This window comes from Pantoea sp. GD03673, from assembly GCF_029844725.1.
Classification (GTDB): domain Bacteria; phylum Pseudomonadota; class Gammaproteobacteria; order Enterobacterales; family Enterobacteriaceae; genus Pantoea.
The window spans coordinates 1-57,671 of the sequence record NZ_JAOCKJ010000005.1 but is presented as its reverse complement, the minus strand read 5'-3'; the positions used below and the strand labels follow the sequence as shown (position 1 = coordinate 57,671).

Genomic DNA, 57,671 nt, shown 5'->3' with positions numbered 1-57,671 from the left:
GGCGCATCTGCCTGATTTCCCCGCTGTTCTTCTTCTGCTGCTCACGTTTTACTCACTTCAGTACCATACCAGAGTCAAATTTTGTTCAAAATTTAAAATCGGGTGATATAATGTGACCCAAGTCACACTTTGAACCTGGGTTGACGGCGAAAAAGTCCTACCTGACACACTTTTCCGCCGCCGGTGATGTCCGCAGATTGTCAGGAATACTTACTGATATTGAGGTCCAGCCGATGGCTACGTTAACCGCCAGTCTACTTGTTATGCGTTGGGAACTGCTGAGCGCAGTCATGATGTTTTTTGCCAGCACCCTGAAAACCAAACTTCGTCAGGATAGCCGTCACGTGATGGCCTTTATGTGTGGCGGGATTGGTTTAGGCATGACCTGCTGGTTTGTGACCGGTCTGATGGGCATTACCCTGAGTATGGAAAACGTGCATAACTTCGTGGAAATCTCAAAGCACGCCTTTATTGATGCGATGAGCCAGGCGCCTGCTGACTGGCCGATGCCCTGATTTTTGCGCATAAAAAACCCCGCTAAGCGGGGTTTTTTATATTGCTGTGTGAACTTAAATTTTCTTCAACATGGCAGGGATATTAACATCCTGCACTGTAACGCCCGGGCTCTGCGTTCCGCGGCGGTCCTGAATCCACATATCTCCCATCATCTGATTTAAACCCCGATCTAATCCGGTAACCAGTCCTGCACCTGGGGTGAAGGTCAGTTCGCCAAAGTAGATCCGCTCGTCATGGATGTACCAGTCCACACGCACGTAGTCGAAGTCACTGGCCAGCTTTTTGCTCAGTTCGAGCGCATGTTCCAGTGATGGCATAATCGGTGAAACATCCAGACCGGTATCGCGAATCTTGTGATAGGCCTCATTGAGGTTGTTCACGTAGAAATTCATTGACAGCAGCGGCTGGCAGCGGTTGTAGATCACCTGCAGCACATATTCGAACTTGCCATCACGCTTGTTGAACATATGAAACTTGTAATCGATGGGCGCGCTTTTGCCATCACCAATGTACTTCTCAACCAGGATACGTGGCTTGATGTAGCGATAGTGGATTTCACGCGCTTCGTTGGCAAAGTCGGTTTTCAGCCAGCGATAACAGTCATGAATGATCTGCTGCTTGCGCAAAGCGTCCGGCTCTTCCAGCAAAATCTCAACCATGTTGGAAGCGTGGTTCGGCTTGATCACCGTTCCTTTCCAGCAAGGCAGGCTGTTCAGCGTGGTCGGGTCAGTGGTTTCGTGCACCAGCGGGATCAGGTATTCATTACCGATTTTTTCAGCAATAAATTCGCGCACCGAGTACTTATCTGACAGACGACCATAGTTCTGGTAATCGCCGAAGATAAACTTACGGTACAACACCTTCTCGTTGAACACTTTTGGCTGACGCAGATTGGGCAGCTTTCTGAACTTATGGAAGTAGTAGATGCGGTCCTGATAAGCCCAGGGCATCTTCTTGATAAAGTACTGCACACTTCTTCTGAGTTCTTCTTTCAACTTGAGCATATCTGACCTCATTTGTATGTTTTGTAGTTGAGTGAGGAAACCTGAATCTTTTGAATGACGCCGTTTTTAAAGAAGTAATTCATTACGGTCAGGGACAAAAGTTCTGAAAGGAAAACGCTCCACGCGGCCCCCATGATGCCGTGACCCTGGATCAACCACCAGGAGAGCGGCAGACTGATGACCATCAGACAGATGATTTTCCTCAGCAAGTAGTTAAATCCTCCCTCTTTGACCATGTAGCGATACGCTACGGTCCCCATTGCCGAAAAGCTGGTCGCTATCGACAGCAACGTAATGAGACTTCCTGACTGTGTGTATTCCGAACCGTACAACGCGATGATGATCTGCTCGCCGTACAGCGAAATGATGAGCAGCATCAGCAATGAAACAGCCATAACGTAGCCATTGAGCCGGGCAGCCAGCTTAATGGCGACCTCGCCGCGCTCCCTGAATATTTCAGTGAAGCAGGAGGTGATAAGCGCAACCGGGATAAAAATCCAGGAGGCAGAAATGGTATTCGCCGCCGCAAACAGACCGAGGTCGCGCGCGGGAGCCGTGCCTGCCAGAAACATCTGCGCGGCTTTGACCTGTACTGAGATAAAGATGCTGGAGATTGCCAGCGGCAGACCGGCATACATCAGATAACGCAGGTAAGCGGTGCGCTTTTCGCGCGGTGGCATCTGATCCTGATGGTCCTGATAGAAGTTGTGACGCTTGATCAGGTAAGGCACCAGCGTCACCGCAACAATCGACAGCGTCAGCCAGAGCGGATTAAGACGCAGCCAGGCGACGGTAAAGCTGATGCCGAAACTCAGCAGCATCCCCACAGCGTTAGCGATGGTGTTAAGACGCGAAGCAAGACGTGCGTTGTTATAAACGCTGAACGTGTCCTGGGTGACAAAAACCGAGGCAACAAATGAGGCCAGTGCAAACGCCAGGAAATTTTCCTGCATGTTGTACCAGACCCAAATTAAGACTGGCACCGAAGTGACCAGCAATAACACCATCCGCAGCGTCCGGGCGATGGTCATCAGGCGCAGGCCTTTTGACGCATTTTTGCTCACGCGCTTAAACAAAATGGTTTCGGTGCCAAAGATCGCAACGGTTTGCACCATCGCAAATAGTGAGGTTGAAAACGCCATCTGGCCAAACACCGTTGGACCAAAGGATTTCGCCACGTAAGACGTCACAAAAATGACGCCAAAAACGGAGATGATCTTCTCAGACATCATCCAGGCGGCATTAGACATTACGCTCAATTTCATCGACTCTTCCTTAGTATTACTCAACTACAACCGCTTCGGTACAACATCCCTGTAACGAATTAATAAGCGCGCAGTGGGCCTGGCGAAAATGTAAGACTTCAGACTAAGCTGGTCCGAAAATTGAGATGTAAATCATGATCCGGTGAGTGAATTCAGGATAATTCTTATTATAAATGGCGCGAATCACTTCAAATGGAAACGATTTCAGGCTGAAAATAAAACAACCTTAAAGAGCCATACCGGCATATTAATCAAGTCGGCGAGGCTAAATATCCAGTGTACGTTGAATTTTTTCGTATTTTGGATGCGATGAATTTATAACAAAAATCCCCCTCCAGGAAGGCACGCCCTGCGGATAAGAATAAAATAAGATTTATCCCATGATGATATTTCTTCTAAATATCTTAATTTAGGCTTCGCAATTCAATTCGCGCACTTTAATACTGCCTTAATAAAATCTTACAGTGCCAGAAATTATTAAAGTCATTCTCATCCATTAATCGATAAGAAAGGTAAGAGCATTTATGAGAAAGTCACGATACAGCGAAGATCAAATCACAAATGCCATTAAAGCTTCTGAATCGGGCGTGAAAGTCAGAGAGATTTGTGAAGAGCTAGGCATCTCTGAAGCCACGTTCTATAGCTGGAAGAAGAAGTTTTCTGGGTTGTCTTCGGAAGAAGGCAGAAAAATCAAGGGGCTGGAAGAAAAACTGCAGAATGTCACACGTGAACTGCAGTTGCTCAACTCGGACAAAGAGATGCTGCAGAGCGTTCTGAAGCACTTCTTTACCACCAATGAAAAACGTCAGGCGGTGGATTTCCTGCAAAGCACCTTCGACATTGGCACCCGTCGCAGCTGCCGCTTATTAGATATCAGCCGCAGCGTATACCATTATCCGTCAGGCACGGAGAATCGCTAACCCTAATGCTACCGCGCTCTTTAGACTTAACGCTGAGATTTGTTCTTACCAGAAGAGATGAAGATCATTTAACAGGACAATTGCGGCACCCTTTTCCGCTCCATTTATAACTAATGAATGGCTTCACGGCTAAGCTTCTTTTTTTGCGGTAAAATTGATTCACAACAGCAAAAGTCTCGCATTCTACGCCTTATCTTCCCTTCCCAATCTCGTTAACGCGGGATTGGGCCCTCCCTTTCTTTAGTTTAGCCCTGCTAATCGTCGGAACTAAATCACCTCAATATCATTAAGCGGCCTTAAAGATCGAACAGAAATGAATCGCACTCTTTTTAAGTTAATGCTGGACCTAACTCAAATTTTACGGTTTCGCTTTAATTCCCGGCGATGGGCTTATGGGTTAACTTACTCCAGGATTAATCCGGGTTAAATAGTTTATTGCTCCTTATCACTAACGTTATGGGTCTATCTTTTTGCTCTCTTCATTGCGCATCATTGATGCCAGAGATTAATCTTTAATTAATAACGCAGCGGCGGAGTTTTCTTACTCATTTATCACTGAGTGAAGTTAATAGTGGTTTTTGATCACCTTTTCTCAGGTCCATAGCGCAATAAAAAGCGGCAGATAAAAGCGTAACGTCCATAATGCTGCGCTATTTTTCCTGATTAATGACCGATATCTGAACGATACACGGCTGCCGGCGCGGAAACAGGCAATCGCCGGGGGGTAAAAAGAGCCGTTTTTTTACTGACAGTGGTGGGATAAATGCAGTTATCGGGGGATGCCGGACGATGGCGCGGAACCATGAAATCGATTTCGCGGTATAAATCTGCCGGAGAGCGAGCAAATCGGGATAGGGTTTAATCTTAAAAAGCCGCGCGACATCGGGTCCGCACGGCAAAGGTATTCTGGCGAGTTTTACGTTTTACTCTTTAACCGCAACAACCAGCGGTTGCGGTTTGATGCGCATTGCCCGGATTACGCCTGCCATCAGACAAACAATGCCCACCAGCGTAAGCGTCGGCGGCCAGCTTTGATACCAGAGAAAAGTCCACAACAGGCCAAAGAGTATCTCGAAAACAATCAGTGGCCCCATCAGTACGGTGGGCAGACGCTGGCTGGCAGCATTCCAGCATAAGGTGCCCAGCCAGGAACAGAGCAGACCGATCGCCAGCATCAGGGCGATAAACACCCCAGGGCGCGGCCCAAACGGCAGTGAGAAATCAGGCTGTTGCCAGGCGAGCTGCACGCTGACCAGCACATACATGATCAGCGCCATTGGCAGCGTCACCAGCCCCTGCGCGGTGGCCCAGGTCGAGGGCCGCAGTTCGGGATGGGTACGCAGCCAGCGGGCATTGCGCAGCGGATACCAGGTCCAGCAGACCACGGCCAGCATTGCCAGCACAATGCCGGTCAGATAACGGCTGAGATCCAGCGTGCTGCCCTGGCTCTGAAGCTCTGCCGCGTTCACGCAGAGTAATCCAGCGGCCATCATGACCAGCGCCGGAAACAGCCGTCGCCACGGCAGCCGTCCTTCAAGATGGCCATAACAGAGATTCGCCGTAATGGCGATCACCACCGGCAGCGTGCCGATAATCATGGTGGAGACCGGCGCGCCGGTGCGCTGAATGGCGTTTGCCAGAAACGCATAGTAGAAGAGATTCCCCACCAGCGAGAGCTTCACGGCTTCGAGCCAGTCAGCCCGGGACAGCTGACGCAGGCGACGACGACCGTGCCAGGCCAGCGGTAGCGCAATCAGCCCAAACGCCACATAACGTCCCGCTGACTGCAACGCGCCAGGATAGTCGGGCACCAGCAGCGGCCCGACAAAGATCAGCCCCCACATCAGCCCGGCGGTGACGGCAAACATGACACCCGCAAACATGATTTCTTCCTTCTCTATCGCTTTTTTGTGCAGTGTGGCGGGTTCGGGCGCGGAAGGCTTGTAGCAGATTGCGGTTCTGTCAGGGCTGACGCACCTGTTTTTGATAGCGGCCCGGCGTGATGCCATAACGGTTTGCAAAGGCGCGGGTGAGATGGGCCTGATCGGTTAACCCGACTGCCGCCGCGACGCTGGCGGCCGCTTCCCCCTGCGCCAGCCTTTGCTTGGCGTCGTAAAGCCGGAAAGCCATCAGCATCTGATGCGGCGTCACGTGATAGTGCTGGCGAAAAGCGCGCAAGAAGTGCCACGGAGACAGTGAAGCCAGCGCCGCCAGCTCCTCCAGCCGCACCGGTTCTGCGAGGTTAGCGCGCAAAAAATCCTTTACCTGATCAAAACGATGCCGTGCATCAGGTCTGCCCTGTGAGGACATATGCGCCAGCGGCCGGATGTGCAGCAGCAGCTCAGCAATCAGACTCTGGCGTGCCAGTTCTGACTCCGCTTGCCAGAGTGCGGCAAGCAGGCGCGAAAGCGGCTGCGCCACGCGCGGATCGGTCAGCAGCGCCTCGTTAAACCACCAGCCACGGTCGCCGGTCAGTTCATCCATCAGCTGCGGCTGAATATAAATCATCTGGTAGCGCCAGCCCTCCTCGCATGCTGATTCACCGGTGTGCAGCTCATCCGGGTTCATCATGACCAGCGAGTTCTCTGGCGCAGTATATTCGGTGCCGCGATAGCGAAAACGCTGTGCGCCCGCTTCAATGGTGCCGATGCCAAAGGCTTCGTGGGTATGGGGTTCAAAGGCGTAGCGGGAGATGTGGGCCTGATAGAGTTCCACACCGGGCAGCCCGGCGAGTTGCCGGAACCGGGCGCGATCTTTCTCACAGGGGAAACTTGCCGGAACACCGTCCACTTCTCTCTCCTTATTTGACCAGTCTGTTTAGCATGCCTGTGACCGGGGCTGAAATGCAAAAGATTGCTATCCGTAATGCCACAGGTAACACTGATTTTTTCAGACGGATGGGGTTAAGCATGGCACAGCGTGTGGTCGTCGTTATTGATATGCAGAATGGGGTCTTCAGCTCACCACGTTTCGACCAGGCGGGACGGGTGGCGCAGATTAACCGGCTGACTGAGCGCGCCGATATCACCCTCTTTATTCAGCATCGCGAAGGCGCGATGTGCGAGGGGAATGAGGCGTTTGATCTGCTGCCGGAACTGGTTCAGCCTGCTGGCGCACACTACGTGACCAAAACGGCCTGCGACAGCTTCTGGCAGACTGAGCTGGCCGCACTGTTGAAGACGCTGGCGGTGGCGGAATTTGTGGTGTGCGGTTGTGCGACTGATTACTGCCTGGATACCACCATAAAAGTCGGGGCCAGTGCGGGCTATGCCATTATCGTGGCTGCTGATGCACACACCACCGCCGATCGCCGCTGGGTCAGCGCTGAAGCACTCATTAACCAGCACAATGAGGTGTGGGCCTCACTGCTGATACCGGGCAATGTGCCGCGCGTGCTGAGCACGGAGACGATTCTGGCGGAATGGTCGTAGCTGGCCGCCAGATAGCGCGCATAAAAAAGCCCGCATAAGCGGGCTTTTTTGCAGTGTCCATCCAGCGGGATCAGAACGGAATATCGTCGTCGAAATCCATTGGAGGTTCGTTGTTGTTGCTGGCCGGTGCGCTCTGTGGCTGCTGCGGACGAGACTGCGCGCCGCCACTGAACTGGTTGTTGTTGCCCTGCGGCTGCTGCGGCTGACCCCAGCCATTGTTGTTGCCACCACCCTGCGCGCCGCCACCTGCTGGCGCACCGGCATTACCGCCCTGCTGACGGCCACCCAGCATCTGCATGGTGCCGCCTACGTTAACCACGACTTCGGTGGTGTAACGTTCCTGGCCGCCCTGATCCTGCCATTTGCGGGTACGCAGCTGGCCTTCAATGTAGACCTGTGAACCTTTACGCAGATATTCACCCGCGACTTCAGCCAGTTTGCCGAACAGCACTACACGGTGCCATTCAGTAATCTCTTTATTTTCACCGGTCTGCTTGTCGCGCCAGCTTTCCGACGTAGCCAGCGTAATGTTGGCAACCGCGCCACCATTTGGCATGTAACGTACTTCCGGATCCTGACCCAGATTCCCGACAAGAATCACTTTGTTAACGCCACGACTGGCCATGTTGCTGTCTCCCGATGAGTTAATTCATACAGTCTAATCGATCAATTCTAACACGTCCTGCGGACGGTTTCCCACTTTCGAGCGGGGTTCCAGTTTTAATCCCCTTCCACTTACCTGCCAGAGAGTACTGGATATATATTCAGTCTATTTTTTGTGCCATAATGACTCGTTTATTCTGGCCGTGTCGGCAAGGCACGGTGAGTGCAGCTAATCCGGGAAAGGTGAATGGATAAGATCGAAGTTCGTGGTGCCCGCACCCATAATTTGAAAAACATCAACCTGACTATCCCACGCGACAAACTCATTGTGGTAACCGGCCTGTCAGGTTCGGGTAAATCCTCACTGGCGTTTGATACGCTGTATGCGGAAGGTCAGCGCCGCTATGTGGAGTCGCTCTCTGCGTATGCGCGCCAGTTTCTTTCGTTAATGGAGAAGCCGGACGTCGATCATATCGAAGGTTTGTCGCCCGCCATTTCCATTGAACAGAAATCCACCTCGCACAACCCACGCTCAACAGTGGGCACCATCACCGAGATTCATGACTATCTGCGTCTGCTGTTTGCCCGCGTAGGCGAACCGCGCTGCCCGGATCATGATGTGCCGCTGGCGGCACAGACCGTGAGCCAGATGGTGGATCAGGTGCTTTCCCAGCCAGAAGGCCGTCGCCTGATGCTGCTGGCACCGGTGGTGAAAGATCGTAAAGGTGAGCACACCAAAACGCTGGAGAATCTGGCGACGCAGGGCTACATCCGCGCGCGTATTGATGGCGAAGTGTGTGACCTCTCCGATCCGCCAAAGCTTGAGCTGCAGAAGAAGCACACCATTGAAGTCGTCATTGACCGCTTCAAAGTGCGTGAAGACCTGGCAACCCGTCTGGCAGAATCGTTTGAAACCACGCTGGAGCTTTCCGGCGGGACGGCCATTGTGGCAGATATGGATGACAGCGACGCAGAAGAGCTGCTTTTCTCGGCTAACTTCGCCTGCCCGGTCTGTGGTTACAGCATGAGCGAGCTGGAGCCGCGTCTGTTCTCGTTCAACAACCCGGCGGGTGCCTGTCCAACCTGTGACGGCCTGGGCGTACAGCAATATTTCGATCCTGACCGCGTGGTGCAGAATCCTGAACTTTCGCTGGCCGGCGGCGCTATCCGTGGCTGGGATCGCCGCAATTTTTACTATTTCCAGATGCTGCGTTCGCTGGCGGACCACCTCAATTTTGATATTGAAGCGTCGTTCGGCAGTCTGCCGGACAACGTGCAGAAAGTGATTCTGTACGGGTCAGGTAAAGAGAGCATCGAATTTAAGTACATCAACGATCGCGGTGACACCTCCGTGCGCCGTCATCCGTTCGAAGGCGTGCTCAATAATATGGAGCGCCGCTACAAAGAGACCGAATCTTCGGCAGTACGCGAAGAACTGGCGAAATTTATCAGCAACCGCGCCTGCGCCAGCTGTGAAGGCACGCGTCTGCGTCGTGAAGCGCGCCACGTCTTTGTCGAGAACACCACGCTGCCGACCATCTCTGAAATGAGTATCGGTCATGCCATGTCCTTCTTTGAAAACCTGAAACTCAGTGGCCAGCGTGCGCAGATCGCCGAGAAAGTATTGAAAGAGATTGGCGACCGCCTGAGCTTCCTGGTCAACGTCGGCCTGAACTATCTCTCGATGTCACGTTCCGCAGAAACCCTTTCCGGCGGTGAAGCACAGCGTATCCGTCTGGCCAGCCAGATCGGCGCGGGTCTGGTCGGCGTGATGTACGTCCTGGATGAGCCTTCTATTGGCCTGCATCAGCGTGACAACGAACGACTGCTCGGCACCCTGATTCATCTGCGCGATCTCGGTAACACGGTGATCGTGGTTGAGCACGATGAAGATGCGATTCGTGCCGCTGACCATGTGATCGACATCGGTCCGGGTGCGGGTGTACACGGCGGCCAGGTCGTCGCGGAAGGCACTGTTGATGAGATCATGGCGCAGGAGGCGTCTCTTACCGGGCAGTTCCTGAGCGGCAAGCGCGGTATTGCAGTGCCGGAGGAGCGCGTCAAAGGGGACCCGGCCAAAGTGCTGAAGATTACCGGCGCACGCGGCAACAACCTCAAAGATGTCACGCTGACGCTGCCGGTCGGGCTGTTCACCTGTATTACCGGTGTTTCCGGCTCGGGAAAATCGACCCTGATCAACGATACGCTGTTCCCGATTGCCCAGCGGGCGCTGAACGGTGCCACCATCGCTGAACCGGCACCTTACCGTGACGTGGCGGGACTGGAGCATTTCGACAAAGTGATCGACATCGACCAGAGCCCGATTGGTCGTACACCGCGCTCCAACCCGGCGACCTACACCGGCATTTTCACGCCGGTGCGTGAGCTCTTTGCTGGCGTGCCGGAAGCCCGTTCGCGGGGTTACAATCCGGGACGCTTCAGCTTCAACGTGCGGGGCGGACGCTGTGAAGCCTGTCAGGGCGATGGCGTGCTGAAAGTCGAAATGCACTTCCTGCCGGACATCTATGTGCCGTGCGATCAGTGCAAAGGCAAACGCTATAACCGTGAAACGCTGGAAGTGAAGTACAAAGGCAAGAGCATTCACGAAGTGCTGGAGATGACCATTGAAGAAGCCCGTGAGTTCTTCGATGCCGTGCCCGCGCTGGCGCGCAAGTTGCAGACGCTGATGGATGTGGGTCTTTCCTATATCCGCCTCGGTCAGTCCGCCACAACCCTTTCCGGCGGTGAAGCCCAGCGTGTGAAGCTGGCGCGTGAGCTGTCGAAGCGTGGCACCGGACAGACGCTCTACATTCTGGATGAGCCCACCACCGGCCTGCACTTTGCCGATATCCAGCAGCTGCTGGAAGTCCTGCATCAGCTGCGCGATCAGGGCAACACCATCGTGGTCATCGAACACAACCTCGACGTGGTCAAAACGGCAGACTGGATTGTCGATCTCGGCCCGGAAGGCGGCAGTGGCGGCGGTGAAATCCTTGTTGCCGGGACGCCAGAAACCGTGGCGGAGTGTGAGAAATCGCATACCGCACGCTTCCTGAAGCCGCTGTTACAGAAGTAACGCTTTCAGGCCCGCCGCGTGCGGGCCTTTTTTTATCCTCTGCCGATTCAGCCAGAAAAATGCAGAATCAGGCAAGATTCAGACATGTATAGGCATATACGCATTTCCCCGCGCTGACTATTCTTAAGCGGTTCCTCTTTGGCACGCCCCTGGCGTCGCCCTGTTCTGGCAGCACATCAACCCTGCTGCACATCATCGAAAAACACGCACGACACATCGAAACTGGAGACACCATGAATATTACGCATGCGTATGCTGCTCAGGATGCAAAATCCAAACTGGCACCGTTCGATTTTACGCCGCGTGAGCTGCGCGCCCATGACGTTCAGCTTGAGGTGCTGTTCTGTGGCGTTTGCCACTCAGACCTGCATCAGGCACGTAATGAGTGGAAAAACACCGTTTTCCCCGTTGTGCCGGGTCATGAAATTGTGGGTCGCGTGACCGCTGTGGGTCCGCAGACGCAGAAATACAAGGTCGGCGATCTGGTCGGTGTGGGCTGCATGGTCGACTCCTGCCGCAGCTGTCCGAGCTGTCAGCAGGGCCTGGAGCAGTATTGCGAAAACGGCTTTGTCGGCACCTATAACGGTGAAGATCGCGAAACCGGTGCCATCACTTACGGCGGGTATTCAACGTCAATGGTAGTAGATGAGAGCTTTGTGCTGCGCATCCCGGAGAATCTGGAGCTGGCGGGCGTGGCACCACTGCTGTGCGCCGGTATCACCACCTATTCACCGCTGCGTCACTGGAATGTCGGTCCCGGCAAAAAAGTGGGGATCGTAGGCTTAGGCGGCCTGGGCCATATGGGTGTGAAGATTGCCCATGCCATGGGCGCACATGTGGTGCTGTTCACGACCTCGCCATCCAAAATTGAAGATGGCAAACGTCTCGGTGCCGATGAAGTCGTCATCTCCAAAGACCCGGAGCAGATGGCACAGCACGCTAACAGCTTTGACTTCATCCTGAACACCGTGGCGGCTCAGCACGATCTCAACCCGTTTATCACCCTGCTGAAGCTGGATGGCAACATGACGCTGGTGGGTGCTCCGGAGCACGATCACCCGGCACCGCAGGTCTTTAACCTGATCTTCAAACGCCGCAGCATCGCCGGGTCACTGATTGGCGGCATCGCGGAAACCCAGGAGATGCTCGATTTCTGTGGCGAGCACGGCATTACGTCAGACATTGAGCTGATCGCGATGGATCAGATCAACGAAGCCTATGAGCGCATGCTGAAAAGCGATGTGAAATACCGCTTTGTTATCGATATCAACACGCTGCGCAAGCAATCTGCCGCGTAACCTGTCAGGCCGCACACCCTCTTGCTCAGGCAAGAGGGTTTTTATTGCCCGTTAACGGGCAGTGGCTGCCTGCTGAAATGAGGCATCGACCAGATAGTAGATCTGTGAGTCTTTCAGCGAACCGTCCAGAAACAGCGTGCTCCAGTGAGACTTATTCAGATGCTCGCTGGGAATGATGTCGCTGTGCTCTTCGCGCAGTAATTCTGCCAGCGCGGGCGTCGATTTCAGCGAGACCGCAGGCCGCCCTTTTGCTTCATGCACCATCGCAAACAGCACCCCGTTGCTTTTAATCTGCGTGGCCTTCCAGTCATTGTGGACGCTCTGCTCCGCGCCAGGCTTGCTCATGCAATAGGTCAGTAAATCTGAGTTATTCATTACACTTCCCCTTGTAAAGTGGCGACAATTCGCCTGGCACCGCCATCAATGCGATGCTCGCCCAGCCAGATACCCTGCCAGGTGCCCAGCACCAGACGTCCCCGCTGAACAGGTAATAACAGCGAAACCCCCAGGGTCGATGACTTGATGTGTGCCGGCATATCATCACGCCCTTCATAGTCGTGCTGATAAGGCGCATTCTCCGGCACGTGCCGCATGAAATGCTGCTCCATGTCGCTGCGCACTGTCGGGTCGCAGTTCTCATTTAAGGTTAACGACGCCGAGGTGTGCTGTAACAGCAGATGCAGCAGTCCGGTTTTGATATCACGCAGTCCGGAGAGTGAATTGACGATCTCATCGGTGACCAGATGAAACCCGCGTGACCTCGCGCTCAGCGTAATAGTTTGTTGATGCCACATAGCTTATTCCTGAAACGGTTATCCCGTTTAAGTGTGCAGCAAGTCGCCGAAAGGTAAACCCTGACCCATAAAAAAACCGCCAGAGAAAACGCTGGCGGTTTTATTTACAGCCTGACTGCGGTTACATCACGGCGGCAAAGGCTTCCGCAACCTGATGCACGTTTTTGCTGTTCAGACCGGCCACGCACATGCGGCCGCTGCCCACCAGGTAGATGCCGAATTCATTACGCAGACGATCGACCTGCTGCGCACTCAGGCCGGTGTAACTGAACATGCCGCGCTGCTTCAGCAGGTAGTCGAAGTTTTTACCTGGCAGAGCGGTGCTCAGCACGTCCACCAGCGACTGGCGCATCGCGAGAATGCGCAGACGCATCGCTTCCACTTCAGCCAGCCAGCTGGCTTTCAGCGCCTCATCGTTGAGGACGCGTGCAACAACCTGCGCACCGAAATTCGGCGGGCTGGAGTAGTTGCGGCGAACGGTGGCTTTTAACTGGCCCAGCACACGTGCTGACTCTTCGGCGCTGTCGCAGACGATTGAGAGCCCGCCCACGCGCTCGCCATAGAGCGAGAAGATTTTGGAGAAAGAGTTGCTGACCAACGCGGGCAGACCCGCCGCTGCGACCGCGCGCAGCGCATAGGCATCCTGCTGCATACCGGCACCAAAGCCCTGATAGGCGATGTCCAGGAAAGGAATCAGCTGCTGCGCTTTCAGCACCTCAACAGTCTGATCCCACTGCGCATCGGTCAGGTCCGCGCCGGTCGGGTTATGACAGCAGGGATGCAGCAACACGATGCTCTGCGCAGGCAGGGTTTTCAGGGTGCTGATAAAGGTATCAAACCGCACACCGTGGGTTTCTGCGTCATACCAGGGGTAAGTATTGACCTCAAAACCTGCGCCATTAAAAATCGCGACGTGGTTTTCCCAGGTCGGATCGCTGACCCAGACAGCAGACTGCGGGAAGTAGCGCTTGAGGAAATCCGCGCCCACTTTCAGCGCGCCTGAGCCACCCAGCGTCTGAATCGAGGCGATGCGGCCCGCGTTTAACACCGGATGGTCGGCACCAAACAGCAGCGGTGCAATGGCACTACGGTAGCTGTTCAGCCCTTCCATTGGCAGATAGAGCGATGCCTGATGCGGCTCAGCATAAATCTGCTCTTCAGCCGCCGCGACGGCCTTCAGCTGCGGGATAATGTTCTGCTCGTCGTAGTAAAGCCCGATGCTCAGGTTAACTTTGTGTTCGCGTGGGTCTTGTTTAAAGGCTTCCATCAACGACAGAATCGGATCGCCAGCGTAGGCATCAACGTTTTGAAACACGGTGTAGGTCTCCATGATTGGTCCAGAGGTAAAGCGGTTTAAACCCGATAGCGTCCCGGACGGTGGTTCATTGCAATAATCAGGTTCAGGATCACCGCACCCGCAATCGACGCGAGCAGGATGGGGCCACTCACCACAAACAGTGACGCCAGCACGACGCAGGTATCCACTGCCATTTGCAGTTTCCCTGCGCGGATCCCAAAGCGATCCTGTAGCCACAGCGCCAGAATATTGATGCCGCCCAGGCTCGCCTTATGACGAAATAACACTATAAACCCGATTCCCATGATGACGTTACCGAACAGTGTCGCATAAAACGGGTTGAGGTCAGAAAAGTGGACAAACAGCGGGTGCAGCTGGGTAAACAGCGACACCAGCCCGACGGCGCAGAAGGTTTTCAGGGTAAATTCCCAGCCCATGCGTTTTACCGCCAGCCAGTAAAAAGGGATGTTGATCAGGAAGAACGCGCTGCCAAAAGAGAGCGGCGAGAGATAGCTAATCAGAAAGGCGATACCGGCGGTACTGCCGGTCAGCGCACCGGCCTGTTTCAGCATAATAACGCCAAACGAGACCATCAGGGTGCCGAGCACCATCGCCAGCGCATCTTCAATGCGCGAATGCGGGACGCGGGTGGGTTCTGCGATGTTATCCATGGAGGTATTCTCAGTGCAAATGATGCGGTTGAAATGCAAAAAACGCACCATCGTTATAGCCCTGGACGCCTGTAAATCGGGGTCCAGCGATATCCCGTTGATATTTAAGTCACTTCTCAACGCAACGTTGTGCATAAATTCCGGCTGGCACCGTCAGACTATGCGTTAAAACTCGTTGCGATGCGCGTTGTTTGCATGAACTGCCGCAAGTGTGCACCAAAACCGCACAGCACGCACCTTTTTAGCGCGTCTTCTGCTCAGGAATCATCATCAGCCCGTTCTCTTTCATGCGTCCCAGCACGACAGAGGTTTTCACATGGGAAACGCTCTGATGGCCCGCGACCAGCTGGCTGATTAACGCACTGAGGGAATTGAGATCGGCCACCGCCACTTTGAGGAGATAGTCAGCGTCGCCAGTGGTTTTATAGGCATCCACGATCGCCTGCTCCTGCTCCACCATCCGGTGAAAGCTTTCAACATATTCGGCGGTGTGGTTGATTAAGCGCACCTCAATTAACCCCACCATGCCAAGCCCGATGGCATCGGGTGACAGCCGGGCGTGATACCCCAGGATGAGATTAGCCTGTTCCAGATTGATACGGCGGCGGGAACATTGAGAGGCAGAAAGGCCGACCAGATCGCTGAGTTCCTGATTGGTCAGACGGCCATTAGATTGTAATAAAGTCAGGATTTTAAGGTCGTAATCGTCTACGTGAGTCATTCCGTTTCCACAGCGTTATAGGCGTCGCTTTGTTACAGATAACCCGATAACCCGAGAGGTTGTCCAACACTATTTTCTGATGATGGGGGCTGTCATGCACAGATCGTGCATGACAGCACAAAGCGGAGATTATTCGTCGTCGTATTGCGGGCCAGCGTAGTTATCGAAGCGTGACCACTGGCCGTTAAAGGTCAGCCGCACCGTACCGATTGGGCCGTTACGCTGTTTACCCAGGATGATCTCGGCGATCCCTTTGAGATCGCTGTTTTCGTGGTAAACCTCATCGCGATAGATAAACATGATCAAATCCGCATCCTGCTCGATCGAGCCCGATTCACGCAGATCCGAGTTGACCGGCCGTTTATCCGCGCGCTGCTCCAGTGAGCGGTTAAGCTGCGACAGCGCCACCACCGGCACATTCAGCTCTTTAGCCAGCGCTTTCAGCGAGCGGGAAATTTCAGCAATTTCCAGCGTACGGTTGTCCGACAGCGATGGCACGCGCATCAGCTGAAGGTAGTCGATCATGATCAGGCTTAAGCCACCGTTTTCACGGTAGATGCGTCGGGCGCGAGAACGCACTTCCGTGGGCGTCAGGCCAGAAGAGTCATCAATGTACATGTTCTTCTTCTCCAGCAGGATGCCCATGGTGCCGGAGATACGCGCCCAGTCTTCATCATCCAGCTGCCCGGTTCGGATGCGGGTCTGATCGACGCGGGAAAGTGACGCCAGCATACGCATCATGATCTGCTCGCTGGGCATCTCCAGACTGAAGATCAGCACCGGTTTTTCCTGCAGCATGGCAGCGTTTTCGCACAGGTTCATCGCAAAGGTGGTTTTACCCATCGACGGACGTGCGGCGATAATAATCAGGTCAGAGCCCTGCAGGCCTGCGGTCTTTTTATTGAGATCCTGATAGCCGGTGTCCACGCCGGTGACACCATCGTGCGGTGTCTGATAGAGCGATTCGATGCGGGAGACGGTAGACTCCAGAATCTGCGCGATGTTTTTCGGGCCCGCATCTTTATCTGCACGTGCTTCCGCAATTTTAAAGACGTTAGACTCGGCGAAATCGAGCAACTCTTCGCTGTTACGCCCCTGCGGATCGTAACCGGCATCGGCAATCTGGTTGGCTACGGCGATCATCTCACGCACAACGGCACGTTCGCGTACGATGTCGGCATAAGCGCCGATGTTTGCCGCGCTCGGGGTGTTTTTCGCCAGTTCAGCCAGATAGGCGAAGCCGCCTGCCATCTCCAGTTCGCCTCGGGTTTCCAGCGATTCAGAGAGCGTTATCAGGTCAATGGGCTTGCTGTTTTCAAGCAGCCGCTGCATCTCTGAAAAAATCAGCCGGTGTGAGCGGTTGAAAAAGTCATTCGCGACGACGCGCTCAGAGACGTTGTCCCAGCGCTCATTATCCAGCATTAACCCACCGAGCACCGACTGCTCCGCTTCCAGCGAATGCGGGGGCATTTTCACGCCTGCGAGCTGGCGATCCTGCGTTTCGTTCGATTTGTTGGTGGGTTTATTTCCTGCCATAGTGAATGCATTACCGATCTTCTGTGGGGACGCGCAAGTATACCTTAGTTGGGGTGCGTGCCTCACCTTCATGATGAAACAATCACAGGAGTCAGAATGGCAAAGCGTATTCAGTTCAGCGCACATGGCGGGCCGGACGTTTTAGAATGGACGGATTTTGAGCCTGCTGACCCGGCTGAACATGAAGTGCAGGTTGAACATCGCGCTATCGGGATCAACTACATCGATACCTATGTTCGCAGCGGGCTCTATCCGGTTGCCGCTTTTCCCTCTGGCTTGGGGACGGAGGCCGCAGGTGTGGTGTCGCGGGTTGGCCGTGGTGTGACCCTGTTTAAACCTGGCGATCGCGTGGTCTACTGTCTGGCGTCCATGGGTGCCTACAGTGAGGTGCACAACGTGGCGGAAGATCGCCTGATGCATCTTCCGGAGGCGATCAGCTTTGAGCAGGGTGCCGCCAGCTATCTGAAAGGCCTGACCACACAATATCTGCTGCGTCAGACCTATAAAATCAGCGCCGGAGAGACTTTCCTGTTTCATGCTGCCGCAGGTGGCGTCGGGTTAATTGCCTGTCAGTGGGCAAAAGCGCTGGGTGCGCATTTGATCGGCACAGTCGGTTCAGCGGAAAAGGCCAGAATGGCGGAAAAAGCCGGTGCCTGGGCAACCATTAACTATCGCGAAGAGAACATTGCGCAGCGTGTCAGCGAACTGACTGAAGGTAAAAAAGTGGGCGTGGTGTATGACTCCGTGGGTAAGGATACCTGGGAAGCGTCGCTGGATTCGCTGCGCCGCCACGGCCTGATGGTCAGTTTTGGTAATGCGTCGGGTCCGGTGACCGGCATCGATCTTGGCATTCTGAATAAAAAAGGCTCGCTGTTTGTGACCCGTCCTTCCCTGTTTGGCTATATCACCAATCGCCAGGAGCTGGACACCGCCAGTGCCGAGCTCTTCTCGCTGCTGGCGAGCGGCGCGATTAACGTTGAGGTGCCAGAGCAGCAGAAGTTTGCGCTGAAAGAGGCCACTAAGGCGCATCAGATGCTGGAGAGCCGCGCCACGCAGGGATCCTGTCTGTTAATCCCGTGATAGCCGGCAATAAAAAGGGCTTCCCGTGGGAAGCCCTCTTCTGTTTTTTATTTTTTGTTCGCGCTGGTGTAGGGACAGCGGCGATGAATTCATGTCGAGTCGATGGCACGTCGATTTGACGACAGGCATCCTGCCAGAAAACATAAGTAAAAAATATGTTTAATTGCAGATCGGTGCCGGTCAATCTCTCACACTGTGATCGTTACCGCATTTAGCGCCAGCTTTTGCGGTCTAACCTGTTGATCTTACGTCTCAGCTTACGACGCGCCCGCGCATCGCTATCGCCAAAAAAGGCACGATGCAGCCACACCGCAATCACCGCCAGCACCAGCCACGGCAACACTTTGATAACAAGTGCAAACAGTCCACCGACAAACATTACGATGGTTGCGACCACCAGTGCCGCCAGCACGCCCAGCAGCGACACGCCGGTCAGCAACAGCATCAGAAAAAAACCTGCTACGAATAAAATTTCCACCTCGGCACTCCTTTTTAATCTCACTGTGAGAGCTATTACAAAAAGCGTGCCAACCGTTAACACATTGATTTTAATGAAGTAAAGTTCAAAAAAGCCGCAGCAACCTGGTGAGAAAAACCACATTGTGGCGTAAAAAAAACCAGCTCTGAAAGCTGGTTTCTGTCGTTCAGGTCTGGGATCAGACTTCCTGCGGGATCTTATCGGCTACCAGCGCCAGCGCGGCTTCCAGCACACGGACATCAGCACCGGGTTTGTGGGCGTTTTCACTCAGGTGACGTCGCCACTGGCGAGCGCCCGGAATGCCCTGGAACAGTCCTAACATGTGGCGCGTAACGTGCCCCAGATACGTGCCCTTTGCCAGTTCCGCTTCAATATAGGGATACATGGCACGCACCACCTCAACCGGATTAGCCGCCGGATGCTGTCGGCCAAACAGCGTCTGATCAACCTGCGCCAGGATGCCGGGGTTTTGATAGGCTTCGCGTCCCATCATCACGCCATCAAGGTGCTGCAGATGGGTCTGTGCCTCTTCCAGCGACTTCACGCCACCATTCAGCGCAATCGTCAGATGCGGGAAATCGCGCTTCAGCTGATAGACGCGGGGATAATCCAGTGGGGGGATTTCGCGGTTCTCTTTGGGGCTGAGGCCCGAGAGCCAGGCTTTGCGTGCATGAATAATGAATGTCTCGCACTCACCGCGCCCTGCCACCGTGCCGATAAAGTCGGTCAGGAATGCATAGCTGTCCAGCTCGTCAATGCCAATACGGGTTTTCACCGTGACCGGAATCGACACCACGTCGCGCATCGCTTTAACGGCATCCGCGACCAGATTCGCCTCGGCCATCAGGCAGGCACCGAAACGGCCATTCTGCACCCGATCCGAAGGACAGCCGACATTCAGGTTTATTTCATCGTAGCCGCGCTGCTCTGCCAGCATCGCGCACTGCGCCAGTGCCGCCGGATCGCTGCCGCCAAGCTGCAACGCGACCGGATGCTCCGTTTCACTGTAAGCCAGGTAGTCCCCTTTGCCATGAATGATCGCGCCCGTAGTCACCATTTCAGTGTAGAGCAGCGTGTCACCGGTCAGCTGACGATGAAAATAACGGCAGTGACGATCGGTCCAGTCCAGCATGGGGGCGATAGAGAAGCGTTGCGAAGAAAAATTAGGCATGAAGCGCAGACAATCCGGTAATTAAGGGTGATGGCATTCTGTGCAAGGATAACACAAGGGCGGGCGATAGTGCATCGCCCGCCTCTGAACAGCCCTGATCAGGTGGTCAGAAATTAAAGCCCAGCTGCATCATCGCGCCCCAGGTGTTGTTAGCACCCACTGAGCCAGCCAGATCAAGATGTACGGCTTTGTTAAACGGTGAGAGACCAAAACCCGCCGTGGCGACATTTTCGTCATTGGAACGCATGTCCGCACGATAACCTGCACGCAGCTGCAGCCAGTCAAGCACGCGGTATTCCGCGCCAACGGCCGCATACTGGCTGTTATCCTGGGTTTTGAAGCGTTTGGTTTCGGTCAGATCCACATCGCCGGTGACGGTAAACGGACCGTTATCCCAGGCCAGACCGGTGGTGACCAGCGGGCGAATCTGATAGGTATCACGGAACCCGTTGACCTCTCTGGTCTGCAGATCGCGTGAAACCAGGTTCTGTCCGGTTACACCCAGCGTCCAGTTCTCAGCAAAGGTGGTTGCCAGACCGGCATCAACGTTAAAGCCGGTATTCGTACTGCGATACTGGCTGTTGTTGATGTCGTTCTTGTCGTAGTTATAGATGCTGGCGGTGTAGTTATAGAGCCAGGTTTTCTGCACTTTTGGCGTCACGCCCACCGATACCGGCTGACCGGCGATGGTGAACTCATGGGCCACCGCCACACCGTAGTCAGTGACCAGCGCGGCTAAGCCATTCGCGCTGGAGCGAAGGTTATTTTGATCGCCAGGACGAGGCAGCACCGTTCCGTTAGCGACACCGCGCAGGTAGTCGATATCACCCTGTACCACGTTGGCGCGAACGTGCGCCGTACCGTAGGCTTTGGCGATGAAAGCAAAAGGCAGGGTTTCATTGGGAATGGTAACGGCTACAGCCGCGCCCGCACTGCCGTCCGCTTTGTTACCGCGTAAATCACTGAGCTGGTTAGCCACATCGCCTGAAGCGGCACGGACTTCCGGGTAACCACGCAGATAATCTGCAAACGTCAGGTTGCCAATCACATCCCGATAGCGATCCACGGTGTCCGTAATATCATCGACTTTATTAACCAGATGATCTTTATCGGTCACCTGAATACCTGCCGAAGGAAAAATAATGCTGACGTTATCGTCAGGTTGAGCACGGGTCATCAATGCCGGGTTTGCCAGCACTGCAGAGCCATAAAGAGAAGATGCTACGCCGGTGCCACCCATGGCGTCATTACGTGCATCGTACCAGGTCCCTGCCGCCATGGCGGAAGAAGAAAGGAAAAGCGCGGTCGCTACAGCGGGGTAGATCAGCGCTGAACGTTGAGCGGATTTTTTCACCATTTGCCTGCCATCACCTGAGAAATTGTCATTGAAACATTCAACGACTGAATAGTTTGTTAGCCCTATTGTGAACGCTGGCTAACGCGTTATTGCTGTGAATTCAAAGGAAACAGTGTCTTAATTCAAAGGATTGGACGTTTTCCAATCAAAAACCCGTTGTAATTGTTCAAACTGCGTCAGGACATTTCAAATAATGCCAGACTTTTCTTAAGTCTTTCTGAACATTACTTCTTAACTCAGTGAGATGCAAAGCAAAATGCCAACAAATTCCGCTTCAGGTCGATTGAGAATGGATCTGATTTCTCGCCAGATTTGAGATAGAGAGAGGCTGAAACGCTGAAATCGCTGTTTTTTCAGGCAAATAATGCTGTTTTACCAGGCAAAAACGAACCACAGCGTCGCGAAACTATGTGTGATAAAATAACATCACTTATCCAGCGGAGAATTTTCATGACAAACATGACGTCGCAGCAAATTTTGATCCAGGCTGAAAAACTGTGCCTGCAGCGCGGTGTACGTCTGACTTCGCAGCGTGCTGAAGTGTTGCGCCTGATGGCCGAACAGCCTGGCTCGATCAGCGCTTATGATCTGCTGGATCAACTCCGCGTCAGCGAACCGCAGGCCAAGCCCCCCACCGTTTATCGGGCGCTCGATTTCCTGCTGGAGCAGGGTTTCATTCATCGGGTGGAATCCAACAACAGCTACGTTATGTGTCACCATTTTGAGGCACCGGCCCATACGTCAGTGATGCTGGTCTGCGACCGCTGTGCAGCGGTTACCGAGAAACAGGCGCAGGGCGTGGAGAAGATTATCGCGACGCTGGCGGGTGAAGCGCAGTTTGCGTTGCGCCATAGCGTCATTGAAGCACATGGGTTATGTGAAAATTGTGCTGCGGTTGAAGCCTGTACGCATCATGAGAGTTGCGAACATGATCATCAGGATGAGGGTAAAAAGCGGGGAAAACGCGGGTAATCTGCACAACTTTGTTGCGAGCCTGTCTTGATACCCGTCCGGTGCGGGCGCACCGGAACGGGTAAGCGGATTACCGCTGTATTACCAGCGGTGATCTTTATTCTGACCTTCCCAGTCCGTGACTTCGCGCTCTGCTTCATCTTTCGCGTAGCCATAGCGCTCCTGGATTTTACCGACCAGCTGATCGCGTTTGCCTTCGATAACCTGCATGTCATCGTCGGTCAGCTTGCCCCATTTCTCTTTCATTTTGCCTTTGAACTGCTTCCAGTTGCCGCTCGCTTCATCTTTATTCATGGCAGACCTCCAATCCTCAGGGTTTAATGATTATCTTGCTATATAACAAAATAACGATATAACGCGCTGGTTAACTGCGCTTTATAAAGTTAATTGTAGTAGCTATTTTTATAACCCTGGAATAATACAGAATAATCTGTACAGAGGCTGCCTGCGCCTGGCGGCATCAGGCGTCAAACCAGCTGTTCTGACGCCAGTGTTTACGCCAGATGAGCCACAGTGACAGCCCACGCAGCGCCAGGAAAACCGTTACCGCGAGCCACAGTCCGTGATTGCCCAGCAGCGGTACGCTGAGCAACGTCAGAAAGTAGCCTGCTGCTGCCACGACCATGCCGTTACGCATTTCACGTCCGCGCGTCGCCCCAATGAACATTCCATCCAGCAAATAGCACCAGACGCCGATAAGCGGCATGATTATCTGCCAGATCAGATAGCGGTCCGCCATCTGCTGAAGTGACTGAAGAGAGGTCAGCAGGGTAATGATTTGCGGGCCTGAAATGGCATAGATCAGCGAGAAGAATAGCGCCACGACTACAGCCTGGCGGCAGGCGGAGTGCCAGACGCGCAGCAGTTTGCTGCCATCTTTTGCGCCATGCGCCTCGCCAGCAAAAGCTTCTACCGCGTAGGCAAAGCCATCCAGCGCATAGGCGGTGAAAGTAATGAACATCAGCAAGACCGCGTTGACCGCTACCACGTCCGGTCCCAGCCGTGCGCCCAGCACGGTCAGTGAGGCGAAACAGAGTTGCAGCATCAGTGAGCGCAGCATGATATCCCGGTTCAGTCGCAGCAGCCGTCCGCTGTCACCGCGCCAGCTCTGTTTCAGCAGGCTCGGGGTAATGCCGTGCAGTTTCAGAACCCGCCAGACCATGATGCTGCCAACACCCAGCGTAATGTACTCCGCCAGCGCCGTAGCCATTGCCGCACCCGCGACACCCCAGTGCAGCCCCATCACCAGCCAGAGGTCGAGCACGATGTTGACCAGATTACCCACCACCAGCAGGATCACCGGTGCGCGCGCATACTGCACGCCCAGCAGCCAGCCCAGAATGACCAGGTTTGCCAGCGTGGCAGGCGCACTGAGCCAGCGAATCTGAATAAACAGCGCCGCCTGTTCCATTACAGCGGGATTGCCGCCAATCAGATGGGTCGCCAGTTGAATGATCGGATAACGCAAAGCGATGAAGAGTACGCCCGCCAGCAATGCAATCATCAGCGGCTGGGTCAGCGCACGTGCCAGCGCTGTTTTATCGCCCGCGCCAAACGCCTGTGCTGTGAGGCCCGTGGTACTCATTCGAAGGAAAAGCAGCAGCATAAAGAGAAAGCTGGTCACGGTAGTCCCGACCGCAACCCCGCCAAGATAGACAGGGCTGTCGAGATGACCAATAACTGCCGTATCGACCACCCCCAGCAAGGGAACGGTGATATTTGAAAGGATCATCGGCAGCGCAAGCCGCCAGAGATTTTTATCGGTTGCCGTAATAACGCGCATTCGCCGTTCCGTGCTGAGTGTCGCTACACAATCGAGGCAGCGACAAAATTAGGGCAGACAGAATAGCATCAGAAAAGGCGAATGCACGAAGGCCGCTGAATCAGAGCCACTCGCCGTTGCGTACCACGCCAACGGCCAGACCTTCTATGGTCAGCGACTGTGCGCGGGTATCGACAACAATCGGGTCAAAATCACTGTTTTCTGGCAGCAGATGCACAATAGCACCCTGCTTTTTCCAGCGCTTAACGGTGACTTCATCGTCAATGCGGGCCACGACAACCTGGCCGTTGCGCACATCCTGGGTTTTATGTACCGCGAGCAGGTCGCCATCCATAATCCCGATATCTTTCATCGACATTCCGCTGACGCGCAGCAGGAAGTCAGCAGATGGCTTAAACAGGCCCGGATCAACCTTGTAATGGGTTTCGATATGTTCCTGCGCCATGATTGGCTCACCGGCAGCAACCCGGCCAATCAGCGGTATACCTTCTGAGGCTTCTTCTTCCATTAACAGACGAATGCCGCGCGATGCACCGGAAACGATCTCAATAACGCCTTTACGCGCCAGCGCTTTCAGGTGCTCTTCTGCCGCGTTCGGCGAGCGGAAGCCCAGCTGTGCTGCAATCTCTGCACGCGTAGGCGGCATGCCTGTTGAAGAAATATGGTCGCGAATCAGGTCATAGACCTGCTGCTGCCTGCTGGTTAATGCTTTCATCCCGCCCCCTGGTTGTTTATACAGTCGCTGTGAGTATATACAGGTATTGGCGAAATGGAAACCGATTGTCAGGCAAAACGCGGCTTCCGGCGCGTTATGGAACGCTTATCGCAAATGTGTCCAGAGCAGCGCGATCCAGACAAACAGTGCCAGTAAGATGCTGATCAGTACCGCTGCCGAACCCATATCTTTTGCCCGGCCCGCCAGCGGATGATGCTCCTGACCGATGCGGTCGACCACCGCTTCAATCGCGCTATTGAGGATTTCGACAATGACCACCAGCACGACCGCGCCAATCATCAGAATGCGTGAGATCATATCAACATCCAGCCAGCAGGCGATAATAATGGCAGCCAGCGCAGCCAGGGCTTCCTGACGAAATGCTGCTTCATGTTGCCAGGCAGCGCGCAGTCCCTGCCATGAGTAACCTGCGGCTTTAACTATTCTGATAAGTCCGGTGGCATTATTTGCCATGATGTGGGAACCCTTTCATCGGATTGACGTCAATGTCTGGGCTGCGTGCAATTGGCACCACCACAGATCTTCGCTGCACTTTCTGGTATGCTTGCGGCGCTTTGCTAACAAGAGGCTTCATGTTGTCTATGTCAGGTTGGCGTAAACTCTATTATAAATTGCTTAATTTACCACTGTCGTTTTTGGTAAAAAGTAAGGCCATTCCGGCCGATCCCGTGTCTGAACATGGTCTGGATCCGACCCGACCTATTATGTATGTTTTGCCTTACGATTCGAAGGCCGACTTACTGACTTTACGTGCGCAGTGTCTGCGGCATCATCTGCCTGATCCACTTTCTCCGCTGGAGATTGATGGTTCACTGCTGCCGCGCCACGTATTTATCCACGATGGCCCACGCGTATTCCCCTACTTTGTGCCCAGCGTAGAATCCGTGAAAATCTTTCACGACTACCTCGACCTGCATCGCAATAATCCCACGCTGGATATTCAGATGCTGCCGGTCACCGTGATGTTCGGCCGCGCACCGGGGCGAGAAGTCCAGGGCGAAGCCACGCCACACCTGCGGGTGCTGAACGGGGTGCAGAAGTTCTTTGCGGTGATCTGGCACGGGCGTGACAGTTTTGTCCGCTTCTCGCCGACCGTGTCGCTGCGCCGCATGGCGACGGAACACGGTACGGATAAGTCGATCGCGCAGAAACTGGCGCGGGTGGCGCGCATCCATTTTGCCCGTCAGCGGCTGGCGGCGATTGGCCCGCGTTTACCGGCGCGTCAGGATCTGTTTAATCGTCTGCTGCAATCCAAAGCGATTGAAAAAGCAGTCGAAGATGAAGCACGCAGCAAAAAAATCTCCCATGAAAAAGCGCAGCAGAATGCTGTCGAGATGATGGAAGAGATTGCCGCCAACTTCTCCTACGAAGCAATTCGCGTCACTGACCGCGTAATGGGCTGGCTCTGGAGCCGTCTCTATCAGGGCATTAACGTCAATGGCGGCGAAAAAGTGCGCCAGCTGGCGCAGGATGGCCACGAGATTGTTTATGTGCCGTGTCATCGCAGCCACATGGATTATCTGCTGCTCTCCTACGTGCTGTATCATCAGGGTCTGGTGCCGCCGCACATCGCTGCCGGTATCAACCTTAACTTCTGGCCAGCCGGGCCGATTTTCCGTCGTCTGGGCGCTTTCTTTATTCGTCGTACCTTTAAGGGCAACAAGCTCTACGCCACGGTATTCCGCGAATATCTCGGCGAGCTGTTCACCCGGGGTTATTCGGTTGAGTACTTTGTCGAAGGTGGCCGTTCACGTACCGGTCGCCTGCTGGACCCGAAAACCGGCACCTTAGCCATGACGCTGCAGGCAATGCTGCGCGGCGGTAATCGCCCAATCACCCTGGTGCCGATCTACATCGGCTATGAGCACGTGATGGAAGTGGGTACTTACGCCAAAGAGCTGCGCGGCGCGGCGAAAGAGAAAGAGGGCTTCATGCAGATGGTGCGCGGCTTACGCAAGCTGCGCAATCTCGGTCAGGGTTACGTTAACTTTGGCGAACCGCTGCCGCTGGTCAACTATCTCAACAAGCGTGTGCCGGAATGGCGCGACGCGATTGATCCCATTGAGCCGCAGCGTCCGAGCTGGTTAACACCGACCGTCAATGATATCGCAGCCAGCCTGATGGTGCGTATCAATGAAGCGGGTGCCGCTAACGCCATGAACCTTTGTGTCACCGCTTTACTTGCGTCACGTCAGCGCTCACTAACCCGTGAACAGCTGATTGAACAGCTGGCGTGCTATACCCAGCTACTGCGCAATGTCCCTTACTCGCCAAATGCGACCGTACCCGAGCTCTCCGCAGAAGCGCTGCTGGATCACGCCATGGGTATGAATAAGTTCGAGAGTGAAAAGGACAGTATTGGCGACATCATCATTCTGCCGCGTGAGCAGGCCGTACTGATGACCTACTATCGCAACAACATTCATCACATGCTGGTGATGCCGTCGCTGATTGCCGCCATTGTTCAGCAGCATCAGACACTGACCGAAGCGGAACTGCTGCGCCAGGTTAGCCTGATCTACCCGATGCTGAAGAGCGAACTGTTCCTGCGCTGGCAGACCGATGAGCTGCCACAACTGCTGACTGAACTGAGTCAGGAGCTGGCGCGTCAGGGTCTGATTACGCTTGAAGCCGGTGAACTGCGCTTTACCGCGGCGCGCTATCGCACGCTGCAACTGCTGGCCGCCGGTGTGCGTGAAACGCTGCAGCGTTATGCCATTACCTTCTCCATCCTCAGCGCCAAGCCAACGATTAACCGTGGCACGCTGGAGAAAGAGAGCCGCACGCTGGCACAACGTCTGTCGGTGCTGCACGGCATCAATGCCCCGGAGTTCTTCGACAAAGCGGTCTTTACCTCACTGGTACTGACGCTGCGCGATGAGGGCTATATCAGTGACAGCGGTGATGCGGATGTTGCGCAGACCCAGGCAACCTGGCACATCCTGGCTGACCTGGTGACCAGCGATGTTCGTATGACGATTGAAACCGCGGTGGCGCACGACTGATACTCGCGTAAAGCAAAAAAGGCGACCTTAGGGTCGCCTTTTTTATGCCGCACAGGGCTGTCTGGCAGGCTTCTTACAGCAACGAAGAACCTGATGCGCAGGGGACAGGGGCAGAGGAGGAAAGCGTCCCGCGCCAGGGACGGCGCGGGCCGAGCCGTCATGGATGACAGCTTTTGCGTCTTTCCGATCTGGCCCTGTCCCCTGCGCAGGCACGGTCTTCCCGCTATGACAGGCTGCCTTTCCAGTCAGAACAGCTGAGTGAACGGCGGCGTATTCATTAAAATGCCAAGGAACAGCACCATCCCGACATAGTTGTTATTCAGGAAAGCCTGGAAACAGGGCTGGCGCTCGCGTCCGGCGATCAGCTTCTGCTGATAAACAAACAGCGCGGCCGCCAGCAGCAGCGTCCAGTAGAAGGCGCTGTTCAGGTGCAGCATGATTCCCACCAGCGCCATCAGCAGCAGCGTCGCCAGCTGCAGCAGACCAATGATCAGCTTGTCGAAACGGCCAAATAAAATCGCGGTCGACTTCACACCAATCTTCAGATCATCATCCCTGTCGACCATCGCATACTGGGTGTCGTAAGCAACCGTCCAGCAGATGTTAGCGATGAATACCAGCCAGCAGACCAGAGGTAAGGACTCACTAACCGCAGACCAGGCCATGGGAATTGCCCAGCCAAACGCGGCACCCAGCACTACCTGCGGCAGGTGGGTATAGCGTTTCATGAAGGGATAAACCCAGGCCAGCGCCAGCCCCACGACGGAGAGCATAATCGTCATCAGGTTCATGGTCAGCACCAGCACAAACGCCACCAGTGCCAGCATCACAAACAGCAGCTTAGCCTCTTTTGCGCTTACGGCACCGCTGGCCAGTGGCCGGTGCTTCGTACGCTCCACATGACCATCCACTTTGCGGTCGGCGTAGTCGTTGATGACACAACCGGCTGCACGCATCACAAACACACCGGCAACAAATACCGCCAGCACCGGCAGCGGCGGAATCGCCCTGTCAGCCAGCCATAATGCCCAGAGCGTAGGCCACATCAGCAGCAGCGTACCAATCGGTTTATCGATACGCATCAGGCGAGCGTAGGCGTGCCATTTATTCATTTTTAAGCTCGTTTGCACCACAAAATCCTCAGACCAGATCGCGATAAAGCGGCGATGCCGGTAAAAACAGTTCAGTCAGCAGCAGCGGTTTGCCGGAAAGACGCAGGCGTGAACGCCGTCCCCACAGTCCCTCCACCTGCCCCGGCTCGATAAAGTCGCGGGTCAGCGTTGACGATGAGAACAGATAACGGCCCAGAGGACGGGTGCCCAGCTGTTGCAGCATCGCCTCCGGCCCCTTCAGGGTGCTTTCCGGCACCAGTGTGCGGCCCGCCAGCCAGAGCTGATCGTCGCCGAACAGCAGCACTTCACGCAGCCAGAATCGTTCATCATCTGGCAACAAGGCTCTTTCCTCACCTAACTCGCTGGCGTCGATAAAGCCTTCACGCAGCGGCTGAACCGTGACTCGCTGACAGTGCTGCTCAAAACGGCGTGTCATTGAATCTTCTTCCATCAGCCAGTCGAGCAAGGGCGGCGCAAGGGTTGCCTGCGACGGAGAAAGCCAGTTAAGCGAACGTAATAAGCTGAGTGCGTCTTGCGACATGGCACCACTCCCGATAATTTTCAGGCCGTTAGTTTAGCGCAGAGAGACGATGCGAACACCTGCCGTCGTGACAGACGGCAGGGAGATTACTCGCGCTTCAGCCGGTTGCTGTTTGCCAGCCACAGCGTGATGACCAGAATCAGAATCGCCGCAGAATAGCAGAGGGTATCGAAGGGATTTTTATGGTCGACGATAATCAGGCGGATAATCGCCGTAATACCGATATAGACAAAGTAGCGCAGCGGAAAGTGATAGCCCGACTGAAAGTACTTAACAATCAGAGCAATAAATTCGAAATAGAGGAAATAGATAACAATTCCCTCAATCAGCAGATAAGACGATGCCTGCTCGCCGGTATTAAACAGTACGTTTGCCAGATGAATCGTCTCTTTGCCTAAAAAGACGATCAGGATGATCGCCAGGCTCAGCAGTCCCAGATTCAGCACCCACTGCAAGACCGTTGCAAGGTGGCGGGCAAAAGGATTTTTGTCACTCATGTTGCGCCTTTAAAAAGGGGTTATCAGCGCGCAATATCATGCGTGAGTGTGATGTAAATCACAATAACTCCCTATGCCTCCACATCCACACAGAGCGCATCGTAACGCCAGTATTCACAGTCGCAGTCAATCACCTCTTTTTGCTGATTACGGTTGATGCGGGTTATCAGCAGGCCGGGACTGCCCGGAGCCACATTCAGCGCAGGTGCGGCAACCTCCGGCAACGGACCGGGCAGAATCGTGAAGCGCGCGCCGCCATAGCGAATGCCGTAGCGCTGGTCATAGAGATCGGTCAGGGAACGGGTCAGATCTTCATCAAGCAGGCCGGGGAAAAAACGCGGGTTGAGGTAGTGTTCAACATAGAGCACTGCACGCCCATCAATGCGCCGCAGGCGGCGGATACAGTAAACCACCGAACCTGGCGTCAGCCGCAGCGCCGTCGCCACGCTGTCGTGTGCTGCGACCTGCTCAGCGGCGATAACTTCCGTTGTGGCCTGACGCCCCTGCGCCGAGGCCATGGCATGAAAGTGGCTGTGATGCAGGGGATTGTAGATCAGGCGCGGCGGCGCGATAAACCAGCCGCGACGCAGTTCCCGGTAGATCATCCCCTGGGCTTCCAGCTTGCCCAGCGCTTCCCGCAGGGTAATCCGGGTAGTGCTGAAGGCCTCACTTAAGGCACGCTCCGCCGGCAGGCGTCCACTGTTGAACTCACCGGTCTGAATGCGCGTCAGCAGTGCGCTGGCAATCACATCCGCTGTTTTGAGTGCTGTCAACGCCACAACAGTAGCCTCATTTTGGTGCGACTCCGCACTCTTGCTGTTCAGGTAAACACGCCTGTGATGGGCGAACGGGTCACAACTCTTGCCGTCCGTCCCCCGCACAGCGCCGCTCTGTCATAAATCGTTCATATACAGGGGCTACATTGGCTCGGTTCTTGCTGGACTAGACCAGTCAGGCCCATCAACTTACACCCGGAGCAACTGAGATGAAAGCGTTTATCGCCTCTGTAGTAGCCAGTGCTGTAGTGCTCACCCTGCCCGTTGCGCAGGCCGCCGATAATGACCTTGCGGCGCTGGAAAAAGCCGCACGCAGTGAAGGTCAGGTCAACAGCGTCGGGATGCCGGACAGCTGGGCCAACTGGAAAGATACCTGGAACGACATCAGCAGCAAATATGGCCTCAGGCACAGCGACACCGATATGTCATCGGCGCAGGAGCTGGCGAAATTCGATGCAGAGAAAGAGAACGCCAGCGCTGACATAGGTGACGTGGGTGCTGCCTTTGGCCCGATCGCCGTCGCCAAAGGGATAACCCAGCCCTATAAACCCACACACTGGGACCAGATTCCGGCCTGGGCTAAAGATAAAGATGGTCACTGGGCGCTGGCCTATACCGGCACTATCGCCTTTCTGATCGACAAGCAACAGGTTAAAGATATCCCCCACAGCTGGGCCGATCTGAAGAAAGGTAAGTATGTGGTTACTATCGGTGACGTCGGCGTGGCAGCTCAGGCGGCTAACGGCGTACTGGCTGCAAACTACGCCCTGGGCGGCGATGAAAAGAGCCTGAAACCGGCGCTGGCTTTCTTTGCCGATCTGGCAAAACAGGGGCGTCTTGGTGTGACCGATCCGGTGATTGCCAACATCGAAAAAGGCGAAGTGCAGATGGCGGTGGTTTGGGACTTTAACGCCCTTAACTACCGTGACCAGATTGACAAAAATCGCTATGAGGTGGTGATTCCGTCTGATGGATCAGTGACCTCTGGCTACACCACCCTCATCAACAAATACGCGAAACACCCTAACGCCGCCAAACTGACGCGCGAATATATCTTCTCAGACCAGGGGCAGTTCAATCTGGCGAAAGGCTATGCCCGTCCGATTCGTGCCGAGCATCTGACGCTGCCAGCGGACGTGCAGGCCCGCCTGCTGCCGCAATCAGAATATAAAAATGCCCGTCCGGTTAAGGATCAGGCTGCCTGGGATAAATCGTCGAAAATGCTGCCGCGCCTGTGGCAGGAAAACGTCATCATCAATATGCAGCAGTAATTCGCGGCAGGGAGAACGGAATGAAGACCATCCTGGTGGTACTGGACGGGCTGAGCAATCAGGTCGCACAACATGCAATGGGTTACCTGCATGCCGAATGTTCGCAGGGCAACGGATTCTATTACCGTATGACCTGTGAATTACCGTCACTGTCGCGCCCGCTTTATGAGTGCATCCTGACCGGGATTCCGCCGGTCAGAAGCGGCATTATTCATAATGGCGTCAGCCGGTTAAGCCGCGAGCGCAGCGTGTTTCACTTTGCGCGTGCGGCGGGGCTGACCACGGCGGCAGCGGCCTACCACTGGGTGAGTGAACTTTATAACCGCACACCGTTCGTTCCGGCGCGCGATCGTCACACTGACGCGCCGGACCTGCCCATTCAGTTCGGACATTTTTACTCTGATGATAGCTATCCCGACTCGCATCTGTTTGAAGATGCAGAAAGCCTGCGGCTGCGTCACGATCCCGATTTTCTGCTGATTCACCCGATGAACATTGACGATGCCGGGCATAAATCAGGGCTCTCCTCGCCGCAGTACCGCAACCGGGCCCGCATCGCCGACGGCCTGCTGTCGCAGTGGATGCCACGGTGGCTGGCCGAAGGCTACCAGGTGATGGTCACGGCCGATCACGGCATGAATGACGATCGCTCCCACGGCGGGATTCTGCCGGAGGAGACCACGGTACCGCTGTTCGTTTTTGGCCACGCGTTCTCGCTGCAGCCTGACCTTGCCCCACAACAGACCGACCTGTGCGGCACGCTGTGTGAACTGCTCGAAGTCGCCCATGACAAGCCGGTCTGTCGCGGGCTGCTGGCGGAGTCGCAAAGATGAAGGGAAAAGGCTTCGCGCTGCTGCTGCTGTTACCTTTCACTTTATTCTGGGTCGCCTTTCAGCTGGCACCGCTGTTGTGGATCGCCATTAACAGCTTCTGGAGTGAGATGAACAGCCAGTGGGGCTGGGATAACTATCAGGACATTCTTACCTCGCCTTTCTATCAGCAGGCGTTTCGCTTCTCGCTGGATATTTCGCTCTGGTCCAGCGTCTGGGGATTACTGATTGCGCTCATCACCGGCTATTCGCTGCATCAGCTCGGCGGCGGGCGACTGCAGCGCTTCCTTATCTCCTTTACCAACATGACCAGCAACTTTGCCGGTGTCCCGCTGGCGTTTGCCTTCGTCATTCTGCTGGGGCTGAACGGCTGCCTGACACTGCTGCTCCGCCATTATGGTGTGATTGAGAGCTTCAGACTCTTCTCACGTAACGGCATGGTGCTGGTTTACACCTGGTTCCAGATCCCGCTGGGCGTGCTGCTGCTCTACCCGGCGTTTGACGGCCTGAAAAAAGAGTGGCAGGAGTCCGCTGCGCTGCTGGGTGCCAGCCGCTGGCGCTACTGGTGGCACATCGGCCTGCCCATTCTGTTTCCGGCGCTGCTCGGCACCTTTGTCATTCTGCTGGCAAATGCGCTGGGGGCTTACGCCACGATTTACGCGCTGACCACCGGCAATTTCAACGTGGTGCCGGTGCGCATCGCCGCGCTGGTCTCCGGTGATATCTCGCTCGATCCCAACACCGGCAGCGCACTGGCGATGCTCCTGGTGGCAATCATGGCGCTGATCACCCTGGTGCAGCAGTATCTGGTGCGCCGCAGCTATCTCAATGCGAAACAGCCATGAAAGGAGCCGTCATGTCACGAGCTGAGCACCTTTATCATCGGATCATCGTCGGGTTACTCTTTACCCTGCTGGCGCTGCCTTTGCTGGCCACGCTGCTCTATGCGATCTCGTCCGACTGGAGTAACACCATCCTGCCGCAGGGCTATAGCCTGAAGTGGTTCATCCAGCTCTGGAGCGACCCGCGTTTTCTGACGGCGCTGGGCCATTCGCTGCTGATTTGCTTTGGTGCGCTGCTGTTCTCGCTGCTGCTGGTGCTGCCTGCCATGTTTGTAATCGCTTACTATTTTCCCCGGCTGGATTCAGTGATGAACATTCTGATCCTGATGCCTTTCGCCGTGCCGCCGGTGGTTTCCTCGGTGGGATTGCTGCAACTCTACTCTTCCTCACCGCTGATGCTGACCGGCACGCCGTGGATATTAATCGGCTGCTATTTCACCATCGCGTTGCCCTTTATCTATCGGGCGCTGGCGAACAATATGCAGGCGATCAACCTCAAAGAGCTGATTGATGCTGCGCAGTTACTGGGGGCCAGCACCTGGCAGGCGGCGCTGTGGGTCGTGCTGCCCAACCTGCGTAAAGGGATGCTGATTGCCGTGCTGCTCTCATTCTCCTTTCTGATTGGCGAATTTGTCTTCGCTAACCTGCTGGTCGGCAACCGTTATGAAACCCTGCAGGTCTACCTCTTCAACATGCGCAACGGCAGCGGCCACTTCACCAGCGCGCTGGTGATCTCCTACTTCTTTGTGGTGCTGCTGGTCACCTGGCTGGCCAATGTCCTGAATCCCGAGCGAGGCTGAATATGAGTTACCTTGACGTTAAAGCGCTGAACAAGTCCTATGGACCGACGCCCATTTTCGAGCAGATCGATTTCAGCGCCGCTGAAGGAGAGTTTGTTACCCTGCTCGGCCCCAGCGGCTGCGGTAAATCGACGCTGCTGCGCTGTCTGGCGGGCTTAACCGGCGTCGACAGCGGCGAAATCAGGCTGGAGGGCCAGGATATCGTGCCGCTGGCTCCGCAGAAACGCGCCATCGGAATGGTGTTTCAGAGCTATGCGCTGTTTCCCAACATGACGGTGGAGAAAAACGTCGCGTTTGGCCTGAAGATGCAGAAACTGCCCGACGCGCAGATCCGTCAGCGGGTGATGGAGGTACTGGAACTGGTCGAACTCAGTGACTATGCGCGACGTTATCCGCATCAGCTGTCGGGCGGGCAGTGTCAGCGCGTGGCGCTGGCGCGTTCGCTGGTGACGCGCCCGCGTCTGCTGCTGCTGGATGAACCGCTGTCTGCGCTGGATGCGCGTATCCGTCGCCATCTGCGCGATCAAATCCGGCGCATCCAGCGCGAGCTGAACCTTACCACCCTTTTCGTCACCCACGATCAGGAGGAGGCGCTGACGCTCTCCGATCGTATCGTGCTGATGAACCGGGGCAAAATTGTGCAGAATGGCGATGCCGAAGCGCTCTATACTCAGCCGGTCGATCTCTTTGCGGCCGGATTTATCGGCAACTACAACCTGCTGAGCGCGGAGCAGGCAACGCGACTGACCGGCCAGCCTTTCAACAGCCAGGTGGCCATTCGTCCTGAATCGATGCTGTTCACCGCGCCGGGCCAGGGCATTCCTGCAGAAATCCTCAGCCACAGCCTGCTGGGCAACGTGATCCGCTACCGTATCCGGGCACATGACGTGGAGCTTTCAGTGGATGTGCTTAACCGATCGGCGGCGGATTTGCATCCCGCTGGCAGAAAGATTGGTCTACAATTAGCGATGTCGACTTTGCGCCAGGTTGCTTAAAACACAGGAAAAAATCACGCATAGCACGGCAATCCCCTCTACAGATTGCTCTCGCTGTCAGGCTGGCAGTCTGTGCTGTTTGAAGCCTGACAAACGAGGAGCGACACCCCGTGTTAACCCTGCTTAACCTACTCTCCGCAGTGGCCCTGCTGGTCTGGGGCACGCATATCGTGCGAACCGGCATCATGCGGGTCTATGGTGCCGATCTGCGCCGCGTGCTGAGCCGGAGCATAGAAAAAAAACCGATGGCGTTTCTGGCGGGTATCGGTGTGACCACGCTGGTACAGAGCAGTAACGCCACGACGTTGCTGGTGACCTCTTTTGTGGCACAGAATCTGGTCAGCCTGACGCCCGCGCTGGTGGTGATTCTGGGCGCGGATGTCGGCACCGCCATCATGGCGCGTATTCTGACCTTTGATCTCTCCTGGCTTTCACCGCTGTTTATCTTTTTTGGCGTGGTGTTCTTCCTCAGCCGCAAGCAGACCCGCGCCGGTCAGTTAGGCCGCGCCAGCATTGGCCTGGGGCTGATACTGCTGGCCTTACAGCTGATTGTCGAAGCGGCGCGTCCTATCACCCAGGCCGCCGGTGTGCAGGTGCTCTTCTCCAGCCTGACCGGCGACGTTATGCTTGATGCGCTGCTGGGCGCGGTGTTCGCCATTATCAGTTACTCCAGTCTGGCCGCAGTGCTGATCACCGCGACACTTACCGCCACCGGCGTCATTTCGTTCAAGGTCGCGCTCTGCCTGGTCATCGGGGCCAATCTCGGCAGCGGTCTGCTGGCGATGATCAACGCCAGCGGCTCGAACGCCGCGGGTAAACGCGTGGCGCTCGGCAGCCTGCTGTTCAAGTTCATCGGCTGCGTACTGATTCTGCCGTTTGTCGACATAATGGCGACGTGGCTCGATAAGCTGCCGGTCAACGATGAAGAGTTAGTGATTTTCTTCCATGTGTTTTACAACCTCATCCGCTGCGTAGCGATGGTGCCCTTTGCTGACCTGATGGCACGCCTCTGTCGTCGTATCATTGCCGACGACGTAGACAACGCGCTGCAGCTCAAGCCGAAGCACCTCGATCGCAGCGCACTGGATACCCCGGCGCTGGCGCTGGTGAATGCCGCCCGTGAAGCGCTGCGCATGGGGGACGTGCTGGAGCAGATGCTGGAGGCGTTCAATAAAGTCGTGCATGGTGAATCACGCGAGGAGCGCACGGTGCGGCGGCTGGATGATGATGTCGATGTGCTCTACACCGCCATCAAACTTTATCTGGCGCGAATGCCAAAAGAGGACCTGCCCGAAGAAGATTCGCGCCGCTGGGGCGAAATCATTGAGATGTCGCTTAATCTGGAGCAGGCCGGTGACATTATTGAGCGGATGAGCGGCGATGTTGCTGACAAGTCGCTGGCAGCGGGCCGTGCCTTTTCTGCTGAGGGATTAAAAGAGCTGGAGGGGCTGCAGGAGCTGTTGATCGCCAACCTCAGAATGAGTCTGTCGGTGTTTCTGTCACACGATGTGACCAGCGCCAGACGTCTGCGCCGCGCTAAGCATCGCTTCCGCCTGATGATTCGCCGCTACTCTCACGCCCACGTTGACCGCCTGCATCAGCAGAACGTGCAGAGCATTGAAACCAGTTCGCTGCACCTCGGTCTGCTCGGCGATATGAAGCGCCTGAATTCTCTGTTCTGCAGCGTCGCCTATACCGTGCTGGAACAGCCCGACGATGAACGTGACTATGAATAAGAGGTGTGAATAGCCTGTTGCGCCGGTACTGCGATCAGCCAGCGCAACAGCATTGAGACGCGGCGCATCGCAATGATGCGCCTGCAGGATTACTTCTTCTTAATCGGCTTCCCTGACCAGTAACCCGCCAGCAGTGAACCTGACAGGTTGTGCCACACCGAGAACAGCGCGCCCGGCAATGCCGCCAGCGGTGAGAAGTAGAGTTTGCCCAGCGTTGCCGCCAGCCCGGAGTTCTGCATGCCCACTTCCAGCGCCAGCGTGCGGCAGGTTGACTCATCGAAGCCAAACAGCTTGCCGCCCCAGTAGCCGCCAAGCAGGCCAATCGCGTTATGCAGGATCACCGCCGCGATCACCATCAGGCCCACCGATCCGATAAAGCCCTGACTGCCCGCCACCACCGCGCTGATGATCAGCAGAATGCAGACCATCGAAAATGCAGGCAGCCAGGGTTCAACCCGGCGAACCACACTGTTCATGCTGTGGTGAATGATCAACCCGAGGCTGATGGGGATCACCACGATCTTCACGATACTCAGCAGCATACCGACCACATCAACCTGAATGTGGGTATCCACGTAAAAACGGGTTAACAGCGGCGTGGCGAATACACCCACCAGCGCGGAGACTGACGAGATCGTCACCGACAGCGCCACATCCCCTTTCGCCAGATAGATCATGACGTTGCTGGCGGTGCCGCTGGCAACTGAGCCGACCAGAATCATACCGGCAGCCAGGTCAGGCGGCATATGAAACAGTTTTGCCAGCCCCCAGGCGGCTAACGGCATTACCAGATAGTGCAGAAAGGTACCGGCAATCACCGGTGCAGGCCGGGTCAGTACCCGTTTAAAATCGTCGATATTCAGGGTCACACCCATGCCGAACATAATCAGCATCAGCAGATACGTGACCCACGGCCCGATGCCGAGAAAGGTACCCGGAGAGTAATACGCGGCAACAGACAGCAGCACGGCCCATAGCGGGAACAGGCGGGTTAACGTGGCGAGCATAGCCAGACTTCCTTATAAGAATGTTATGTTTTTTGCAGATTTGCCATAGAGATACGCCAGGCAGGAACGACTGCCGTAACGCGCTCAGGATCATAACATTTCATTATCATGGCGTAAGGCGAAGATGGGATACGGCGGCAAAATGCGGATCGACTGCTGCAGATCGGCTGATTAATGGCGAAATTACGCTGCTTTTCCCGCTAAACTGCGGTAGATCAAACCACCCGTTTTACCGCTGTTCAGGCCGCGCAGAGGCGGCCTGAACAGCAGAGGCAGTTACTCGAACAGATTGCGATGCAGCGTGCGCACTACGCTCTCAGCATCGTTGCCCGGCACCAGGAAGCAGAGATTGTAACTGCTGGCACCATAGCAAATCATCCGCAGGTTGAACGGGTCGAGCACACCAAACACCTCTTTGCCAACACCGCAGGCTTTTGACAGCTCATTGCCGATAATCGCCACCAGCGCCAGATCTTCCTCCACTTCCACCCGGCACAGCGACGAGAGTTCAGTCAGCAAAGCCTGCGTCAGCAGACTGGCGCTGGTTGAGGTTGAACCGGTGGTATCCAGTGTCAGCGCCACGCTCACTTCAGAGGTGGTAATCAGGTCAACGGAGACGTTATGACGCGCCAGAATGTTGAACAGCTCGGCGAGGAAGCCAAACGTATGCAGCATGTTAAGGCTGTGCAGCGTTAGCAGTGTCTGCTTACGGCGCAGCGCCAGCGCCCGGAACAGCGGCGGGTTCCGGGTTTCGTTGCAGACGCGGGTGCCGCCTGCGGCCGGATCCTTGCTGGAACCGACGAAGACCGGAATACCGCGGCGTACGGCGGGCAGCAGCGTCGCCGGATGCAGCACTTTCGCGCCGAAGGTCGCCATTTCAGCGGCTTCTTCAAAGGTAATTTCGTCAATACGCTTTGCCGTCGGCACCACACGTGGATCGGTTGTATAGATACCCGGCACATCCGTCCAGATATCCACGCGTGCCGCGTTCAGCGCTTCGCCCAGCAGCGCGGCGGTGTAATCACTGCCGCCACGACCTAAGGTGGTGGTACGCCCTTCGCTTTCACTGCCGATGAAGCCCTGCGTAACCACCAGCGCCTGCGCGATGCGCGGCTGTAACTGCGCTGTCGCCTGCTCTGCCAGTACCTGCACATCCGGGACGGCACGGCCAAAATGATCGTCGGTGCGCATCACTTTGCGGACATCGAACCACTCCGCATTCACCTGACGCTCACGCAGAATTTCAACAAACAGCAGTGATGACATCAGCTCGCCGTGGCTGACCAGTTCATCGGTCAGGGCATTCGAGGTGGCCAGTGAAGCTGCTTCTGAGAGCATGCTGATATTGTCGATCATGCGATCGATTTCATCGCGGATCACGTCCGGCCGCTGCAGGCGATCGACAATGGCGTACTGGATACGGCGGATATCGTCAAGCAGAGCAGCGCGTTGAGTCGCCTGCTGGCCTTCCGCCAGCGCAACCAGCAGATTAGTAATGCCTGCCGAAGCAGAGAGCACAACCAGACGCGTGCTGGCGTCCTGCAACACCACATCGGCGCTGCGGTTCATCGCTTCAAAATCGGCTACGCTGGTGCCGCCGAATTTTGCCACTATCAGAGTTTGAGACATGTAGAACCTCGTGTCAGGTTATCTTGTTCTCGCCGCAGAAAGGGTCGAGAAACATTCTTTCAGCCAGGCACAAGGAAAGAGCAGAAACGGGCAGACCAGATCGGATAGACGAGTCACCCAGAAGCGCCCCACCTTGCGAAACGTCGACTGCAGACGTTTCTGGTGACAACCCAGAGGATTCAGCCCCTGTAGCCGACAGGCAACACACCGCGTGCTGACCCACCTCGGCGTCGCTCCCCATCATGTGTTTTCACCGGATACGGTTCCTCCAACACACTGCCTGGGCGACGCGCCTCTTCTGGCTTGCACACAGGTGCGCAAGTAGGCGCATAGATCTAGCCTTTTCTGGACCTGCTGTCAACGTCAGCGATGGCCTGGAAGCCGCATCAGAAAACAAATTGCCCTGCGCCACAGCAGCTACAGTGCTTAATGGGTTCAGCCCTTGCAGCAATCCCTGATACGGCACAACGTTTTGCGCAGATTTTCGCGTCACACTTTGGCCCGTGAGACTTCTGTGACCCGCAGGCTGTTCGCACCAGTCAATGCTGGCGATCAACCGCAGCGTTCAGCGCGCCTGTGCGGCGCGCGCTGACAAAATTTTTCCTTTCAGTCAGAACTGTGGTCATACTGAAACGCTAAATGGGCATGATGTGCCTCCGATGGAATGACGGTTCTTAATATCAACAAGAGTGTTGCCATGAAAAATATCAATCCGACACAAACCGCAGCCTGGAAAGCGCTGCAACAGCATTTTGAGCAGATGAAATCGGTCGAAATCGCCGATCTGTTCGCCCAGGATGCCGATCGTTTTGCCAAATTCTCTGCCACCTTTGATGATCAGATGCTGGTGGATTTCTCCAAAAACCGCATCACCCAGGAAACCCTTGATAAGTTACAGGCGCTGGCCAAAGAGACCGATCTCGCCGGTGCCATTAAGTCCATGTTCTCGGGCGAGAAGATTAACCGCACAGAAGAGCGTGCGGTGCTGCACGTCGCACTGCGTAACCGGAGTAACACGCCAATTCTGGTGGATGGAAAAGATGTAATGCCAGAGGTCAACGCGGTGCTGGACAAGATGAAAGGCTTCTCCGAACGCATCATTAGCGGCGAATGGAAAGGCTATACCGGTAAAACGATCACCGACGTGGTCAACATCGGTATCGGCGGCTCCGACCTCGGTCCGTTTATGGTGACTGAAGCGCTGCGCCCGTACAAAAACCATCTGAATATGCATTTTGTCTCCAACGTTGACGGCACCCACATCGCCGAAACGCTGAAAGATCTCAGCCCGGAAACCACGCTGTTCCTGGTCGCATCGAAAACCTTCACCACTCAGGAAACCATGACCAACGCCCACAGCGCGCGTGACTGGTTCCTGAAAACCGCAGGCGATCAGCAGCATGTGGCGAAACACTTTGCTGCGCTGTCGACCAATGCCAAAGCGGTGGGCGAATTCGGTATCGACACCAACAATATGTTTGAATTCTGGGACTGGGTAGGCGGTCGCTATTCACTCTGGTCAGCGATTGGCCTGTCGATCATTCTGTCGATTGGCTTTGATAATTTTGAGCAGCTGCTGAGCGGCGCACATGCTATGGACCAGCACTTCGCTTCCACCCCTGCGGAGCAGAACCTGCCGGTGCTGCTGGCACTGATTGGCATCTGGTACAACAACTTCTTTGGTGCTGAAACCGAAGCCATTCTGCCTTACGACCAGTACATGCACCGCTTTGCCGCCTATTTCCAGCAGGGAAATATGGAGTCAAACGGCAAGTATGTGGATCGCGACGGTCACCCGGTAGACTACCAGACTGGCCCGATCATCTGGGGCGAGCCCGGCACTAACGGTCAGCACGCGTTTTATCAGCTGATCCACCAGGGTACAAAACTGGTTCCGTGTGACTTTATTGCGCCAGCCGTAACCCATAATGCGCTGGCGGATCACCATCCGAAGCTGCTCTCTAACTTCTTTGCGCAGACCGAAGCGCTGGCGTTTGGTAAGTCACGCGACGTCGTGGAGAAAGAGTTTACCGATGCCGGTAAATCTGCCGAATCTGTGGCCCACATCGTGCCGTTCAAGGTGTTTGAAGGTAACCGCCCGACGAACTCCATTCTTCTGCGCGAGATCACACCCTACAGCCTGGGTGCGCTGATTGCCCTTTACGAGCACAAAATCTTCACGCAGGGTGCCATCCTGAATATCTTCACCTTCGATCAGTGGGGTGTGGAATTAGGTAAGCAGCTGGCGAACCGTATTCTGCCGGAACTGGAAAATGAGGACGAAATTACCTCTCATGATAGTTCCACTAATGCCTTAATTAACCGCTATAAATCCTGGCGTTAATCGGCGTCAATTTCATCGGGCGGCAACTTTGCCGCCCTTTTTTTGTCACTTTTTATACCTGGCTGGCCTGATTATCGATTCTGTCGTTCACTCAGACGCGGGAAAAGTCTTAAAATACCCTGAGTTAATTCTGAACATCAGGAGAGAGAACGCAGTGGTGTCCAGTAAAAAATGGATCTGAAAACAGCCGTGCAACAGGATTAGCCGTTGATTTATAGCCATATTTAATTTCAGCCCGCCTGAGTAAATTCTGATTATTCCCATTCCGTACCAGATATAAATAAAAAAGAACATTCCGCTTTGCATTACCCTTAAGCGCAGCGATATATAGGGCATCAAACGGAAAAATTCAGATATAAAAAGCAGTTAACCCCAATTAAGCTGATTAAATCACACAATCACCCCGCTATTTGCCCTGGTTTTTATGGCACTGAACTCTGATATTTTGTTGCCCTATAATGAACGCGCCCGCAATGGGACTGCCCGTCGCTCTGGTTGCAGCCTGTCTGTTTAACCCTTGTCGCCGGTCAGAGATCCTTCATTCACTCAATGCAGGAAACGTTGTTATGAAAAAAACTATGGTTGCCGGTGCAGCCCTGATCCTCGTTGCCGCTTCTTCCAGCGCATTTGCTGCGCCGCAGGAAGCAGGTGAAGCAGGTACGGCAGCTGGCGCGCAGGCGGGAGCAATCTCTGCTGGCACGTCCACTGCTGTGGGTATTGGCGCACTTGGCGCGCTGGTCGGGCTCGGCATTGCCGCTTCTGGCGGTGGTGACGGTGCAAATACCGGTACAACAACCACGACCACAACAAGCACCACTCGTTGATGGATGCCTGACTCCCGGCTGAATAGCTGATTTACAGCAAACGGGTCGAGGCTGAACCACTGACTTCGGTAAGTGGAGACGCTACGCCGCGTAACCTGTCTCTCAGCAGCCAGCCGTGACGGGCAGAGCACTTTTAAACATAACCACACGCCTGTGTGGTTATTTTTTACTTTGGCATGACTTATCAGGGACACACAGTGCGCCGACTTCCTCTGCTGCTCGCTTGCCTGCTATTGCAGGCCTGTACACAAACGCAAAAAGGTCTTGAACAGACTCTGCTGCTCGCGGTTAACGGTCCTGATGACGTAACCGTCACCGATCAACAGGTCAACAATCTTCCCTATGCCAGTCTCTATGCTCGTCTGAATGAAGGCCCGCGCATTTTTGTGGTGCTGGGTTACAACGAGAACGGGCAGCAGAAATGGGTGACTCAGGATCAGGCGATGCTGGTGACCCAGCATGGCCGCCTGGTTAAGACCCTGGGCTTACCGGATAACCTGCTGAGCGTCAGCAATCTGCAACAGGATCCGCTTGCTAACAGCCTGCATATCAGCAACGGCGCAGGCTGGACCCGCATCGTGCAGTGGACCGAACAGGGCAAGGTTCGTGGCGCGACCGAGCGTTCAACCTTCCAGCGCGGCACCGATGACGTGCTGACAGTGGCGGGCAACCGCATTCCGTGCCGCGTCTGGCATGAGCAGGTCAGCATCGACAGCAGTAACCGCTCGTGGGAAAACACCTTCTGGATCGACAACAGCAGCGGCGATGTGGTGCAGGCCCATCAGATGCTGGCGGCCGATGCCTTCCCTGTTGAAACCACTATTCTGAAGCCGGCGAAATCATGAAAAAAATCACTTTTTTGCTGGCCGGGCTGAGCCTGTTCAGCGCCGCAGGGGCGCAGGCGACTGCGCAGGTTATCGTCCATGCATCGCACAACGGCGGTCAGGCTGAACTCAGCCAGGTCGCGGATCTGTCACAGCTGGTGACCCTGCCTGCGCTGCAGGCCAGCACTGACTGGCGCCGTACCGTTATTGCCGAGCGCGGTGCCAGCGCAGTGGCAGAGCAGCAATATCAGCAGACGCTGGGCGCGTTACGTGCCTGGCGTGCCGACAGCAGCGGCGATCGGGCCGAGGCGATTGATGAGGTCATCCGCCAGCTCAGCGCCATTAAAGTGGCTGGTCGTCAGTTCACGCCGCTCGACCCGGACTGGGTCCGTCTGCATCCGGCAGACAACCGCCGGCTGGAAGGCAGCTATGACCTCTGGCTGCAGACGCCATCCGATTCCGTGCTGCTGCTCGGCGCATTGAGCGGCGCAGGCAAAGTGAGCTGGCAGCCGGGTAAATCAGTACGCGACTATCTGGATGGTCACCCGTCCCTCTCCGGGGCGGAACGCAATTTTGTCACGGTGATTGCGCCTTCGGGCACCACACAGCAGGTGCCGGTGGCTTACTGGAATCATCGCCACGCGGAAGTGGAACCAGGCAGCATTATCTGGCTCGGCTTTTCGTCGTGGAGCCTGCCAGGCAGCTATGAAGACCTCAATGATCGCATCCTTTCCGTACTGACTCACCGGATACCAGACTGATGAAAAAACGTTATCTCTTCAGCCTGCTGGCTGTTTCCGTGGCGGCAGCCTGTCAGACGCAGGCTGACACCTTCCCCGCGCCGGTGGGCCCGTCCCAATCTGATTTCGGTGGCGTGGGCCTGATGCAGGTGCCGACGGCACGCATGGCCAAAGAAGGCGAGTTCAGCCTCAATGCGCGTGACAACGATCAGTACCGCTACTATTCCGCGTCACTGCAGCTCTTTCCCTGGCTGGAGACCACCGTGCGTTATACCGACGTACGGACCCGGCAGTACAGTGCGGTGTCAGAATTCAGCGGCACACAGAGCTATAAAGATAAAGCCTTCGACCTGAAGCTGCGTCTGTGGCAGGAAAGCTTCTGGCTGCCGGAAGTGGCGGTGGGAACCCGCGATCTTGGGGGGACCGGCCTGTTCGACAGTGAATATGTGGTAGGGACCAAAGCCTGGGGCCCGTTCGACTTTACCCTGGGCCTTGGCTGGGGCTATCTCGGCAACAGCGGCACGGTGAAGAACCCTTTCTGCTCCTACAGTGACAGCTATTGCCAGCGCCCGCAGGTGGGCGAAGCGGGATCCATCAATGGATCGCAGATGTTCCACGGCCCGACAGCATTTTTTGGCGGCGTGGAGTATCAGACACCCTGGCAGCCGCTGCGCCTTAAAATGGAGTATGAGGGCAATAACTACCAGAACGACTTTGCTGGCCGCCTTGATCAGCGCAGCAAGCTTAACGTCGGGGCGATCTACCGTGTGACCGACTGGGCTGACATCAACGCCAGCTACGAACGCGGCAATACCTTTATGTTTGGTGTCACCCTCCGCACCAACTTCAACGATTTGCGCCAGGCGCACATCGACAGCGAAAAACCGGCCTACAATCCGCAGCCGCAGCCTAAGCTGCTTGAGCCGACGGTCGTGGGAACTCAGCTGACCGATCTGAAGTACAACGCCGGTCTTGATGGCCCGCGTATTCAGACTCAGGGTCACACCCTCTATGTTTCAGGCGAGCAGACAAAGTACCGCGATACCCGTGAAGGGGTGGATCGCGCGAACCGCATCATCATGAACCACCTGCCGGATGGCATCGACACCATCAGCGTCACTGAGTCACGCTTCCACATGCCTCAGGTCACCACAGAGACGCAGGTCGCCAGTCTGCGTAACAATCTGGAAGGTTATCCGCTGGGCCATGAGCAGCCGCTGCAACAGAGCCGCAAAGAACCGGTCGACCCGGGTAGCACTGAGCAGGGTATGTTTATCCGTCAGGATCGTCTGAACTACAGCCTGTCACCCGTGCTGAATCAGTCGGTAGGCGGCCCGGAAAGCTTCTACATGTATCAGATTGGCGTCATGGCGAATGCTGATTACTGGCTGACGGATCACCTGCTGGTGGGCGGCAGTCTGTTTGGTAACCTCGCCAACAACTACGACAAGTTCAACTACAACGGCGCACCGGCTGACTCTACGCTGCCGCGTGTGCGTACCCATATCCGCGACTACGTTGAGAACAACGTTTACGTTAACGATCTGCAGGCAAACTATATGGGCCACCTCGGAAACGGCTTCTATGGTCAGGTCTACGGCGGCTATCTGGAGACGATGTACGGCGGCGTGGGCGGCGAGCTGCTCTATCGTCCGGTCGATGCGAACTGGGCGGTGGGCGTCGATGCCAACTATGTCCGTCAGCGTGACTGGGACAACATGATGCAGTTTAACCGCTATAAAGCGGCAACCGGCAACCTGACAGGCTACTGGCGTCCGTGGTTTATGCAGGATGTGCTGGTGAAAACCAGCGTCGGTCAGTATCTGGCGAAAGATAAAGGCGTGACCGTTGATGTCTCTAAGCGCTTCGACAGCGGCGTGATGGTCGGTGTGTATGCCACCAAAACCAACGTCTCGTCTGAAGAGTATGGCGAAGGCGACTTCACCAAAGGCTTCTATATCTCCGTGCCGATGGATCTGTTCACCGTGACGCCAACGCGCGGTCGTGCGCAGGTCAACTGGGTGCCGCTGACGCGTGATGGCGGTCAGATGCTGGGTCGTAAGTACCAGTTGTATGATCTGACGTCCGATCGCGACGCGCGCTTCAACTAAGCAGAGGCGGCCTCCGGGCCGCTCAACGCTGTTTACAGAAGCAGGCTCAGGGAGCAAACGCCCTGCGTAAAGACGCAAAAACGCCATCCGTGGCATGCTCAGCGCGGGCCATCCCTGGCCCGCGATGCTTTACTCCGGGTGTATGCTCCCATCGCTTTGACTCCGGTGCGTTTCAGGCGACCATCTGAACGCTTCAGACCGCTGAAAAAGCCGAAACAGGGTGAATCTGGCCGTGTTTCCTGCGCCGCTCCGGTATCACAGCAGCGCGAGCCAGGCTTTATCAACAACCTCAGGCCGCTTTTTTATTCAGTCCGCATCGTAGCCGAGATTGGGTGCCAGCCAGCGCTCCACCTCCGTGACTGACATCCCTTTACGTGCTGCATAATCTTCCACCTGGTCACGCTGAATCTGCGCCACCGCGAAATAGCGGCTGTCAGGATGGCTGAAGTACCAGCCAGACACCGACGCACCCGGCCACATGGCAAAGGATTCGGTGAGTTTCATGCCGGTCTGCTCTTCCACCGCCAGCAGACGCCAGATGGCGGCTTTTTCAGTGTGCTCCGGGCAGGCCGGATAGCCGGGTGCCGGACGTATCCCCTGATAATTCTCCCGAATCAGCTCTTCATTGCTGAGATTTTCACTGGGAGCAAAACCCCAGATCACCTTGCGCACCCGTTCATGCAGGTATTCAGCAAAGGCTTCTGCCAGACGGTCCGCCAGCGCTTTCACCATGATCTTGTTGTAGTCATCGTGCTGACGATCATAGGCCTCTGCCAGTGCATCCTCTTCCAGGCCGCCTGTCACAGCGAACGCCCCCAGATAATCCGCTTTTCCCGTGGATTTCGGGGCCACGAAATCTGCCAGGCAGTAGTTGGCGAAGTCGGTTTTCTCGGTCTGCTGACGTAAGTGATGACTCACACACAACACCTCATCGCGTCGCTCATCACTGTAGATATGGATATCGTCGCCAACCCGGTTAGCCGGAAAAAGACCAACAACACCACGCGGCTTCAGCAGCGCCTGCTGGCTTAATCTGTCGAGCATCGCATTGGCATCGGCAAACAGACGCTGCGCTTCTTCACCGATCACCTCATCTTTCAGAATGCGGGGATATTTACCCGCCAGCGACCAGGTCATAAAGAACGGCGTCCAGTCGATGTAGTTGCGCAGCGTTTCAATGCTGGCCTCCACCTGCCTGACACCGGCGCGATGCGGAACCGGCGGGGTGTAGCTTTCCCAGTCAATCGTCGTGGCGTTATCGCGCGCCGCCTGCAGCGAAACCGGCGGCGTGCGCGGCTTTTTGCGTGCATGCTGAATGCGCACGGTCTCATACTCTTTTCGGGTTCGGGCGATAAAATCGGCTTTCAGCGTGTCGGAAAGCAGCGACGACACCACGCCAACGGTGCGTGAGGCGTTCTGCACATAGACCGTCGGGCCGCTGTAGTGCTGCTCAATTTTAACGGCGGTGTGCGCCTTCGAGGTGGTCGCGCCGCCGATCAGCAGCGGCACGGTAAAGCCCTGACGCTCCATCTCTTTCGCCATGTTGACCATCTCATCCAGCGACGGGGTAATCAGGCCTGATAAGCCGATAATATCCGCCTTCACTTCTCGCGCCGCTTTGAGGATTTTCTCGCCCGGCACCATCACGCCAAGGTCGATAATTTCATAGTTATTACACTGCAGCACCACGCCGACAATGTTTTTGCCGATGTCATGCACGTCGCCTTTAACGGTCGCCAGCACGATTTTACCGTTGCTGCGCCCCGCCTCTTTGCTGGCTTCGATAAAAGGCTCCAGCCAGGCTACCGCCTGCTTCATCACCCGCGCCGATTTCACCACCTGTGGCAGGAACATTTTGCCTTCGCCGAACAGGTCACCGACCACGTTCATGCCGGACATCAGCGGGCCTTCAATGACCTCGATTGGACGGGGTGCCTGCCTGCGCGCCTCTTCGGTATCCTGCTCGATGAATTCAGTGATGCCTTTGACCAGCGCATACTCCAGCCGCTTTACCACGTCCCAGCTGCGCCACTCGGCGAGCTGTTTGTCCTGCGCCCCATCGCTTTTGCCGCCACGGTATTTTTCCGCCAGCGCCAGCAGTCGTTCAGTGCCATCATCCCGGCGGTTAAGAATCACATCCTCTACCGCTTCGCGTAATTCAGCGGGCAGATCGTCGTAGATGGCCAGCTGGCCTGCGTTAACGATGCCCATATCCATGCCGTTACGGATGGCGTGATAGAGGAAGACCGCATGTATTGCTTCACGAACCGGGTCGTTGCCACGGAATGAAAACGACACGTTGGAGACGCCGCCGGAGATCATCGCATGGGGCAGTTCACGCTTAATATCTTCACAGGCACCGATGAAATCCATCGCGTAATTGTTGTGTTCCTCAATGCCGGTGGCGACCGCAAAGATGTTGGGATCGAAGATGATATCTTCCGGTGGAAAGCCGACCTGTTCGGTGAGAATCGTCCAGGCGCGGCGGCAGATCTCAATTTTACGGGCGCGGGTATCCGCCTGGCCCACTTCGTCAAACGCCATGACCACCATCGCCGCGCCGTAACGCCTTACCTGGCGCGCATGGTGGATAAAGGCCGCTTCCCCCTCTTTCATCGAAATGGAGTTCACAATCCCTTTGCCCTGGATGCACTGCAGCCCTTTCTCAATCACCTCCCATTTTGAGGAGTCGATCATGATCGGCACGCGGGCAATATCGGGTTCACCAGCAATCAGATTCAGGAAGCGCACCATCGCCGCTTCGGCGTCGAGCATGCCTTCATCCATGTTGATGTCGATGATCTGCGCACCGCTCTGCACCTGCTGTAGCGCAACGTCCAGCGCTTCGTTGTACTTCTCTTCTTTGATCAGCCGCTTAAATTTTGCTGAGCCGGTGACGTTGGTGCGCTCACCGACGTTAACAAAGAGGGACTCTGCGGTAATGTTAAGCGGCTCCAGGCCAGAGAGGCGACAGGCCACCGGAATCACGGGCAACTTGCGCGGTGCAACGCCGTCAACCGCCGCAACCATCGCCGCAATGTGTTGGGGTGTGGTGCCACAGCAGCCGCCAATAATATTCAGGAAACCCGAAGTGGCCCATTCACCCATCTGCTGCGCCATCAGCTCCGCATCCAGATCGTATTCGCCAAAAGCATTGGGCAGACCGGCGTTGGGATGGGCTGTGACGTAGCCTTCGGCGATGCGCGACAGCTCCGCCACATACTGACGCAGCTCATCCGGCCCCAGCGCGCAGTTGAGGCCAAAAGAGAGCGGTTCTGCGTGGCGCAGTGAGTTGTAAAAGGCTTCGGTGGTCTGGCCGGAGAGCGTCCGGCCCGAGGCGTCGGTGATGGTGCCGGAGATCATCAGCGGCAGCGCCACACCCAGCGCCTCCATCTCGGTCTGCACCGCATAGATAGCCGCTTTGGCATTCAGCGTGTCGAACACCGTTTCGATCATGATGATGTCAGCCCCGCCCTCCACCAGCGCACGGGTCGATTCGCGGTACGCTTCCACCAGCTGATTAAAGGTGATGTTGCGGTACGCAGGATCGTTAACGTCAGGTGAGATCGAACAGGTGCGGTTGGTCGGGCCAAGCACACCCGCGACATAACGCGGGCGATCCGGCGTTTTTGCCGTCCACGCATCGGCGCAGGCCCGTGCCAGCCGGGCCGCTTCCAGATTGATCTCGGCCGATAAACGCTCCATCTGGTAGTCCGCCATCGCAATCGACGTGGCGTTAAAGGTGTTGGTTTCAAGGATATCCGCCCCTGCGGCCAGATAGGCGTCATGGATCTCGCGGATCACAGCGGGTTTACTCAGCACCAGCAGATCGTTGTTGCCTTTGAGATCGCAGGGCCAGTCAGCAAAACGACTGCCGCGATAATCCGCTTCCTCCAGGCGGTAGCGCTGGATCATGGTGCCCATGCCGCCATCCAGCACCATAATGCGTTGTGCGAGCTGCTGATGTAGCGTGTCGATTTTATTGCTCACTGTTGCCCCGTTTACGTCAGTATGCTGTTGGCGGAAAACCCTGTTTTTCATTCTGGCACAAGCCTGTCTGGCGACAAAGTAACCTCTTTTGCGCCAGGTTCAGGTCACGGCCTTACAGGTCTGACCAGAAAGCCAGCGTTTGCAAACTGCGCGATTAAAACGAAAATGATTTCCACAAAGAAACAGGAGAGACAACGATGGCAACGCCGGTTCCCGTTAAGCGCGGCAAGAAACCCCGCGGCACCCCTGTCGCCGCACCTGCGGGCGGTCAGGTTCAATCGCTGACGCGTGGCCTGACGCTGCTGGAGCTGATTGCGGATTCCCACGGCAGCGTAGCGCTGACCGAGCTGGCACAGCAGGCGGGCCTGCCTAACTCCACCACGCATCGTCTGCTCAGCACCATGCAGCAGCAGGGCTTTGTTCGTCAGGTAGGCGATCTCGGGCTGTGGACAATTGGCGCGCACGCCTTTGTGGTCGGCAGCAGTTTCCTGCAAAGCCGCAATCTGCTGGCGCTGGTTCACCCGGTGCTGCGTCGTCTGATGGAGCAGTCCGGTGAAACGGTAAACCTGGCGGTGCTGGATCTCAGTGACCACCAGGCGGTGATCATTGATCAGGTGCAGTGCACTCAGCTGATGCGGATGTCCGCGCCGATTGGCGGTAAGCTGCCGATGCACGCGTCCGGTGCCGGTAAGGCGTTTCTGGCACATCTGGGCGATGAACAGGTTACCGCGCTGCTGCATCAGAAAGGATTGCATTACTACACGCCGAAAACCCTGATGTCGCCGCAGAGTCTGAAAGAGAATCTGGCGCAGGTGCGCAAAGCGGGCTTTTCGCTGGATGATGAAGAACATGCTCTCGGCCTGCGTTGTGTCGCCGCCCCCATCTATGATGAGCATGGTGAGGCGTTTGCTGCGCTCTCGATTTCCGGCCCCATCGCCCGTATGACAGACGATCGGATTACGGAGTTAGGTGCGCTGGTCATCCGCGAAGCGCGTCAGGTTACGCTGGCGTACAGCGGTCGTTAACCGTTTCTGCCGCGTAGCAGACGCTGAAACGCTGCGTCTGCCGCCAGGCGATGACCTCTTCCACATGACCACAGGCGAGACGCTGCTGCTGCGCACGCCACCAGCTGGCGTCAAATATCTCCGGATGCAGCGCCAGCAGCAGGCTGCCGGTTGCGGCTTCGCTGCATAACGCATAGCGGAAGGTTTCCGGAAAGACGTCATCCGGCCCCACGCTGTACCACGGCTCCGCACTGAGTTCATCTTCCTCATAACGCGCCGCAGGCACCTCCCGGAAATTCAGCTCCTGCATCGGGCGAATCTCATCGTAATCGTAAAAAATCACCCGGCCATGACGGGTTATGCCGAAGTTTTTAAACAACATATCGCCAGGAAAGATATTGGCGGCCGCCAGCTGTTTGATGGCGTTGCCATACTCCTCGATCGCATGACGTCGCTCAGCGACGCTGGCCTGTGCCAGGTAGAGATTAAGAGGCTGCATACGGCGCTCCAGCCACAGGTGACGAATGATCAGCCGGTCGCCTTCGACATGCAGCTTCTCTGCCACGCAGGCATAGAGCTCTGCCAGCAGCGCTGGCGAGATACGCGACAGGGGCAGCGCAAACTGCTCGAACGCCTGGGTATCTGCCATACGCCCAACACGATCGTGCTCTTTGACCTGCTGATAACACGCGCGGACCTGCGCTTCCGTCACCTCTTTTTGCGGGGCGAAGCGATCCTTTATCACCTTGAACACCCAGTCAAAACCCGGCAGGGTAAAAACCAGCATCACCATACCGCGCACGCCGGGCGCGATCTCAAAGGCCGTCTTACTCTCTGCCAGTGCCTGAAGATATTCACGATAGCTTTCAGTTTTACCGTGCTTCTGGCAACCAATCGCCATATAGCGTTCCGCCAGCGTTTTGCCGGGCAGAATCGGTTGCAGCCAGGCGACCAGCGCGGCAGGCACCGGGGCATAAACCATGAAATAGGCGCGGGCAAAACCAAACACAATGCTGGCGTCATTCACATCGGTCAGGCAGGTATCGATCCACAGTTCGCCGGTTTCAGTGCGCTGGATGGGCAGCAGGCAGGGAAAAATGCCCTCCGGCAGATGCAGGCGCGCCACCAGCCAGGCCGTTTTGTTGCGATAGAAGAGCTCACTGTTGACCTCAAGCCAGCCCTGGTTCAGCCGGGGAAAATGCGACTGCAGATGACGGACAATCCAGCCGACATCACGCGCACGGTGCTGCCACGGCAGCGTCAGCGGTAAATCCCCCAGCACCTGATCCACCAATGCCCGCCAGCCCCGTTCCGGCGTATAACGACGTGATAGCGGGCGTAAAGGTGTGACCGGCGCGGTCAGGGACTGAGAGCTGAAGATAAACAGCCGATCCGGTTGCAGGTCGGCATGTCCATGTAACCGGCAGTAGACGGAGTTAAAGAAGCTTTCGGCAATCTCATGCCGCGGATAGCCAGGCAGCAGGCTTTGATAGTGATCCTTGACCCGCAGCCAGAAAACCTCATCCCAGCTGGCTGCGCCGTTCAGCACCCGTAGCTGATCGGCAACAAGGCTCACATGATGGTCATAAAGATGAATACGGGCCTTCATCGCATGTTGCACCGCCTGCCATTCCGCCTGCTCAAACCGCTGCTGCGCCCCGGCAGTGATATCCAGAAAGCGGCCATACTGCGCATCAAACCCCTGCAGGATAGTGTGGGCGATTAAAGATTCGCGCGGCGGCATAATCAGCTCCGGTAAATGCCCGCCCGTGTGGTACGGGCGGGGAAGCAGTCAGAGGAAAACGTCAGAACTGGTGCTCTTCGGTCGAACCGGTAAGCGCGGTTACTGAGGACTTACCGCCCTGGATGATCGTGGTCACCTGATCGAAATAGCCGGTGCCCACCTCCTGCTGATGTGACGAGAAGCTGTAACCGCGGTCGCGGGCAGCAAACTCCGGCTGCTGAACCTTTTCAACATAGTGACGCATGCCTTCGCCCTGTGAGTAGGCATGAGCCAGATCGAACATGTTGAACCACATGCTGTGGATGCCCGCCAGCGTGATGAACTGAAAGCGATAGCCCATGTCGCTGAGCGCCTGCTGGAACGTCGCGATGGTGCGATCGTCGAGGTTCTTTTTCCAGTTGAACGAGGGCGAGCAGTTGTAGGCCAGCAGTTTGCCAGGGAAGCGCGAATGAATGGCGTCGGCAAAGCGCTGCGCCATGGCCAGATCCGGCGTCGAGGTTTCACACCACAGGATGTCAGCATAAGGTGCGTAGGCCAGTCCGCGGCTAATCGCCTGTTCAATACCGGCGTGGGTGCGGAAGAAGCCTTCAGCCGTGCGGTCGCCCCAGATAAAGGGACGATCGTATTCATCGCAGTCCGAGGTAATCAGGTCAGCGGCATCGGCATCGGTGCGGGCCAGCAGCACGGTTGGCACCCCCATCACATCGGCCGCCAGCCGTGCCGCCACCAGTTTCTGAATGGCTTCCTGCGTCGGCACCAGCACTTTGCCACCCATGTGACCGCATTTTTTTACCGCTGCCAGCTGATCTTCGAAGTGAATCGCCGCCGCGCCCGCCTGAATCATCGCCTTCATCAGCTCAAACGCATTGAGGACGCCGCCAAAACCGGCTTCAGCATCGGCAACGATCGGCAGGAAGAAGTCGGTGTACCGGCTGTCACCCTTTTCAATGCCGCTGGACCACTGAATCTGATCGGCACGCTGAAAGGTCTGATTAATGCGGGTCACCACCTCCGGCACCGAGTTCACCGGGTAGAGCGACTGATCGGGATACATCTGCCCCGCCACGTTGGCATCCGCAGCGACCTGCCAGCCGGACAGATAGATTGCTTCGATACCCGCCTTAGCCTGCTGCAGTGCCTGCCCGCCGCTCAGCGCACCCAGACTATTGATGTACCCTTTCTTCGCCTCGCCATTCAGCAGCGCCCATAATTTTTCTGCGCCGCGCTCCGCCAGCGTACAGGCGGGTAAAACCGAGCCGCGCAGATTAACCACCTCTGCTGCGCTGTAAGGGCGGGTAATGCCCTGCCAGCGTGCGGTCTGCCAGAGTTGTTCCAGTTGATCTGTCTGTTGAGTACGTGTCATGGCAATTACTCCTCTGTTCAGGGGATCAGGCGGTAGCCTGGCAGGGTAAGAAAGGAAACCAGCTCGCGTTCGGTGGTGATCTGCGCCATCAGCCGGGCCGCGTCGTCATAGCGACCGGCGCTGAAGCGGGCTTCGCCCAGCGTGTTTTGCAGCAGATGAAGTTCTTCATTCAGCCAGCACAGAAACAGTTCAGCCGTGACCTGCTGGCCGTCATTCAGGCGTTGCTGGTGACGAATCCATTGCCAGATTGAGGTGCGTGCAATCTCAGCGGTGGCGGCATCCTCCATGAGCCCGTCAATCGGCACGCAGCCGTTTCCGCTGATCCAGGCCTCAAGATAGTGAAGCGCGACGCGGATGTTGGCGCGCATTCCGGCTTCGGTGCGCTCACCCTGACAGGGCGCGAGCAAGTGTTCTGCCGTGACTGAAGCATCCTCTTCACGCATGACCTGTAGCTGATTTGGCCGGTCGCCCAGCGCGGCATTGAAGACCGCCATTGCGGTATCTGCCAGTCCGGGATGCGCAATCCAGGTGCCGTCATGCCCGTTGCCCGCTTCACGCTGTTTATCTTCCTTCACGCGCTGCAGTACCCAGCTATTGCGCGTCGGATCTTTAGCAGGGATCAGCGCTGACATGCCGCCCATCGCAAAAGCCCCCCGGCGATGACAGGTTTTAATCAGCAGACGCGAGTAAGCATCCAGAAACGGCTGAGACATGGTGACGGACTGGCGATCCGGCAGCACGCGATCCGGATGCTGCTTCAGGGTTTTGATGTAGCTGAAGATGTAATCCCAGCGGCCACAGTTGAGTCCGGCGATGTGATCGCGCAGATTCCACAGGATCTCATCCATCTGAAACACAGCGGGTAAGGTTTCAATCAGGACGGTGGCTTTGATCGTCCCGCGCGGCAGATCGAACTGATCCTCGCTGAAACTGAAGATCTCACGCCACCAGGCGATCTCCTGCCAGCTCTCTGTTTTCGGCAGATAGAAGTAAGGCCCGCTGCCTTTAGCCAGTAAGGGCCGGACGTTGTGGAAGAAATAGAGCGCAAAATCAAACAATCCGCCTGGAATCGACTCACCGTGCCAGCTGACGTGTTTTTCTGACAGATGCAGCCCACGAACCCGGCACATCAGCACCGCCGGATTAGCACCGAGTTGATAGATCTTGCCATTCTCGCTGGTGTAACTCAGCGTGCCCTGCACCGCCTCGCGCAGTGTCTGCTGCCCATCAATCAGCTTTGACCATTCCGGTGACAGAGAATCTTCAAAGTCGGCCATAAAGACTTTTACGTTGGCGTTCAGTGCATTAATCACCATTTTTCGATCGGGTGGTCCGGTGATCTCAACCCGACGATCTTCTAAATCGGCCGGAATGGATTGAATACGCCACTCACTTGCCCTTATGGAAGCGGTTTCCATATCAAAGTCTGGCAGGTAGCCCTGGTCATATCGCTGCTGACGTTGCTGGCGAGCCGATAACAGCGCATCGCGTTGGGGGGCAAAGCGTGTGACCAGCGCCTCCAAAAATGCGACGGCCTCCGGTGTTAACAGCTGCTGTTCGGCATGGTTAAAGGGCTGGCTGAAAGCGAGGGTATGGCTGAGCACTGAGTCTGTCATGCTGGCGTTCTCCTGTATTCAAAGGATCAAATGCAGCGGATCCACACGGTGTTTGTTTTGTGAGCTACAGGATCAGAGCATAAGCATTTATTTTTCTAAATCAAAAACTATTTCCATTTTTAAATTAAATTAGTCTTATCCCTATGTTTTAGCTGTAATTAATTTTCTTTCTGTTAAAGGAACAGCTTTCAATGTTGTTCTGCAGGCGAAAAAAAACCGTGTTGCCATCGGCTAACACGGTTCAGTTGATCTTCAGACGGGACTATTCCAGCGTCGGATTCATGCGACGCAAATCAAACGGGGTGATCTGGTAAACATAGTAGTTGAGCCAGTTCGAAAACAGCAGATTGCCGTGACTGCGCCAGGTGGCACGCGGTGGCAGGGCCGGATTGTCCTGCGGGAAGTAGTTATAAGGAACTTCCGGGCTTACTCCCGCTTCATAATCGCGGTGATACTCACCCGATAACGTTAGGGCGTCATACTCCGGGTGGCCGGTAACAAACACCAGACGTTTATCTTTACTCGCCATCAGATAGGCACCGGTTTGTTCCGATTCAGCAAACAGCTCAAGATCGGTGTAATCCGTGATCAGCTGAGTAGGAAAATCAGCATAGCGTGAGTGCGGTGCCAGGAAATTATCATCAAAACCCCGGGTCAGTAATGCATGAGGGTGCAGTATCTGATGCTCATAGACGCCAGACAGTTTGTTATGCCGGGTTTGTTTGGGAATGCCATACAGAATATTAAGCGCAGCCTGCACTGCCCAGCAGACGAACAGGGTTGAGGTGACGTGCTCATTTGCCCAGTGCAGTACCCGCTGAATCTGCGGCCAGTAGGCGACATCATTAAAATCGACCAGCCCGAGTGGCGCACCTGTCACGATTAAGCCGTCATAGTTGTCATGCTGGATATCTTCAAAATTGCAGTAGAAGTTGTTGAGGTGCTCAGTGGGCGTGTTGCGCGACTCGCGGCTGTCGATGCGCAGCAGCTGAATATCGATCTGTAATGGTGAATTGGAAAGAAGACGTAGAAATTGATTCTCCGTTTCGATCTTTTTCGGCATCAGATTCAGTATGAGCACTTTAAGCGGGCGGATCTCCTGAACACTGGCGCGCGACGATGTCATCACAAAGACATTTTCGTCACGCAAAAAATTCACTGCCGGTAATTCGTCGGGAACCCTGATTGGCATAACCTGCTCACCTCTCGCAACCATATAAACGTTTAGACATCTGGATGCCCAACATTAGCCTGATCGCTGTAAGATGTCGAGGTTTCATGCAGAAAATGAAAATGTTTCAGCTTAAAGTGGCAAAAAACGGACGTAAAAAAGCCCCGCACTTCCGTGCGGGGCTTCTTCA

The 57,671-nt window shown here is 55.7% G+C and carries 49 protein-coding genes and 1 riboswitch; of the genes, 20 read left to right on the top strand and 29 right to left on the bottom strand.

What is annotated here, in order from left to right; translation table 11 throughout:
- Positions 1 to 233 precede the first annotated feature (233 nt).
- Positions 234 to 515: a YjcB family protein gene (locus tag N5J69_RS10675; RefSeq protein ID WP_279770200.1), complete on the top strand. Its 282-nt coding sequence runs from the start codon at positions 234 to 236 to the stop codon at positions 513 to 515.
- Between the two features lie 54 nt (positions 516 to 569).
- On the opposite strand, the gene N5J69_RS10670 is transcribed toward N5J69_RS10675, so the two are convergent.
- Both N5J69_RS10670 and N5J69_RS10665 read right to left on the bottom strand, forming a co-directional pair.
- The gene (locus N5J69_RS10670; protein WP_031591771.1) at positions 570 to 1,520 is read right to left on the bottom strand and encodes an ATP-grasp fold amidoligase family protein; all 951 of its coding nucleotides are present in this window, start codon (positions 1,518 to 1,520) and stop codon (positions 570 to 572) included.
- Between the two features lie 8 nt (positions 1,521 to 1,528).
- Positions 1,529 to 2,785 (bottom strand): oligosaccharide flippase family protein, encoded by a 1,257-nt coding sequence (locus N5J69_RS10665; RefSeq protein WP_279770198.1) that lies wholly within the window; start codon positions 2,783 to 2,785, stop codon positions 1,529 to 1,531.
- 524 nt (positions 2,786 to 3,309) lie between these two features.
- Between N5J69_RS10665 and N5J69_RS10660 the strand changes: the two genes are divergently transcribed.
- Entirely contained in the window at positions 3,310 to 3,705 is a 396-nt protein-coding gene (locus N5J69_RS10660) for a transposase (protein ID WP_279770196.1), read from the top strand.
- A 923-nt stretch (positions 3,706 to 4,628) separates the two neighbouring features.
- Here N5J69_RS10660 and N5J69_RS10655 read toward each other — a convergent pair.
- Together N5J69_RS10655 and N5J69_RS10650 are read right to left on the bottom strand one after the other, a co-directional pair.
- Positions 4,629 to 5,588, bottom strand: a complete 960-nt coding sequence (locus N5J69_RS10655) for a DMT family transporter (RefSeq protein WP_279770194.1) — start codon at positions 5,586 to 5,588, stop codon at positions 4,629 to 4,631.
- A gap of 79 nt (positions 5,589 to 5,667) precedes the next feature.
- Positions 5,668 to 6,495: an AraC family transcriptional regulator gene (locus tag N5J69_RS10650; RefSeq protein WP_279770193.1), complete on the bottom strand. Its 828-nt coding sequence runs from the start codon at positions 6,493 to 6,495 to the stop codon at positions 5,668 to 5,670.
- 119 nt (positions 6,496 to 6,614) lie between these two features.
- On the opposite strand from N5J69_RS10650, the gene N5J69_RS10645 reads away from it, so the two are divergent.
- A complete protein-coding gene (locus N5J69_RS10645; RefSeq protein ID WP_279770656.1) occupies positions 6,615 to 7,136 on the top strand; it encodes an isochorismatase family protein in 522 nt (173 codons plus the stop codon).
- Positions 7,137 to 7,206: 70 nt separating this feature from the next.
- Here the strand turns inward: N5J69_RS10645 and ssb1 are convergent, their stop codons facing one another.
- Entirely contained in the window at positions 7,207 to 7,761 is a 555-nt protein-coding gene (ssb1, locus tag N5J69_RS10640) for a single-stranded DNA-binding protein SSB1 (protein WP_279770191.1), read from the bottom strand.
- A 225-nt stretch (positions 7,762 to 7,986) separates the two neighbouring features.
- On the opposite strand from ssb1, the gene uvrA reads away from it, so the two are divergent.
- On the top strand, positions 7,987 to 10,815 hold the full coding sequence (uvrA, locus tag N5J69_RS10635; RefSeq protein ID WP_279770189.1) for an excinuclease ABC subunit UvrA: 2,829 nt from the start codon (positions 7,987 to 7,989) through the stop codon (positions 10,813 to 10,815).
- A gap of 233 nt (positions 10,816 to 11,048) precedes the next feature.
- Entirely contained in the window at positions 11,049 to 12,113 is a 1,065-nt protein-coding gene (locus N5J69_RS10630; RefSeq protein WP_279770187.1) for an NAD(P)-dependent alcohol dehydrogenase, read from the top strand.
- A gap of 51 nt (positions 12,114 to 12,164) precedes the next feature.
- On the opposite strand, the gene N5J69_RS10625 is transcribed toward N5J69_RS10630, so the two are convergent.
- From N5J69_RS10625 to dnaB, 6 genes are all read right to left on the bottom strand, one after another.
- Complete coding sequence (locus N5J69_RS10625) at positions 12,165 to 12,488, bottom strand: MmcQ/YjbR family DNA-binding protein (protein ID WP_279770185.1); 324 nt, start codon at positions 12,486 to 12,488, stop codon at positions 12,165 to 12,167.
- A complete protein-coding gene (locus N5J69_RS10620; RefSeq protein ID WP_279770183.1) occupies positions 12,488 to 12,907 on the bottom strand; it encodes a secondary thiamine-phosphate synthase enzyme YjbQ in 420 nt (139 codons plus the stop codon). Before N5J69_RS10620 ends, N5J69_RS10625 begins: the two co-directional genes overlap by 1 nt.
- 121 nt (positions 12,908 to 13,028) lie before the next feature.
- Positions 13,029 to 14,222, bottom strand: a complete 1,194-nt coding sequence (locus N5J69_RS10615; protein ID WP_279770655.1) for an amino acid aminotransferase — start codon at positions 14,220 to 14,222, stop codon at positions 13,029 to 13,031.
- Between the two features lie 38 nt (positions 14,223 to 14,260).
- Entirely contained in the window at positions 14,261 to 14,875 is a 615-nt protein-coding gene (locus N5J69_RS10610) for a YitT family protein (RefSeq protein WP_033734896.1), read from the bottom strand.
- A gap of 241 nt (positions 14,876 to 15,116) precedes the next feature.
- Positions 15,117 to 15,596, bottom strand: coding sequence for an Lrp/AsnC family transcriptional regulator (locus N5J69_RS10605; protein WP_279770181.1), 480 nt, complete (start codon positions 15,594 to 15,596; stop codon positions 15,117 to 15,119).
- A 129-nt stretch (positions 15,597 to 15,725) separates the two neighbouring features.
- Positions 15,726 to 17,132: a replicative DNA helicase gene (dnaB, locus tag N5J69_RS10600; RefSeq protein WP_279770179.1), complete on the bottom strand. Its 1,407-nt coding sequence runs from the start codon at positions 17,130 to 17,132 to the stop codon at positions 15,726 to 15,728.
- Positions 17,133 to 17,228: 96 nt separating this feature from the next.
- Here dnaB and N5J69_RS10595 point away from each other — a divergent pair, with 96 nt between their 5' ends.
- Positions 17,229 to 18,212: a quinone oxidoreductase gene (locus N5J69_RS10595; RefSeq protein WP_279770178.1), complete on the top strand. Its 984-nt coding sequence runs from the start codon at positions 17,229 to 17,231 to the stop codon at positions 18,210 to 18,212.
- A gap of 211 nt (positions 18,213 to 18,423) precedes the next feature.
- On the opposite strand, the gene pspG is transcribed toward N5J69_RS10595, so the two are convergent.
- The 3 genes from pspG to N5J69_RS10580 form a co-directional block, all read right to left on the bottom strand.
- The gene (gene pspG, locus N5J69_RS10590) at positions 18,424 to 18,690 is read right to left on the bottom strand and encodes an envelope stress response protein PspG (RefSeq protein ID WP_279770176.1); all 267 of its coding nucleotides are present in this window, start codon (positions 18,688 to 18,690) and stop codon (positions 18,424 to 18,426) included.
- Positions 18,691 to 18,868: 178 nt separating this feature from the next.
- Positions 18,869 to 19,861 (bottom strand): tRNA dihydrouridine(20/20a) synthase DusA, encoded by a 993-nt coding sequence (dusA, locus tag N5J69_RS10585; RefSeq protein ID WP_279770174.1) that lies wholly within the window; start codon positions 19,859 to 19,861, stop codon positions 18,869 to 18,871.
- A gap of 106 nt (positions 19,862 to 19,967) precedes the next feature.
- Complete coding sequence (locus tag N5J69_RS10580) at positions 19,968 to 21,218, bottom strand: conjugal transfer protein TraF (protein WP_279770172.1); 1,251 nt, start codon at positions 21,216 to 21,218, stop codon at positions 19,968 to 19,970.
- Between the two features lie 450 nt (positions 21,219 to 21,668).
- Between N5J69_RS10580 and zur the strand changes: the two genes are divergently transcribed.
- Positions 21,669 to 22,190 (top strand): zinc uptake transcriptional repressor Zur, encoded by a 522-nt coding sequence (gene zur, locus N5J69_RS10575; protein ID WP_279770171.1) that lies wholly within the window; start codon positions 21,669 to 21,671, stop codon positions 22,188 to 22,190.
- Positions 22,191 to 22,271: 81 nt separating this feature from the next.
- Here the strand turns inward: zur and N5J69_RS10570 are convergent, their stop codons facing one another.
- From N5J69_RS10570 to N5J69_RS10555, 4 genes are all read right to left on the bottom strand, one after another.
- Entirely contained in the window at positions 22,272 to 22,484 is a 213-nt protein-coding gene (locus N5J69_RS10570) for a CsbD family protein (protein WP_013359776.1), read from the bottom strand.
- A 166-nt stretch (positions 22,485 to 22,650) separates the two neighbouring features.
- A complete protein-coding gene (dinF, locus tag N5J69_RS10565; protein WP_279770169.1) occupies positions 22,651 to 23,973 on the bottom strand; it encodes an MATE family efflux transporter DinF in 1,323 nt (440 codons plus the stop codon).
- Positions 23,974 to 24,073: 100 nt separating this feature from the next.
- Positions 24,074 to 24,688, bottom strand: coding sequence for a transcriptional repressor LexA (gene lexA / locus N5J69_RS10560; protein ID WP_013359774.1), 615 nt, complete (start codon positions 24,686 to 24,688; stop codon positions 24,074 to 24,076).
- Between the two features lie 105 nt (positions 24,689 to 24,793).
- Positions 24,794 to 25,162, bottom strand: coding sequence for a diacylglycerol kinase (locus N5J69_RS10555; protein ID WP_279770165.1), 369 nt, complete (start codon positions 25,160 to 25,162; stop codon positions 24,794 to 24,796).
- Between the two features lie 128 nt (positions 25,163 to 25,290).
- On the opposite strand from N5J69_RS10555, the gene plsB reads away from it, so the two are divergent.
- Positions 25,291 to 27,714: a glycerol-3-phosphate 1-O-acyltransferase PlsB gene (gene plsB / locus N5J69_RS10550; RefSeq protein WP_279770654.1), complete on the top strand. Its 2,424-nt coding sequence runs from the start codon at positions 25,291 to 25,293 to the stop codon at positions 27,712 to 27,714.
- A gap of 245 nt (positions 27,715 to 27,959) precedes the next feature.
- On the opposite strand, the gene ubiA is transcribed toward plsB, so the two are convergent.
- From ubiA to N5J69_RS10530, 4 genes are all read right to left on the bottom strand, one after another.
- Complete coding sequence (ubiA, locus tag N5J69_RS10545; protein ID WP_279770163.1) at positions 27,960 to 28,826, bottom strand: 4-hydroxybenzoate octaprenyltransferase; 867 nt, start codon at positions 28,824 to 28,826, stop codon at positions 27,960 to 27,962.
- Positions 28,827 to 28,854: 28 nt separating this feature from the next.
- The gene (gene ubiC, locus N5J69_RS10540; protein ID WP_279770161.1) at positions 28,855 to 29,367 is read right to left on the bottom strand and encodes a chorismate lyase; all 513 of its coding nucleotides are present in this window, start codon (positions 29,365 to 29,367) and stop codon (positions 28,855 to 28,857) included.
- An 86-nt stretch (positions 29,368 to 29,453) separates the two neighbouring features.
- Positions 29,454 to 29,864 (bottom strand): phosphate-starvation-inducible protein PsiE, encoded by a 411-nt coding sequence (psiE, locus tag N5J69_RS10535; RefSeq protein ID WP_279770159.1) that lies wholly within the window; start codon positions 29,862 to 29,864, stop codon positions 29,454 to 29,456.
- A 71-nt stretch (positions 29,865 to 29,935) separates the two neighbouring features.
- On the bottom strand, positions 29,936 to 30,643 hold the full coding sequence (locus tag N5J69_RS10530) for a UTRA domain-containing protein (RefSeq protein WP_279770157.1): 708 nt from the start codon (positions 30,641 to 30,643) through the stop codon (positions 29,936 to 29,938).
- A gap of 206 nt (positions 30,644 to 30,849) precedes the next feature.
- Here N5J69_RS10530 and N5J69_RS10525 point away from each other — a divergent pair, with 206 nt between their 5' ends.
- The 6 genes from N5J69_RS10525 to N5J69_RS10500 all read left to right on the top strand — a co-directional run bounded on the left by N5J69_RS10525 (position 30,850) and on the right by N5J69_RS10500 (position 37,114).
- Positions 30,850 to 31,911 (top strand): extracellular solute-binding protein, encoded by a 1,062-nt coding sequence (locus tag N5J69_RS10525; RefSeq protein WP_279770155.1) that lies wholly within the window; start codon positions 30,850 to 30,852, stop codon positions 31,909 to 31,911.
- Between the two features lie 20 nt (positions 31,912 to 31,931).
- Positions 31,932 to 32,744: an alkaline phosphatase family protein gene (locus N5J69_RS10520; protein ID WP_279770154.1), complete on the top strand. Its 813-nt coding sequence runs from the start codon at positions 31,932 to 31,934 to the stop codon at positions 32,742 to 32,744.
- Positions 32,741 to 33,586: an ABC transporter permease subunit gene (locus N5J69_RS10515; protein ID WP_279770152.1), complete on the top strand. Its 846-nt coding sequence runs from the start codon at positions 32,741 to 32,743 to the stop codon at positions 33,584 to 33,586. Before N5J69_RS10520 ends, N5J69_RS10515 begins: the two co-directional genes overlap by 4 nt.
- Positions 33,587 to 33,597: 11 nt before the next feature.
- Positions 33,598 to 34,383 (top strand): ABC transporter permease, encoded by a 786-nt coding sequence (locus tag N5J69_RS10510; RefSeq protein ID WP_279770150.1) that lies wholly within the window; start codon positions 33,598 to 33,600, stop codon positions 34,381 to 34,383.
- 2 nt (positions 34,384 to 34,385) lie between these two features.
- Positions 34,386 to 35,378: an ABC transporter ATP-binding protein gene (locus N5J69_RS10505; RefSeq protein ID WP_279770148.1), complete on the top strand. Its 993-nt coding sequence runs from the start codon at positions 34,386 to 34,388 to the stop codon at positions 35,376 to 35,378.
- 110 nt (positions 35,379 to 35,488) lie between these two features.
- A complete protein-coding gene (locus N5J69_RS10500) occupies positions 35,489 to 37,114 on the top strand; it encodes a Na/Pi cotransporter family protein (RefSeq protein WP_279770146.1) in 1,626 nt (541 codons plus the stop codon).
- 89 nt (positions 37,115 to 37,203) lie between these two features.
- Here N5J69_RS10500 and panS read toward each other — a convergent pair whose 3' ends face one another.
- Complete coding sequence (gene panS / locus N5J69_RS10495) at positions 37,204 to 38,121, bottom strand: ketopantoate/pantoate/pantothenate transporter PanS (protein WP_003855809.1); 918 nt, start codon at positions 38,119 to 38,121, stop codon at positions 37,204 to 37,206.
- A gap of 276 nt (positions 38,122 to 38,397) precedes the next feature.
- Entirely contained in the window at positions 38,398 to 39,750 is a 1,353-nt protein-coding gene (gene lysC, locus N5J69_RS10490; protein ID WP_279770144.1) for a lysine-sensitive aspartokinase 3, read from the bottom strand.
- 113 nt (positions 39,751 to 39,863) lie between these two features.
- Positions 39,864 to 40,056: riboswitch (Lysine riboswitch) on the bottom strand.
- A 391-nt stretch (positions 40,057 to 40,447) separates the two neighbouring features.
- On the opposite strand from lysC, the gene pgi reads away from it, so the two are divergent.
- The 5 genes from pgi (at position 40,448) to N5J69_RS10465 (ending at position 46,593) form a co-directional block, all read left to right on the top strand.
- Complete coding sequence (gene pgi / locus N5J69_RS10485; RefSeq protein WP_279770142.1) at positions 40,448 to 42,094, top strand: glucose-6-phosphate isomerase; 1,647 nt, start codon at positions 40,448 to 40,450, stop codon at positions 42,092 to 42,094.
- A gap of 566 nt (positions 42,095 to 42,660) precedes the next feature.
- Entirely contained in the window at positions 42,661 to 42,918 is a 258-nt protein-coding gene (gene yjbE, locus N5J69_RS10480; protein WP_013359757.1) for an exopolysaccharide production protein YjbE, read from the top strand.
- 197 nt (positions 42,919 to 43,115) lie between these two features.
- On the top strand, positions 43,116 to 43,763 hold the full coding sequence (locus N5J69_RS10475) for a YjbF family lipoprotein (RefSeq protein ID WP_279770139.1): 648 nt from the start codon (positions 43,116 to 43,118) through the stop codon (positions 43,761 to 43,763).
- A complete protein-coding gene (locus N5J69_RS10470; RefSeq protein WP_279770137.1) occupies positions 43,760 to 44,503 on the top strand; it encodes a capsule biosynthesis GfcC family protein in 744 nt (247 codons plus the stop codon). The genes N5J69_RS10475 and N5J69_RS10470 overlap by 4 nt, the downstream gene beginning before the upstream one ends.
- The gene (locus N5J69_RS10465) at positions 44,503 to 46,593 is read left to right on the top strand and encodes a YjbH domain-containing protein (protein ID WP_279770135.1); all 2,091 of its coding nucleotides are present in this window, start codon (positions 44,503 to 44,505) and stop codon (positions 46,591 to 46,593) included. The genes N5J69_RS10470 and N5J69_RS10465 overlap by 1 nt, the downstream gene beginning before the upstream one ends.
- Before the next feature lie 306 nt (positions 46,594 to 46,899).
- Here the strand turns inward: N5J69_RS10465 and metH are convergent, their stop codons facing one another.
- Positions 46,900 to 50,583 carry a methionine synthase gene (gene metH, locus N5J69_RS10460; RefSeq protein WP_279770132.1) on the bottom strand — a complete coding sequence of 1,228 codons (3,684 nt, stop codon included), beginning with the start codon at positions 50,581 to 50,583 and terminating at the stop codon, positions 46,900 to 46,902.
- A 197-nt stretch (positions 50,584 to 50,780) separates the two neighbouring features.
- On the opposite strand from metH, the gene iclR reads away from it, so the two are divergent.
- On the top strand, positions 50,781 to 51,608 hold the full coding sequence (gene iclR / locus N5J69_RS10455) for a glyoxylate bypass operon transcriptional repressor IclR (RefSeq protein WP_279770130.1): 828 nt from the start codon (positions 50,781 to 50,783) through the stop codon (positions 51,606 to 51,608).
- Here iclR and aceK read toward each other — a convergent pair.
- From aceK to metA, 4 genes are all read right to left on the bottom strand, one after another.
- On the bottom strand, positions 51,583 to 53,331 hold the full coding sequence (gene aceK / locus N5J69_RS10450) for a bifunctional isocitrate dehydrogenase kinase/phosphatase (protein WP_279770129.1): 1,749 nt from the start codon (positions 53,329 to 53,331) through the stop codon (positions 51,583 to 51,585). The two genes, iclR and aceK, sit on opposite strands and share 26 nt — an antisense overlap.
- 61 nt (positions 53,332 to 53,392) lie before the next feature.
- Complete coding sequence (gene aceA, locus N5J69_RS10445; RefSeq protein WP_279770127.1) at positions 53,393 to 54,694, bottom strand: isocitrate lyase; 1,302 nt, start codon at positions 54,692 to 54,694, stop codon at positions 53,393 to 53,395.
- A 17-nt stretch (positions 54,695 to 54,711) separates the two neighbouring features.
- Complete coding sequence (gene aceB, locus N5J69_RS10440; protein WP_279770125.1) at positions 54,712 to 56,310, bottom strand: malate synthase A; 1,599 nt, start codon at positions 56,308 to 56,310, stop codon at positions 54,712 to 54,714.
- Positions 56,311 to 56,572: 262 nt separating this feature from the next.
- Entirely contained in the window at positions 56,573 to 57,502 is a 930-nt protein-coding gene (metA, locus tag N5J69_RS10435) for a homoserine O-succinyltransferase (RefSeq protein ID WP_013359748.1), read from the bottom strand.
- Positions 57,503 to 57,671: the final 169 nt, after the last annotated feature.

What these genes read in the sequence shown, in the direction of transcription:
- N5J69_RS10525 (WP_279770155.1), top strand. Translation starts at nt 30,850, where the DNA reads ATGAAAGCGTTTATCGCCTCTGTAGTAGCCAGTGCTGTAGTGCTCACC.
- N5J69_RS10595 (WP_279770178.1), top strand. Translation starts at nt 17,229, where the DNA reads ATGGCAAAGCGTATTCAGTTCAGCGCACATGGCGGGCCGGACGTTTTA.
- N5J69_RS10625 (WP_279770185.1), bottom strand. Translation starts at nt 12,488, where the DNA reads ATGAATAACTCAGATTTACTGACCTATTGCATGAGCAAGCCTGGCGCG.
- N5J69_RS10555 (WP_279770165.1), bottom strand. Translation starts at nt 25,162, where the DNA reads ATGGCAAATAATGCCACCGGACTTATCAGAATAGTTAAAGCCGCAGGT.
- dnaB (WP_279770179.1), bottom strand. Translation starts at nt 17,132, where the DNA reads ATGGCAGGAAATAAACCCACCAACAAATCGAACGAAACGCAGGATCGC.
- panS (WP_003855809.1), bottom strand. Translation starts at nt 38,121, where the DNA reads ATGCTCGCCACGTTAACCCGCCTGTTCCCGCTATGGGCCGTGCTGCTG.
- N5J69_RS10660 (WP_279770196.1), top strand. Translation starts at nt 3,310, where the DNA reads ATGAGAAAGTCACGATACAGCGAAGATCAAATCACAAATGCCATTAAA.
- N5J69_RS10670 (WP_031591771.1), bottom strand. Translation starts at nt 1,520, where the DNA reads ATGCTCAAGTTGAAAGAAGAACTCAGAAGAAGTGTGCAGTACTTTATC.
- N5J69_RS10620 (WP_279770183.1), bottom strand. Translation starts at nt 12,907, where the DNA reads ATGTGGCATCAACAAACTATTACGCTGAGCGCGAGGTCACGCGGGTTT.
- N5J69_RS10515 (WP_279770152.1), top strand. Translation starts at nt 32,741, where the DNA reads ATGAAGGGAAAAGGCTTCGCGCTGCTGCTGCTGTTACCTTTCACTTTA.
- N5J69_RS10655 (WP_279770194.1), bottom strand. Translation starts at nt 5,588, where the DNA reads ATGTTTGCGGGTGTCATGTTTGCCGTCACCGCCGGGCTGATGTGGGGG.
- ubiA (WP_279770163.1), bottom strand. Translation starts at nt 28,826, where the DNA reads ATGAATAAATGGCACGCCTACGCTCGCCTGATGCGTATCGATAAACCG.
- psiE (WP_279770159.1), bottom strand. Translation starts at nt 29,864, where the DNA reads ATGAGTGACAAAAATCCTTTTGCCCGCCACCTTGCAACGGTCTTGCAG.
- ssb1 (WP_279770191.1), bottom strand. Translation starts at nt 7,761, where the DNA reads ATGGCCAGTCGTGGCGTTAACAAAGTGATTCTTGTCGGGAATCTGGGT.
- metA (WP_013359748.1), bottom strand. Translation starts at nt 57,502, where the DNA reads ATGCCAATCAGGGTTCCCGACGAATTACCGGCAGTGAATTTTTTGCGT.
- pgi (WP_279770142.1), top strand. Translation starts at nt 40,448, where the DNA reads ATGAAAAATATCAATCCGACACAAACCGCAGCCTGGAAAGCGCTGCAA.
- N5J69_RS10645 (WP_279770656.1), top strand. Translation starts at nt 6,615, where the DNA reads ATGGCACAGCGTGTGGTCGTCGTTATTGATATGCAGAATGGGGTCTTC.
- zur (WP_279770171.1), top strand. Translation starts at nt 21,669, where the DNA reads ATGACAAACATGACGTCGCAGCAAATTTTGATCCAGGCTGAAAAACTG.
- dinF (WP_279770169.1), bottom strand. Translation starts at nt 23,973, where the DNA reads ATGCGCGTTATTACGGCAACCGATAAAAATCTCTGGCGGCTTGCGCTG.
- N5J69_RS10630 (WP_279770187.1), top strand. Translation starts at nt 11,049, where the DNA reads ATGAATATTACGCATGCGTATGCTGCTCAGGATGCAAAATCCAAACTG.
- aceB (WP_279770125.1), bottom strand. Translation starts at nt 56,310, where the DNA reads ATGACAGACTCAGTGCTCAGCCATACCCTCGCTTTCAGCCAGCCCTTT.
- N5J69_RS10465 (WP_279770135.1), top strand. Translation starts at nt 44,503, where the DNA reads ATGAAAAAACGTTATCTCTTCAGCCTGCTGGCTGTTTCCGTGGCGGCA.
- N5J69_RS10610 (WP_033734896.1), bottom strand. Translation starts at nt 14,875, where the DNA reads ATGGATAACATCGCAGAACCCACCCGCGTCCCGCATTCGCGCATTGAA.
- N5J69_RS10505 (WP_279770148.1), top strand. Translation starts at nt 34,386, where the DNA reads ATGAGTTACCTTGACGTTAAAGCGCTGAACAAGTCCTATGGACCGACG.
- uvrA (WP_279770189.1), top strand. Translation starts at nt 7,987, where the DNA reads ATGGATAAGATCGAAGTTCGTGGTGCCCGCACCCATAATTTGAAAAAC.
- N5J69_RS10470 (WP_279770137.1), top strand. Translation starts at nt 43,760, where the DNA reads ATGAAAAAAATCACTTTTTTGCTGGCCGGGCTGAGCCTGTTCAGCGCC.
- N5J69_RS10570 (WP_013359776.1), bottom strand. Translation starts at nt 22,484, where the DNA reads ATGAATAAAGATGAAGCGAGCGGCAACTGGAAGCAGTTCAAAGGCAAA.
- iclR (WP_279770130.1), top strand. Translation starts at nt 50,781, where the DNA reads ATGGCAACGCCGGTTCCCGTTAAGCGCGGCAAGAAACCCCGCGGCACC.
- N5J69_RS10665 (WP_279770198.1), bottom strand. Translation starts at nt 2,785, where the DNA reads ATGAAATTGAGCGTAATGTCTAATGCCGCCTGGATGATGTCTGAGAAG.
- lexA (WP_013359774.1), bottom strand. Translation starts at nt 24,688, where the DNA reads ATGAAAGCATTAACCAGCAGGCAGCAGCAGGTCTATGACCTGATTCGC.
- N5J69_RS10580 (WP_279770172.1), bottom strand. Translation starts at nt 21,218, where the DNA reads ATGGTGAAAAAATCCGCTCAACGTTCAGCGCTGATCTACCCCGCTGTA.
- aceA (WP_279770127.1), bottom strand. Translation starts at nt 54,694, where the DNA reads ATGACACGTACTCAACAGACAGATCAACTGGAACAACTCTGGCAGACC.
- N5J69_RS10675 (WP_279770200.1), top strand. Translation starts at nt 234, where the DNA reads ATGGCTACGTTAACCGCCAGTCTACTTGTTATGCGTTGGGAACTGCTG.
- aceK (WP_279770129.1), bottom strand. Translation starts at nt 53,331, where the DNA reads ATGCCGCCGCGCGAATCTTTAATCGCCCACACTATCCTGCAGGGGTTT.
- yjbE (WP_013359757.1), top strand. Translation starts at nt 42,661, where the DNA reads ATGAAAAAAACTATGGTTGCCGGTGCAGCCCTGATCCTCGTTGCCGCT.
- plsB (WP_279770654.1), top strand. Translation starts at nt 25,291, where the DNA reads ATGTCAGGTTGGCGTAAACTCTATTATAAATTGCTTAATTTACCACTG.
- N5J69_RS10520 (WP_279770154.1), top strand. Translation starts at nt 31,932, where the DNA reads ATGAAGACCATCCTGGTGGTACTGGACGGGCTGAGCAATCAGGTCGCA.
- N5J69_RS10605 (WP_279770181.1), bottom strand. Translation starts at nt 15,596, where the DNA reads ATGACTCACGTAGACGATTACGACCTTAAAATCCTGACTTTATTACAA.
- N5J69_RS10510 (WP_279770150.1), top strand. Translation starts at nt 33,598, where the DNA reads ATGTCACGAGCTGAGCACCTTTATCATCGGATCATCGTCGGGTTACTC.
- dusA (WP_279770174.1), bottom strand. Translation starts at nt 19,861, where the DNA reads ATGCCTAATTTTTCTTCGCAACGCTTCTCTATCGCCCCCATGCTGGAC.
- lysC (WP_279770144.1), bottom strand. Translation starts at nt 39,750, where the DNA reads ATGTCTCAAACTCTGATAGTGGCAAAATTCGGCGGCACCAGCGTAGCC.
- ubiC (WP_279770161.1), bottom strand. Translation starts at nt 29,367, where the DNA reads ATGTCGCAAGACGCACTCAGCTTATTACGTTCGCTTAACTGGCTTTCT.